Below are 57,671 nucleotides of genomic sequence, written 5' to 3'. Positions count from 1 at the left end.
GTCAAGCCGCTCCTGCACAAGCCGCAGGTTTATCTTTCGCAGCTCAATTAAGGCATTTAATTTGTCACCGAATTTATACGCAGTTATGATTAATTCCTGAGACGCACCTTTTGCAGACAAAAGCATCAGCTCCGACTCAGAATGACTTAACAGCGAAATATCACTAGTAATAGTTAGTGCTTGCTTTTCATAATGCCGAACCAGACCATCCAGATCTGATTCAAATTGAAATAGTTGATTGTAAATCATCCGTTCTTCATATGGATTGGCAATACTAATATTCATAAGAACCAGAAGTTGCCTATAACTCCTCTCGAGCATCTGCGGGCTTTTACGGTAGTCAGCCAGATCATGAACCAGATGTTTGAAATCCATCTTAAACGTCTTTTCAAACATCTCAACTTGCAGACGCTTGTCTTCAATCTCTTCGGCAAGCACACTGTCACGATAGTTAATTTTTACGTTGGGCGATTTAGTAGCAGCAGCCCGCCTCCCAGAAAGCGAAGAAGACAAAGATCCCCCCATAACGTCTGGAACAGAGAACATAGACAAAACTGAAACTAAGATAATCACAAAAAGATTTAACCTGATGCACATATGTTCCACCTTATTTATTTCAAAAACACAGCACTGCGAGAATACCACTGATACACAGACCACGCAAAGCTTTGCTGAAACAAATAGTTTAGACTGAAACTATAACGGTACTAAGATTCAAGCGTTATGCATAATTATATTATCTACGCCTTCTAGGGGTAATTTATCCTTTGACCTTTCCAAAGCCATCCGTAGGTTGATTCCGACTCCTGCAGGATCATTAAAGAACGTGAAAAATGATTTATTTATGCAGTCTGCAACTTTTTTAGACAGTTCTCGGACAATGCAAAATGGTAATTGATGGATAAAACCATTCTGAAAAGAAAGATGACAGAATCTCAGTGTGCCAAGGCACTAAACTTAAAATCATTCAGCATGAATGCTGAAGCGTAACGAAAGTTCTATGAACTTTATCAAGTCGCTAGATATACTTGAATAAATAGATCTATTAAGATAAATAAATATCGGTTCAAATATGATCGCGTGCTAGTATTTAATTCAAAAAAAGAGGCAATAATGATATGGGCTTTGTTCAGATTGATGTCATACACCATTGTCGTAATCAACCTGCTTTCATGTGGAACATTCCTGTACATAATCGCCCCCTACACTTCTTATTTCTTTTTCGACGACCTACGTTTCTGGAAATACCTAAAATATTATCATAAATACTATTTTTATTCGGCTGCCTACATCTGGGGGACTGCTAAGCCGGGAGCAGGAATTGATAAAAACGGTTTTACCTCTGACCTCGCCTCCAATGGATCGCCCCGACCCAACCATCTTCCGTATCTCCAAACTGTGGACTCTGCCTGAAGATAGCTGCGGAGAATGTAACCGCTGCTGTACATTCATTGTAGCCTGCTGCTTTTTAGATACATGCGGTAATAGATGTTTGTGTTATGGCAGTCTCTTCTGGAAATACTTCAACTGCGGTAGGTTCCCGTCTTCTCAAGCAATGCTGGACTATTGCGAGTGTCCCAAATTTGAAATACGAGGTTGATGATGGACAAAAGTTTGTTGAAACAACTCGAGGCAATCATCTCATCCGTCATCCGGGGAGACTACTCCAAATCAGTTGAGATGGATCAAATGCAGGACAGCAAAAATTATACGCAGGAAGAAGTCCGGCTCCTGAAATCTCTTGGGTTTATGTCCGTTAAACTGGAAGCCAGAGAATTCGTACTAGAAAAAACAATAGAAAGTCTGAAATCTCGAAATGCCGAACTACTGGAAGAGAAAAAAAAGAATAACCTGTTTTCAAATATTTTTGTAAGCCTGTTCCTTTCCGTTTCACTATACATTTTTCTGATCTTTCTTGCCGACAAGCTCAATTACGAAAGCAAAAACTCAGCAAGAATTGTTGAAGCAATTTTCCTGATGGTAAGCATTTTTATCATCCGCAAAAGCGGTTTTTCATTCTCGTTACTTGGGGTGACTATCGATGGGGCAGTGGAATCCATCCGCCGCATGCTCCCCGGCACACTCTTAGCTTGCGGAGCACTCATATTGCTTAAAGTTTTTTTCATCATGTTCTGGTCTAAAAAAATGGGTGAAGAATTGTTTATAATGGACAATTTTAATTTGATTTTACTGGTATATATTCCTCTTGCGGCTCTACAGGAATTTATTGCCAGAGGAGTGATACAAACTACCATTGAATCTGTGCTGGACAAACCCTACGCCACAATACAGGCAATCATCACAGCATCAGCTCTTTTCGGGCTGGTGCATATCCAGCTTTCAGTAGGACTAGCCTTTGCATCCTTTGTCTGTTCACTATACTGGGGATATTTATATACCCAAAAGAGATGCCTGGTAGGCGTCAGCATATCGCATTTCATGGTTGGCGGTCTGGCATATGTACTAGGTTTCTGGGATTACCTTTACAGCATTTAATTAAGAATAATGTAGTGGTGGCCAACCACCAGTCCCTGGCGGATATAGTTATGCTTTTCCAAACTCGCATACAGTTCAAATTGATCGCCAAGGATTCACTGTTCCGAGTTGCTTTTTTTAGGATGGTGCTTGTTACTGGTAAAACACGTCCGACTAAAACGAGACTGGCTGCAAGCGCGAAAGTGCTGCATGGTTATCCGGAACTTTTATCCATAGAATCTTCCAAGTCCAAGTAATCAATAGCATGAGCAAGCCCCTTGACGATAAAACGCGACCTTGAGCATTCTGCGCATTTATACATTTCTTTTCATCGAAAACAACAAACTCCCGAATAAATATGGCTGTATATGTTTGTCTTGACACCAGAATGTAGTAAAGTGTAAATTTCACACCGAAATAAACACTCTTAAAACAGCTAGTTTATCATTATTGTTAATCCAAAGGAGAAAAAATGCATAAAATCGATCCTAATGAATGCCAGTTTTGCGGAGCATGTCAAAGTTCGTGTCCTTCTGAGGCAATCATCCACCCAGATGGAACCAATTATTACGCGATAAATGAAAACTGTACTGATTGCGGTGCATGCGAAGCCGAATGCGGTTTCAATGCAATTATAAGCGAGGGTACCGGGAATTAGGAAAATTATTTGACCGGCTGTTTTCAAAACAGCCGGTCAATACAAAAACTGTCTTCACTACGAACCACTAAAACTGAAACCCAACAAACTACGCGAATACCATTCTTCACCCAAATTTATATTAGTAACAGTCTCAGTTAAAATTCTGATAAATTATAATACTCAGGATACCTTTCTTTTATTTTATGCAGCGCGAGGACTTCCCCTTTCACATATAACTCAGGAGCTCCCAACGCGGCATTCCCCCTGCGGTCATGCTCAATATCCTGATTCACATCATAATGCATAAATGAGTGACCATTTAAACTCATGTCTCTGAACCATTGTACACCTGTATCCAGACATACGGCCTGATCGCCCGCCTCGCCGATAAAAGCTCCGGAAGCAACTAAAGCCCCTATGGGGGCGGCTTTTCCAAAAGGCATTGTATCGATCCGTGCTTTATTGATATTTATTAAAGCGCACCACTCGTTAAGCCTGCATTCAGGCAGCGGCCATGCATTTTTATGAAACTGCTCCGACAGCCCCAGACAGTAAGCCCTACGCTTTTTAGGATCAAAATTTTTATTATAAATTTTCATCAAATATGAATATGAAGGCTTAAACGAAGTCTGCCTTGAAGAATCACATAGACCGTTTTGAAATGCCGGACACCACCAGCACTGGCCTATTTCCCCGGCTCCGGTATTTTCACCGATTACGGAAAGAAGATTCCCCACTACATCTGATTTAACATCAATATCGTTATGGATCGTCAATACATATTCAGCTTTTGAATTTTCCCAACCATGCTGATATCGCATTGAAAGCAAATACTCTCTGTCAGTTAAGAGTCTTACGATATCAGTCGGGTCAATTCCGTTCCAATATTCAGGCTTAAAATAAATGATCTTATCACTTAAAAAGTGAATAATTTTGTTGTGATTATTTTTTTCAAATTCAGAAGTACACGGCTCTTCTTGAAAATAAATTTTATTGATATGCTGACCTGATTTTTCAAGAAGAGACAGCAACGAAAGAGCTGTCTGCTGCGGTTTCCCAAAAACATTAATTATGACATCAACTATTCTTTTAGACATTCTAATCCCTTATTTCTATTTAGGCTTTACTCCGCATATGACAATTCCACTATGTTGCCAAGTTTCACAGGCAATCGTTAAAAGAGTTCATGTTGTATTTAAAATATTATTACAGCATGTTGCATATCAACCCTTTATTTAAAAAACGTCTATATTGCCTTCAAAAAGAAAGTTTTTCGCGGGAATTGGTTATAATGTTTAAAAACGTGCTAGATAATGGTGTTGAACATTGTTCACCATTATATGTGGTGGCAAAAAAAGAACCTCTACCTAGGACTTATTATGACGGATACAGCATCCGCAATTGTTTATTGTGAAGACTTTTTTGGGAAAATGGATGGCAAAACAGCCAACGGATTAACACGATATTCTGATAAATATAAAATTGCAGGCATCATAGACAGCACCAAAGCCGGATTAGATGCCGGAGAAGTCTTGGACGGAAAACCAAACGGCATCAAAATTTTCAAAAATATTTTTGACGCTTTAGAAGGAACAGGCGACTCAATAAAATATTTCATTTATGGAATGGCTCCGCTATCCGGCTCTTTTTCCACAGAAGACAGTAATATTATTTTTTATGCAATGGAGCGTAAACTTAACATCATCAACGGTTTACATGAATTTTTAACAGATAATGATACATTTGTTAAAAAAGCTGCCGAATGTAATGTTCAGCTGCACGACATCCGGAAACAGCAAAACAGCAAACAGCGACACGTTTTCAATGGTGATATTTTTAAAGTGGATTGTCCCAGAATCGCAATACTCGGTACAGACAGTGCCGTCGGTAAAAGAACAACATCCGTTCTCATCACTAAAGCATTACAGGCTCTGGGATTAAACACCGTAATGATTGCAACAGGCCAGACCGGAGTCATTCAGGGAGCGGAGTTCGGAGTTCCGCTCGATGCACTGACAGAACAGTTCATTTCCGGTGAAATGGAAAAAGCTATCTTCACCGCGTGGGAATCTAAACATCCGGACATCATGATTTTAGAAGGACAGGGATCTTTAAGTCACCCCGCATATTTAAGCTCATGCTTTATTATTCGAGGCGGTCAGCCGGATGCTATTATTGTTCAGCATCCGCCGAAAAGAGAAAAACTCGGTGATTATCCGGACATAAATATGCCTGACCTGAAAGAAGAAATTGAGCTGATTGAAGTTTTTTCTAAAGCTCCGGTCATCGGCATCACCATTAATCACGAAAATATGTCTGACTCAGAACTTGCAAAGACAATTAAAGAGTATGAAAAGAAGTTTAATGTTCCTACAACAGACGTGCTTAAATTTAATTGCGATTCACTAATTGAAAAAATACTCACAATTTTCCCGCAGCTTAAGACCAAGCTTGCAGCATGAACACTCCCTATCTTGAAATAGATTTAGCAAAAGTATTCAGCAACACACAAAAACTGGTTAAAATGTTCGGGGACAGAAACATTGATATTACAGGCATAACCAAAGTAGCTCTGGGTGAACCGAAAATTGCGAATTGCCTGATTGCTGCCGGTATAACTTCGATTGGAGATTCAAGAATTTCCAATATTAAACGCATGCATCAGGCAGGCGTAAAAGCCGCATTCACTTTAATCAGAACTCCATCGATGACAGAAATATACGATGTGGTGAAATATGCAGACGTTAGCTTCAATTCAGAACTATCGATAATAGCAGAACTTTCTGATGCTGCTATTAAACAAAATAAAATCCGCGACATCGTTTTGATGGTTGAAATGGGAGATCTGCGCGAAGGTATCCTTGAACAGGACCTTAATCAGGCGATTGAAAAAGTAATCCCGCTTAAAGGTGTTAACCTAATAGGTTTAGCCACCAACCTCGCCTGTTTCAGCGGGGTTAAACCCTCTAAAGCAAAGATGGATCAATTGTCGCGCTTGGCCGAAGAATGCGAAAAAGAATTTAGCATTAAGTTCAGGATCGTATCAGGCGGCAATTCTGCAAACTTTAATTGGTTATTTGAAAATACGGATCTAGGCCGGATTAATAATGTCAGACTCGGTGAATCCATTTTCATAGGACGCGAAACGCTCTCCCGTAAACATATTAAGGGGCTGTATCTTAACGCAATTACTTTAGTTGCCGGAGTAATTGAGTCCAAAGTTAAACCGTCTCTTCCAGATGGAGAAGTGGGACAGGATTCGTTCGGCAACACGACAACCTTTGTGGATAAAGGAAATATTGTCAGAACTATTCTTGCTATCGGCAAGCAGGATGTTCATATCTCAGGACTGACTCCATTATCAGATGTTGATATAATAGGGTCCAGCAGTGATCACCTGATATTAGATACGACACGTTCCCCTTTACACACCGGCGAGCAGGTAAGATTCAGCCTTGATTATGCAGCACTGCTTTCGTGCATGACTTCACCATTTGTCGGTAATTCATATATCTAGAATAAATTAAACCATATTCCACTAATAACACTAATTATTTATCGGGGTGCATCGAAAGATGCGCCCCTTTATATTTTCACTGACAGTTTAAAATTGATCAACGTTGCCACAGATGGCAGCAATTTTTTACAAGACCAAAACAGATCGTAATCGTTAGCTTGCTTAGTGGTAAGAACTATGCAAAATTTCGTTACGGGATAAATCATGAGTAATTGCGGAATTAAATATTTAAGACCTGTCGAGGTCGAAGGGCTTGAGATTCAGGAGGTCATAAACTCCAATCATTCTTTCCCTAATCACACGCACGGTTTCCACTCCGTTGGAGTAATGGAAGACGGCGGTTGCTATTGTCGTCAGCAAGGAGCAGGCAGTTCCTTTGTTAAAGCAGGGGAAATAGCCCTTTTTAACCCGGGACTTGTTCATTCCGGAGTTCTGACAGGGCAAAATTCAATCACTTATCGAGTTTTCTCTTTCGAACCTGTACTTTTTGAAAAAGCATCCCGGGATTTGGCCAAAAAAGAAAGGTTACCCGAATTTAACTCCGTAGTAGTTGAAGACAAGCTTGCCACCTGTTCATTAATTCAGCTTAAACAATCTATTGTTGCCCAGACAGGACGACTTGAAATTGACACGGCACTTTCCAGAGCAGCCGCGGCACTGCTTATCCGGCACTGTGAAGTAGCTCCCAAAGTGCCTAAAACTAAAGAACCTGCGGCAATAAAAAAGGTCAGGGAATATTTAACGGAGAACCTTTCCGGTAACATTTCACTTGAAGAACTCTCAAAAGTTGCAGGTCTTTCCCGCTATCATCTGCTCAGAGTTTTCCGCGAAGCCACAGGACTGCCGCCTCACAATTTTCATATTCAACAACGGATTGACCATGCCAAAAGATTACTCCGCACCGGGACACCGTTTGCGCAAGTAGCTCTTGAAAGCGGATTCTCCGATCAAAGCCACTTCACAAATACTTTCCGTAAATATACCGGTGCAACACCGACACAATATGCTCAAGGCCAGTAACCGCTGTAGCTGCTATCAACTTTTCAAACAGCAATTTCTTCCAAGACTCAAAACCATTCCTCCAATAAGAAATTCTCCTACAGGAGATAAAATATATGAATACTGATCAGCAAAAAAGCGTTTCTCTGGATTCAAGTAATATATTCCCGATATTGGCTTTGCTTGGCGCGGTACTGCTCTGGGGCAGTGCATTCGCCGCAATGAAACATATGGTTGGTACCATGAATCCATGGACCGTAATGTGGCTGCGAACCGGTATTGCCACGCTTGTTCTCGCGCCGTTTACTTCCAGATTTTCAGGACATGTAAAAAAAGGAAAAGACCGCAAGGCTCTTGCTCTTCTGGCCTTTTTAATGCCCTGTCTCTATTTTTTATTCGAATCTCATGCCTTAACCTACACCTCCGCCACACAGGCAGGATTGATCTCAGCATCATTACCTTTAATGGTTGCAGTCGGCGCGGGCTTTTGCTTCAAAGAAAAAACAACCCTTATAGGCTGGGCGGGATTGGCCGTTTCTATTGCAGGAGTGACGATACTATCGCTTACAGGATCTCCATCAAGCGGTGCAACGGATCCTGCCCTTGGCAATATGCTGGAACTTGCAGCAATGGTCAGTGCCGCGGGCTACATGCTCCTTGTAAAACGGCTTTCAGCAAACTACGGGCCTTTAACTCTGACGGCTGTTCAAAACGCTGCAGGAGCGATATTCTTCCTGCCAGGGCTGTACCTGCTCATCCGTGACGGTCTCGGTCCTGATCCTCTCAATATGCTGATAATTGCAGCCTACCTCGGTGCTTTTGTGACACTTGGCGCATTTGGACTATATAACGTAGGAATGAGCAAACTCCCTGCCGGAAAAGCATCAGCCTTCATAAATCTTGTACCGGCTATAGCCGCATTCTTCGGATGGATTCTTTTGGGTGAGACTTTGACTCCACTGCAAATGATCGCATCGTTGATAATCTTTGCCGGAGTATGGCTTGCTCAATACGGGGACAAGATGGGTAAAAAAAAAATTGCTTTACTGAATCTGAAGAAGAATCCGGCATAAACCTTAATTTAAAACTCTTATAATATCCCCTGATTTAATTTCCACCAAAAGGACTTACATAATTTATGTAAGTCCTTTTTCTTTATGTTCAGCAAATATAATTATTTTATCCTCTGTCCTTCTATTAAATTTTTTATTATGTATAAAATTATTGATCACATTATTAATTCACAATTTATTCTTATGAAAAGAGCTGTCCCCATGAGAAACATACTATTATTTATTTCTTTACTCCTGCTTCTGCCTACAACCTCGTTTGCTAAAGTTCCGGTTGTCGGATTCGTTACAGGTGTATTCGGAATGGGAGATTTGTCTTTTAATGATATGACATACGGCGGAATCCGCAAGGCTCAACAAGAATTCGGGTTTAAACTGATAATCGTAAACCCTAGTAAAACCGGAAAATCCACACTTGAAGACCTTACCGCTCTTGCTGATCAATCTGATATAATCATTTTCCTCGGTGCTCAGCATAAGCAGCTGACACGCCAGGTAGCTAAAATTTACCCGAATAAAAAATTCATATCGATTGATGTTCCTATTGATGGTGTTCCGAACATTTCATCAGCGATTTTCAAACAATATGAAGGCTCATTTCTTGCCGGAGCTCTAGCCGGATATATGACAAAAACACACACAGTCGGCTTTATAGGCGGAGCAAATATCCCTACTGTGCAACAATTTGAACAAGGGTTCGCGGACGGAGCTAAATATGCTGAACCTAATACCGAAGTACTTGTAGAATATGCCAGCCCGGCCGAAGATTTTTCAGGCTTCTCCGCCCCGCAAAAAGGATATAATCTGGCTGTCAAACAATATAACAATAATGCAGATATCATTTTTACAGCTGCCGGACTTACCGGTAACGGAGTTATTGAAGCGGCCAGACACACTGGTAATTATGCAATAGGAGTTGATTCCGATCAGGACTCTTTCGCCAAAGGAACAGTACTGACCAGCATGATTAAACGACTCGACACCGCCGCATACAAAGAGCTTGAAGCTGTAATGAACAACCACTTCTCCCCCGGGATCACATACTATGGTTTAAATAATGGAGGAGTAAGTTTGAGCAAGATGAAATATACCCGCGCTAAAATATCAGACGAAATCTTAAAAAAAATTGATATAATTAAAGATAAAATTATTAAAGATGAGATCCCGATTGTGACTAAAATGCAAAATAATTATACTAAAAACACTATGCCCCAATAAAAGAAATTTTACAGTGTAATAAAATGAGAAGTGACAGCTTAAGGCTTAAAATATCAATTGGCACAGGTTTTATCCTCGCTGTCTTCTTCTTTTTCCTGGGGTGCTACATTATTGATTCCCAGAAAAAGTTACTTGAAGACCGCCTATACATTTATGGAAGCAGCATGGCCTCTCTGACGGCACGCTCCTGCTCAGAATACATACCACATTTCAGTTTTTTCTTAATTGAAGAGTTCGCTCTTTCAATTGAGCAATCACCGCAGGTAGCCTTTTGCGAAATTTACGACAACAACGGGGCAACATTACTGCAATCAGCAAACATCATTTCCAAAACTCATACGTTCAAAAAAAAGCCGCAATCCGCCGAAAATATAATGGTTGTATCACGCCCTATTATCAATGAAGGCAAACAGTTAGGCCGAGTTGATATTGGACTCAAGCTTGATAAAGTCAAGCGCGAGATCAGCGCAAAAACTTTCAATCTTATTATCATTTTCAGCGCATGTATGTTCTGCACAATTATCGCGTTAGATGCTTTTTTTACCCGTATTATAATAACCCCTTTAGGCATTCTTGATAGAAATACAAAGAAAATTGCCAACCGCGAATTTGTTACGGCGGATATGGGCAAAAGATCAGATGAAATAGGAAGACTCGCTCATAACTTCAACTATATGAGCAATAGTCTTGAATTTTTATACACGAATCTTGAATTCAAAGTTCATGAGAGAACTAATGAACTTGAAAAAGCTAACAGTAACTTAGTTAAAGCTATTGCTGAATCTAAAGCTATGGCGGTTGAAGCGGAAAGAGGCACGGTAGCAAAATCGCAATTTCTAGCTGCAATGAGCCATGAAATAAGAACACCTATGAATGCTATTTTAGGAATGGCGGAAATCCTTGAAGATTCAGGACTGGACAGTGACCAGAAAAAATTCATTGAAATTCTTCAAGAAGCAGGAAAATCATTACTGCATCTTATTAATGAAATCCTTGATTTAAGCAAAATTGAAGCTGGACAGATTCATTTTGATCATCAAGATATTGATTTAGACCACTTACTCGGTAAATCTTTTAAAGTTACAGCTTTAGCTGCCAGCGGCAAGGGATTAGAGCTGGCTTACAGTATCAAAAGGGGTATTCCCAAAAAAATAACAGGTGATCCTTCAAGATTACAGCAAATTTTTGTAAATCTCATCGGAAATGCCATTAAATTTACAGAGAAAGGATTCGTTGTTGTTGAGGTTTCACTAAATGACAGCAAAACTGTAACTGCTGAAAATAAAGTTGAAATTCATTTTGCAGTGAAAGACAGCGGAATCGGAATTGAAGAAAACAAAATTGAAAGTATTTTCGGCAGATTTACTCAAGAAGACTCTTCAACAACGCGCCAATATGGCGGGACCGGCCTTGGTCTTTCCATTTGCAAATCCCTTTGCGAAGCCATGGGCGGCAATATATGGATGGAAAGCAAAAAGGGATTCGGCTCAACCGTACATATGAATATTTCGTTTTCAGTTCCCGATACAGCATATCTAAACGATTCCATTCTCAAAAATAAATCTCTTCTGTTAATTACTGATCAAGATTACTCACGCGAAGCTTTTTCAGCACGGATCAGCTCAATTGCTAAGCGAGTTGATAAAGCCCGTAGTTTTGAAATAGGCAGAGCATTGATACTTGAAAAAGAACTGATAAAACAAAACTATGATTTTGTTCTGATTAAAGAGGACATACACGGCTGGAAATGGAGTAAAACTGTTTCGTCGCTCACAAAGCTGCAAGTTCCGGAAGAAAGAATTATTCTGATGGCATTAATTGATCATGAAGTCATTGACAAATCTTTTAAAGGAAATGTCCTGCTAAAACCTCTCACGCTGTTTGATCTTGAAAATGCGGCTAGAGATATCCTGCTAAAAATTTCTGAAGATTCCCATGTTGCAAAGACTGAGCATGAACACAAAGCGTTAGAGATACTCTTAGTGGAAGACAATAATGCAAACTGCATGCTGATTGAGTTATTTTTTAAAGATCTACCGCACAAACTGACCATTGTCCAAAATGGTCAGGAAGGTCTTGATGCAGCAACATCTGCAAATTTTGACTTAATTCTGATGGATATTGAAATGCCTATAATGGACGGCTATGAATGTACTTTGAAGATCAGAGAATGGGAAAAAAGTGAAGGAAAAGAGCATTGCAAAATTATAGCTCTTACAGCGCATGCTTTACCGGAGGTAAAAGATAAAATACTTATGGCCGGTTGCGATTCCTTTCTGACTAAACCAATATCAAAAGGAAAAATAACCGATGTATTAAATGAGCATTGCAAAGCTTAATTTTATTCATAATTCATAACATTATCCTACCAAAACGAAAAAGGCCGCTTCATCTGAAGCGGCCTTTAAAACTGATGACAATTCAGCTTAAAGAACCAACTGGATGAAGCGACCTTTTTAGGTTCGGAAGAATCTTCCGGTGAGGTCCGTACTTAGTTTAGAACGGATATTTTCTGGGCTTCGATTCCGGCGAAGATAAGGTCCTGCTCGACAATACCTTCGAGAGCAACTTCAGCACTGCCAGCAGGCAGGGAACCTGCTTTATCAGCACTTAGATCAACAATGATTTCTCCCGTCGAATCCTGAAATACATATTTATTCTCATTAATTTTCTTAATGAAGTGACCGTGAAGAACTGCTTTAGTCTCTGCACCTGAAACTCTGGCTTCAGCTACAGTGGTTACGTTAGCAGGTTTTGGATCCTGACATTCAGCGGTTGCTGCGGCTGCTACAATAACTAGAAGTACAAGAAATATTACGCTCATCTTTTTCATCTCTGTTTCCTGTTCCATACGGATGGAAGTAAAGTTAATAAAATATTTTTAAATCCTTAAATTCTTCCTGACTAAATCTTTTTACTTCAGCTCAGTTCAATTTTACTGGCTTTCGAATCAGTTTTTTCAGTAAAATCATCCTTGCTGATCGATTGACCAAACAATAGAGAAATTCAATTGATTATGCAATCAAAAAACGAGCTAACTTGTGATTTTTAGCACAAATACATGATAAACATATAAACTTATAGAATATTTTTTTAGTAGTTCTATTTTTCACAAAAACTTTCTCTCTGTTTTTGAAATTTTGAAAACCGCTTTTATTTGAAATAATATCAAACACTTGCAAAAAAGTTGAACCGCCGTTCAGTTTTCTTTCAAATTTTAACAATTTTCAAGTGATCTTATTTCTTGAAGCTCGATCACCGTAACAACTCGCTCCTGCGGTATATAGATTCAAAACGTAAACACACTCAAAAACCATTGTGAGCCCTGCTTTATCTCCGAAGATAAATACGTTATTATGACTAATGAGGAGCTAGGGGATTAAATTCACAAGCCAGTAGCAAGCTGTTTCAAGCAGATCTAGCTCACAATTTAACTTGAGATAAGAATAGATAAAATAAAAATGACTAACGAAGAACTTCTGGACATAGTTTACGCAGACAACAAACTGGTAGTTGTTAATAAGCCGAGTGGATTGCTATCAGTTCCCGGACGCGGGCCTGAAAATCAGGACTGTGTTGTTACCCGTGTGCAGACCATGTTTCCTGAATGCCGCAAATTCCCCACAGTTCATAGGCTAGACATGGACACTTCCGGCCTGCTCGTACTGGGTTTTACCGCCCGCGCTGTGCGTGAACTGATTGATCAATTTCAAAACAGACAAGTCAAAAAAAGATATATTGCTTTGCTGGACGGAGTGGTGAAAGAAGATGAAGGTGTTATAGAAATGGCATTCAGACTTGATCCATACAATCGGCCCTATCAAGTATATGACCCTATTCATGGGAAATTAGGAGTGACTCACTGGCGCAAGCTTGGAATTGAAAACGGCATGACAAGAGTTGAATTCACCCCTTTGACCGGGCGCACTCATCAACTGCGTGTCCACTCTGCCCATCCACAGGGACTTAACTGCCCGATTGTCGGCGACAGACTATATGGAACAGGCACCGCTCCCGGTCAACTAAAACTGCACGCCGGATACTTAAAATTTATGCACCCAAAGACAAAAGAAATGCTGGAATTCGAAATTCCGCCCATATTTTAAAATTTATGCTCAACAGATTAGACGAAGATGACCAGTACATGGCATGTCTAAAACTCGACGGATAAACTCGCCCTTTGCAGCAGTATATGCAACACGATCATTTTTATGTTCTATGGCTAAGTTAGCCTTAAGCTCTGCATACTGATTCGCTATACCTGAATTTTTCCGTAGAACATCTCTAAATCTCAGGTCTTTATCCTTAAATCCTCTCTTTACGAAATGCAGATGATGTGAGCGTTGCCCTGTTTCATCTCTTTTAATGCACCATGTAAAGTATGGCGGTACATTTTCATTGCCGATTGGACGCCAAAAACAATCATACCCCTGCGGCTCAAGAACATTCGGAATCAATTTTCTGCCACGCTCTTCATCCGATATCTCAATAACCATATCAACAATAGGTTTTGCAAGTAACCCGGGGACAGCGGTTGAACCGAAATGTTCTATTCTTAAAATAAAATCATCCGGAAAACAGGCTCGCATATGCACTTTCTCAATCTCGAACAACTCTGACCACTCAGGATTGTGCGGAACAACATCAACAGATTCTGCAATGACCCGTTTAATTTTCTGTTCAAGAGTTTCTTTGTACATCTTTTCGTCTCTTAATTTTATAAATGGCTGTCCCACATCCTAAAATCATTACACACTGTAACCAGCGAGCCCAATTAGTTCCAGAAATATAAGATATTTTAGCAACAAAAAAAGGGCCGCCGAATTATTCGACGGCCCTTCTAAATAATTATTTACTAAAAACTAACCAAGCGGAGTGTTTTCAATGAGGTTCCAGATACCGCAGGGACATACGTTTCCGCAGAAACCGCAGCCGATGCATTTATCAGGATTAACCGCCATTTCATACTTTTTACCGCCTAAATCCTTTCTGGATATAGCACCTTGAGGACAGACTGTTTCGCAAAGTCCGCAGTCTCTGCATGATCCGCAAGATGAACATTCACTTGCACAGTGGTGCATGTCTGAAAATTCTGTCAGACGCGGATCAAAGTATTCAAGAGTCATCCTGCTATAGTCGATGACCTGTTTAGCCGCAGGTGCAGGACGTTTTCCTGTGAAGATTTCGTCAATGACTTCCGCAGCTCTGCGACCATGCCCGATAGCATGCGTGAGCAGGCCTGGACGAACAGCATCACCGATAGCGTAAACTTTAGGATCAGTAGTCTGGTAGTTGTCATTAACAACCACATGACCGCGATCAAGAGCTATTTCTTCCGGTAAGAAATCAACGTCAGGAGTATCTCCGATTGAAAGAAGCACGGTATCAGCTTCAAGAAGTTCACCGGATTTGAGGAGCACCCCTTCTTTAGTTACTTCCTGAGTGAAGCAGGGCCATTTGAACTTTGCGCCGTAAGCTTCCGCTTCTTTTCTTTCTTTACCGAAAGAAGCCGGTTCCTGAATATCTATCAAAGTAATGGACTCTGCGCCGAGACGTCCGCATTCAGTTGCAACGTCGCAACCTACGTTACCTGCTCCGATAATAACTACTTTTTTGCCGACCTTGGCAGTACCCTTCACTGCGTCCTTAAGGAAAGTCAGTGCGGGAGTAATCATTTCATGACCGGGAATAGGAATCATGCGCGGTTTCTGAGCACCGATAGCGAGCACGACAGCATCATTTGCCTGCTTAAGTTCCGCAAAATCATCTCCGTCCATTTCTTTATGCAAATGGACATGAGGAATAACTTCCGCAGCTCTTTTGAGTTCAGCTTCAAGAACTTCCTTCGGGATACGGCTTGAAGGAATGGCTGAAGCGATTTTACCGCCGAGAGTTTCGCCCATATCGTAAATTACAGCTTCGTGACCTTTCATGCGAATCTGCCATGCAATGGATATTCCGGCAGGCCCACCGCCGATAATGGCTACTTTTTTGCCGGAAAGCGGAGGCAATTTAGGAGCCTTGCTATTTACGCCTTCGCGTCCAAGCTTGGTAATATCAACAGAAGCAAGATTCTTTATACCGCGGGTACATCCTGACATACACAGATTCGGACATAAATATCCGCAGACTGTTGCAGGAAAAGGAGTGTACGCAAGAGCCAGATCAACCGCTTCATCAACAAGACCGTCACGAACCAACTGCCAGCGTTCCTGAACAGGAATTCCGGTAGGACAGCTGGACTGACAAGGTGCTGCGTATTTACTGTTTTCCCAGACAGGAACAAATCTTCTTAAATTACCGGACGGAACCAAGCCAATAGGCGACCTATCAAGGTCAGTTAAATCACCGATAAGGCCGCCGCGTCCGAGTTCTTCGTCCCATACTTTTGCACGGAACTCAGTCATTGAACGACGAACCTTTCCTGTTTTTTCAAAAGGAGTTTTGGCTCTGATAAGTTGCCAGTCAGAACGGTTGATCAACTTTTCATAGACTTCTGATCTCCCGATTCTAGCCAGATTCACTTTAAGATTTTCAGTCAGCCATGACCAATCAGCATCGCGGATAGGTTCTAGGATTGAATCTGACTGAGAAAAACCATCGTTAGGTCCGCGAACAAAAATACGCCCGCCGACCATACCGACACAAGGTCGATACCCTAAAACATTCTGTGAGTTCTGTCCTTCGTAACCACAGACTACTGCGGTTCCTCCGGCCATGAATTCAGCAAAGTAGTCACCGACTGATCCGAGCACCCAAAGTTCAGGGGCTTCAAATCTGGGGTTGGTCTTGGTCATAGTCATTGCGCGAGCGCCAAGGCTTCCGGCAATCAGGACTTTACCCTGCGCCATAGCATTACAGGCACCGTTGGTTCCGTTACCGAGGACAATAATCTCGGCTCCGGCATTAAGCCAGCCAACGTCATCAGAAACTGATCCGTGTACAGTAATGGTTGTTCCGGGGAAACCTTTTGAACCAAGGCGCTGACCGGGAGACCCTACAACGTCGATTTCAATCGGTTCTTCTTTGGAAATCCACAGCCGTCCACCAATTCCATGTTGACCAAGGGCATCTATTTTAAGCTTGCGGGCACCTTCACGAACACTCTTTTGGATAAGCTCTTCAAGAATGCGTGATTCAAGACGTTTACCGTCTTCAACGCCGTTTATGCATACTGTTTCTGTAGCCATTTTTTATCTCCGGTATATCATGAGCTTCGGTTTTTTAAACCACGTACTTAATGCCGAGTCTTTCGGCTGCATCACGATCACTGATTCCAAGGGCATCCGACATGCCGATAGGCAGAGATGTCGAACGTCCGAGAGGAGCAATAATCTTTTTGAGTTCCGTGTCGAAGCTCAGATAGAAATCAACAACTCGCTCTGCAACTTTTTCAGGATCAAGACGACGATAAAGGCGTGGGTCCTGCGAGGTGATACCCTTTGGACAAACCCCGATATTACAGACGTTGCAGCGGTCTTTTTCAGAACCGAGGCAACCAGCTCCGGCCTGCATGACATATTTACCGATCTGAACCATACTTGCGCCGAGCATAATCAGGGCCGCAGCATTGGCAGCAAGGTTTCCGGATTTACCGATACCGCCACCGGCGATAAGCGGTAATTCATTCTGTTTTCCGCTCTGAACCAGTGCGTTGTAACAGTCACGCAGATTACTTGCGATAGGATGTCCCATGTGATTCATAGAAACATTGTACGCAGCGCCGGTTCCGCCGTCTTCACCGTCAATGGCAAGTCCTGCCGCATACGGATTACGAGTCAGGTTGTTCAGAACAGCAAGTGAAGTGGAAGATGCTGAAATCTTCGGATATACAGGAACCCTGAATCCCCAAGCCATACTCATGGACTGAATCATTTTGGCGACAGACTCTTCAATGGAGTACTGTGTCTGATGAGTCGGAGGGCTTGGAAGACTTATTCCGCGCGGCACACCGCGAATAGCGGCAATAAGCTTATTAACCTTGTGCCACATGAGCAGACCGCCGTCACCGGGCTTAGCTCCCTGACCGTATTTAATTTCAATAGCGCATGGGTCGACTTTCATTTCAGGAATAGCATGAATAATTTCATCCCATCCGAAATAACCGCTGGCTATCTGCAAAATTACATATTTGAGGAATCTGGACCGCAGCAGACGTGGAGGACAGCCGCCCTCTCCTGTGCTGATGCGAACAGGCATTCCGAGTTCTTCGTTAAGGTATGCAACACCCATCTGCAAACCTTCCCACATATTAGGAGAAAGTGCGCCGAAAGACATGCCGCCGATAACGAGCGGATAAATTTCTCTTACAGGAGGCTTCCATCCGTTTTCAGCAAGAGTTTTCATACCGTCTTCGGGGGATTGAATCCTGCCGAGTAAAGTAGTCAGATTAAATTCATGCCTTCCTGCATCAAGAGCAGGGTCGGTAAGCATGGAGATGCGGATAAATTTGATCTGATCCAGTAAACTTTCACTGGAATTTCTGCGTCCACCGCGAGTTCTGGGATTTCCACCACGGTTATTATGAAATTTAAGAGTGGTAGAGCCTTCATCGCGATTCGGCTTGATCGCATTATTCGGACAGACCATGTTGCACATTGAGCAACCGATACATCCGTAAGCAGGATCGGTTCTCTGCCTGATTCCATAAAAAACGGAGTACTCGTTAGTCGCCTTTGTTTTAAGGCCTATGGGAGTTATAATATTGCGCTTGCGGAAAACGCCCAGTTCTATAGCATTTACCGGGCAGACCGAGGTACAGCGACCGCACTGAGTGCATAGGTCTTTGTCCCACTCGATTTGCCATGGCAAATCCTTTACGCCTAAAGTTGACGGGGTAATTGGTCTGTCTGAGAGCATTGGATAATCTCCTTGCAGTCGGGTCCGACGATAACTGTATCAAGATGCATTGGTTGAAAATCTTTGGATTTATCACGATCAGGAATAGCGGCGTTAAGTCCGCAAACTTCAGAAGAAAAACCAAAGATGCCGTCTTTTCCGCCGACAATACCGGGGCGGAATTTCTTACGATCCTGAGTCATAAACATCTGACCGCCGGGAAGGCAGCCTATGACACAGTTAGGACCGTCAATGATAAGCTTACGGCATGTCCTTTTGAGGTCAGTTAAAAACGCTCTGTCAGGATGATCGGCCAGTTCGCTATCACTTAGCGGGGTAATGATGTGTTTGTATGCCCTGATATCAAGGCCGAGTTTTTTAGTAGTGTAATGTGCGATATGTGTGAAAACTTCAGAATCTGACTGGTATCCGCTGTATCCGGTAATATTTCTGGACTGAAGATATTCTTTGATAGGAAGAAAAGCGGTGTTTTCACCATTAGTCATAGACGCAACACCCTCTATAAAGAAGGGATGACATGCGTAAAGATTGATCGCATAGTTTGTATTTTGTCTACCCTGAGCAAGAATTCTGCGGGCATAAATATCTTTATTACGGTCAAGCTGAAGATATTCGCCTATTTCAAGAGGATCACCGACTTCTTTGATAACTATAGTATCAGGCCAGAAGGAAAATACCATCATATCGCCGGTTTTCTCGCCAAGCATCTTAAGATCCAGACGCATTTGAACCAGACGGTTTCCTCTCTCTGCTTCTGCCAGGTCTTCCCACTCTCTGGGGACACTGTAAGCAATAGCGGCATAAGTTCCGCGGACAGGAGTACCGGCAGGCGGTGGAGTATGCGGGGTGTAAAGGATACTGAATTTAGATTTAAGTCCTTTATCCGCTACATACTGTTCCAGCTGGCGAAGGCCGGCCTCTGTAAAAATACCCGATAGAATCGGACAATCCTTCAACTCTTCAAACGGACCGCTGAGTCCATTCAAATATAGCCCCACACCGGAACCATCGTGCCCTTCTTTCATTACATTCAGAGCATCAATAGCACGCATGGGTGAAATTGGGTCGCGACTTGTAAGCGCAAATAAACGGCACATATTGTCAGCTCACTCCATGTTTATATTGTTCCACATTCTTGCAGTTACCTAAAGATGCTTACAATCTGGTTTCTATTACCACTTCAATTCTAAATATCTTTTACGAGGCTACAGAAAATGTTGCTTGAAATTTTATTAACTCAGCCGCCCCGACTCTAATCACTAAAATCAACGCTTGTAACCAAGCGACAATGCGACCTTTACATTTTAGTTCTTTCATTTCTCAAGATCAGTACTGAAGCGTTTCGGCACTCGGAAAATTGATCTAAAACAGTATGAAACGTCCTTTTTATTGCAGATTAGAGTAATTCTGGAAGATCAGCCTGACAGAAGAAAACAATTTTGGCAAACAAAAATACGAAAATGAATTTTTTTTTGGTTTAAATTCCTAAAACAGCTCATTCTTTTGTATTATCTCAACCAACCTACGCCATTATTTTTACGCTTTTCGAACCTACATATCCTACTGTTTTAACGTAATAAAACCTCAAATAACACCATTTAAAACTAAATATATCGGCATTAATTACCTTTCGCAAAGCATGGTATATACACCACAATAAATGGTATAAACTGTCAAATTAACCATAATTGTCATAAGGCATTACATAGCTAAATGCATCGTATCATACTGATTACATGGACTAAAATTGTGTTTTTTACCATCTTTAAAAGTTTTATACTTAACCTTGATTTCAAGCTACCCTTCAAAAACCATATATTTTGAAACATTTTTGTCAACAAGCACCTAACAAAAACGTCTAATAGTACAATTTTGCAAAAAATAGAACTTTACCAGATCATACTTGCCTGACAGTAACTGATAAGTATAAAGTAAAATTAATCACTATTATTCAACTTCTATTTAAAGTGAGAACAACTATGCACCGTAATGAAATTGAAAGGATTTTTGAGGCTTACTTTGAAAAATATAAAAAAACGGAAGGGGATAGAAAATCGTGGTCCGCGGTCTGGCTTGAGTCCACACCGGCAGGAGTTCTTGAACTGAACATGACCAAGTGCCCTAGAGGACTGACTTTCAAACTATTCGTGAATAAGAAAAAAGAAGCGGAAGTTACAGGATGGGATGCTTTTTTTGAAACAATGGATCAAATATCTGAAAAATATCCATCATTATATGACGAAGAAAAAGTATTCTCAGACATGAGTTTTGTGATTTAAACAAAGATCACTTGGTAAGATATGCCCTGTTTGCAAGCAGCACCGTCGGGAGTTTTGTGACTGAAAAACCGATTTTACCAGCAGCATCCAGTTCGTCATGGAAAAATTTATCACTAACGTGCATTCTAGGCTCAGTAAAATAAAAAACGCCTTTAGGTTTAAGCAGAGAGAAAATTTCCCGAAGTGATCCTTTCAGATCCGTAGTTTCGTGTAAAACATGCCCGGAGACTACAAAATCAACTTTGCCTTTATAACCTATTTTCAAAGGGCCGCATTTATGAGGAATGATAATATCCGCAACACCTTCTTTCACAGCTCTCTTCATCATCATTTCCAGCATCTTATCCTGAAGATCAACGGCAACAACTTTTCCGTTTTTTCCGACAAGCTTTGCCATGCCTATTGAGTAGTGCCCGAACCCACAACCGAAATCCAATACGGTCATCCCCGGCTTTACCCACGCGGACAAAGCCTCATCCACAGGATCGAGCATACGTCGCAATGAGTTATCAAATGTATACGCAAGCCACCATGGACAAAGATGCATCGTGATTCCTAGATTCAAGTTGAAAAAACAAAAAATTATTCACCGCACTCCTTACTCGCCGGAAGAATTTAAACCAGTTTGCTCGGATCAATCTTCGCAAAATGTATACTTCATAATCACTAAGTTTGCCAAGTTTATTCAAAGCAGAATTATTTCAAAAAAACACAGCACTTAAATTTGATAAGCTTTACAATTATATATATTATAATCAAACTAACCTTTCCGCTTTAAAGATATTTAAAGAATAACATCGTCTTGGTAACTATTTATTATACTGATTATTTCAAAAAACATATGCGGCTCACCACCAGATATATATTAAAAGATTCTTGACCCAAGACCGTGGATGTTCTATCAAAGACTTTCAGCAACTGAATGTTGCGCCGTACTAAGCAGCTTTTCTTCCGGAAATCACTCCGGTAGTGGCTGCATTTTTATTGACACCACCGATGCAAAATTTGAGGTTTATGAAATGAGCACGATACCCATTTCAACAGAAGGATTTGCGAAGATTAAAAAAGAACTGGATGCTCTTAAAAGAGAACGTCCAGCCGTAATCAAAGCAATCAGTGAAGCTCGCGAAGAAGGCGACCTTAAGGAAAACGGGGGCTACCATGCTGCGCGTGAGCGTCAGGGAATGATGGAAGCTAAAATTAATTATATTGAATCCCGCATCCCACATTTTAATATTATTGATCTGTCTACACTTGGAGGTTCCAAAATCATTTTTGGAGCAACTGTAGAACTTGAAGATATTGAAACAGGCGATAAAAAAATATATACAATCATGGGCCCTGATGAAAGCGATTTCAAAAAGGGAATAATTTCTATTGAATCCCCTGTAGGAAAAGCTCTACTTGGCAAAGAAGAGGGCGACGAAGTTCTGGTCAACGCTCCTCGCGGAAAAATAGAATATGCTGTTGTTTCTGTGACCTTTAAAGGTGCTGTTTCCTAGCAGTCATACGTAACCGTATTACAGAGCCGTACTATGCAGCTTCTGAAAATAGAAATCTAAAGGGGATGTGCTAAAGCGCGTCCCCTTTTTCCTTTTATGACGGCGAAACCGGAAAAATATGGGCAACACAAAACTGACTCAACTTGCAGAGATTACCTGTTCAGGATTCTGCAGACGCTGCAACACCGTTCACAAGTTAGGCTCTGCCGGAGCTGTTGAACTTTGCGCAGAGCTCATGCAAAAGCTTGATCTGGAAAAACGCATAGACTTTTCAGTCCCTACCGATAAAGCCGATCCAGATCTATCAACTGATTATCTTTTCGGAGATGCCAGAGGGCAGATGTTCGGCGTAATGACTTACACTGACCGTCAGGGTAAAACCGGAGCCGCTTATGGGTTCTCAGGCCAATATAACAGCAGATGGGAAGTCGCCGGATGGGTAGCCCCCATAATTGATCCTGCAGAATTTGACACTCTTACTACTACGACTGAGCGCGAGATTAAGCGAATCGGCAAAGAAATGGAACTTTTCCCCGCAGGCTCAGAAGAGTACAAAAAACTATCCCTTAACCGAAAACAAATGTCTCGCGACTTGATGCAAAAGATACACGCCATATATCGCATTCCCAGTTTCAGCGAAGAGACTAAAATTCTGCCTGAAGTTGCCCCTTCTGATAAAGGAATTCCGACAGGAACAGGCGACTGCTGTGCACCAAAGCTGTTAAGCTTTGCTATCAAAAACAACCTGACCCCGCGCGGCATAGCTGAATTTTATTACGGCAGAGAAAATCGATCCGGCACCAAACAGCACAAGCAATACTATTCTTCCTGCGAAGATAAATGCGGCTTAATACTTGGCCACATGCTTTGCGGTTTAAGCTCTAAATAGTTATTCATCACTCTTCAAAATATTTCTCATATCGTAAATATCATTTTCAGATTATATGATTTGCACGGAGGATCTGAAAAATGACAAATAAAATCATCACCCCTGCAACTCTTAAAATTATTCAAAGCTGCCTGACAATTCTTAGCCTGTCACTTATCATTACAAGTTGCGCCGGATCTAAAACTGCCCAGAAAACGGATTACTTTTTCTAGAGGGTAACGGAAGAACTCTCCGCTTTGCCCGCATGGAATAACATTAAAGATATACTTTTCACTGCAATTATTACGCTATGCTGTACTCATTCATCTTGAACAGGCAGGAGGAACGGCTATGTTTCGGGATTCAGATAAACTTGGTAAATGGACACTATTCACAGGCATATTAACAATATTCATGATTGTGCTGTTGTTTCAGTTTATTGATCTGCCTATTGCTAAGGCAGCCCACAAACTTCAAAACACTTTTCTAGTTACTGTCTGCAAGGTGATAAGTGATCTGGTTTCAGAACAGGTTGTACAGACAATCGCGTTTTTCACTCTTTTAAGCGGAGTATACGACACTGTAGTTAATGGACAAAGTATGAGGTCCAGAAGCTTACTTTTTATAGCTCTTGCTACAGGAAGTGCAATGCTTATCGGTGATGAATTGAAATGGTTCTTCGGCCGCTGTCGTCCGCCACTCTTCTTTAAAGACGGCTCTTACGGGTTCACTTGGTTTTCAACTGAATATCTAAAAAATTCTTTCCCGTCAGGGCACACACTGCGGGCTTTCTCCTTAACCTCTGCCATAGCTCTTCTTTTACCTAAAAAACGGTACATTCCAATAATCGCGGCTGTTTTGGTCGCAATCAGCAGAGTTGTTGTAGGTAAGCATTACCCTTCCGACGTAATATTCGGTGCATTCATAGGAATGACATGTACAGCATGGAGTTACTTTTTTATTTTCGCGAAGACCAGATGCCCACGCTAAATCCATTTCTTTTTGCCCACAAAAAAACCTTCATGCAACTTCGGCTGCATGAAGGTTTTTTCTATTTCAATTTAAGCTGACCCAATCAAATCTGATTGAAAAGAATCAAGCCTGAAAGCTCAACCATACTTCTAATTTTCAGTATTATCACTCTCTATTTCCTTTTCAGGCGAAGATTTCTTCTCTTTTTTGGATTTATTCCTCTCAATAAACTTGACCAGCTGTGCATAAAATAACGGAACAAAGAGAACTCCAAAAACTGTCGCGGCAAGCATACCTGCAAAAACAGATGTTCCAAGTGCATGCCTGCTAGCAGAGCCGGCTCCTGTTGCAATAACCAAAGGAATAACTCCAAGAATAAAGGCGAAAGAAGTCATCAGAATCGGACGAAATCTTATATGTGCAGCCTCAGCGGCAGCGTCCACAGCGGACATACCGTCTTCGTATTTATCTTTGGCAAATTCAACAATCAGAATCGCATTCTTTGCCGCCAGCCCGACCAGCATAATTAAGCCGATCTGCGCATATACGTTATTATCAAGACCACGAATCCACTGCCCTGCTATGGCCCCGAACACGCCGAGCGGGACGGCAAAGACGACAGCAAGCGGAATAATCCAGCTTTCATACTGCGCGGCAAGGACAAGGAATACCATGAGAACTGCCAGAGCAAAAATTATTACGACTTCGCCGCCGGATCTCTTTTCCTGATAGGCGATATTGGTCCAGTCATAACCATAACCTCTCGGAAGAGTATCACTGGCAACCTCTTCCATTGCAGCAATTGTCTGCCCGGTACTGTATCCCGGCGCAGTTGCTGCAGATATTTCAATAGCTCTGTAAAGATTGTAGCGCCGTATATATTCAGGACCTTTGATTGTTTTCTGCGTGATCAGCGTAGAAAGCGGAACCATCTGGCCCGTACTTCCACGCACGTAGAATCTGGAGACATCATCTGGACTTGTCCTGAACTCCGAATCAGCCTGAGCCATAACGCGGTAAGTTCTGCCGTATTTGTTGAAATCATTAATATAATACCCACCAAGGAAGGTTTGTAGAGCACTGAATACTTCATTAAGAGGAACTCCAAGTTTGCTTACTTTATCCCTGTCTACGTCAACAAATAACTGAGGAACTTTTGCACTGAAAGATGAAAACAGACTTGCAATTTCCGGACGTTTAGTCGCCTGAGCTACGAAATCCTGCGCGGCCTGAGCAAGTTCATCAACTGTCCCGCCTGATCTATCCTGAAGTTCAAATTGCAAACCGCCGGTTGAACCGATTCCGTTGATAGGCGGAGGATTGAAATTGTAAACTATAGCGTCCTGAATCCCTCTAAATTTCTGCTGAGTTTTCTGCATTATCGACCCCACACTCAGGGACGGATCTTTACGTGCATCCCAAGGCTCAAGTATGGCGAAAACCGTTGAAGTGTAGGAAGAGTAAGCCGAAGTAATCAGGTTAAAACCACCCAGAGCGAAGTAGTCTTTGACTCCAGGTTCATTTTTAAGAATCTCCTCAACTTCCTTAACAGCTCCGTCTGACCGCTCCAGAGAAGCTCCTTCCGGCAACTGAACATTGATCATAAAATATCCCTGATCTTCGTCCGGAACAAACCCTGTCGGCACAGTACCGAAGAGAAACAAAGCACTGCCGAGAATAATTGCAAAAATTGAAAAAGCTACAAATGCCTTCCGGATCATCAACCGGACACCGAATGTATAACCAGCCGTTATTTTATTAAAATACTTGTTGAAAAATTTAAAGAACCATCCCAGCGGGCCACGGGCTTCTGTTTGCGGCCGAAGTAAAAGAGCTGCCATTGATGGAGAAAAAGTCAGTGCATTTATGGATGAAATCGCTACCGAAACAGCAAGAGTCAGAGCAAACTGTTTATACAGCTGCCCTGTTATACCACCCATGAAGGCAACCGGAACAAACACAGCAATAAGAACAATAGTTGTTGCGACAATCGGACCTGAAACTTCCTTCATCGCCGCTTTTGCTGCTGTTTTTGAATCCATTCCCTCTTCATCAATCTTCTTCTGAACTGCCTCTACAACAACGATAGCATCATCAACAACAATTCCGATAGCCAGAACCATCCCGAAAAGTGTCAGCGTGTTGATGGAAAAGCCGAGAACCTGAAAAAAGGCAAAAGTTCCTACGAGAGAAACAGGCACCGCAATCATAGGAACAATAGTAGCTCTGATATTTTGGAGAAAGATGAACACAACAATAAAAACCAGGAACATAGCTTCGTAAAGAGTGCTCATAACCTCACCGATTGAGGCTGTAACAAATAAAGTGGTATCGTACGGGATGTCATAAACAATATCGCTCGGAAATGTCTCAGACATTTCTTTCATTGTACTGCGGATCTGTTTAACAATATCAAGCGCATTTGCACCCGGAAGCTGATAAACCAAAAGCATAGCATTAGGAATACCGCCCTGCCTCCCGAACGCAGTATACGACTTAGATCCCATCTCAACCCGTGCAATATCTCTGATTTTAACGGTACTGCCGTCAGGATTAGCCTTGATGATTATATTCCCGAATTCTTCCGGCTCGCTAAGGCGGCCCTTAACACGGACAGTCATCTGAAACTGCTGATTTGCCGCGGCCGGAGGCTGACCGACCTGTCCTGCAGGAGCCTGCAGGTTCTGCCCCTGCACAGCACTCACAATGTCATTTGAAGTGATTGCCAAACGGGCCATTTTATCAGGATTGAGCCAGATACGCATACCGTAATCCATATCACCGAAAAGGTTGACCGTTCCGACTCCTGGAATTCTGGAAATTGCGTCAAAAAGATTTATTTTAGCATAGTTATTCAGGAAAAGGGCGTCATACGTTCCCTTTGGTGACATCAGACTGACAACGCAAAGCATGCTGGAAGACTGCTTCTTTACACTGACACCTGACTTCGTAACATCGGCAGGCAACTGCGGAGTTGCAAGGCTGACTCTGTTTTGTACATCGACGGTTGCCAGTTCAAGGTCACGCCCGAGCTCAAAGGTAACATTAAGGACAAGCCGTCCATCATTGGAACTGATGGAGTTCATATACAGCATATCCTGCGCACCGTTGACCTGCTCTTCAATCGGAGCGGCGACAGTCTGCTCAACAACATCAGCACTTGCGCCGTTGTAAACGGTTGAAATCTGAACACTCGGCGGTGCAATCTCGGGATACTGAGCGATTGGGAGAGTAAAAATACTCAAAAGCCCGACCAAAGTGATGATGATGGATATTACCGATGAAAAAATAGGCCTGTCGATGAAAAAATTGACCATTTTCCTTCCCTGTATACAAGCTTAAAATGCTTCTCCCCGTTAAATACGGGGAGAAGCCTGCTCGCAAAGTAATTTGAAGATATTCAAAAAAACTAAAATTAATGCCTATTACTCAGATTCCATACCTTTGGCATTAGCAACTCCATCAGCAACAACTTCAGGAGCGACGAGTGTACCAGGCCTAATCTTATTTACACCGTCTGCAATAACCAGATCACCGTCAGCAATTCCGTTTTTAATAACTGCGCTCTGATCATTTGAAAACTCAATCGTTACCGGATTTTCAACTACAGTTCCATTGGCCGCAACAGTCAGAACAGATTTGTGCCCTTGAATATCAAGAACAGCTCTTGCAGGGACCACAAGTGCTTTTTCAAAAACTTTAAGAAGGGCAACAACCTTTGCATATTGGCCGTCTCTAAGCAGCTTGTCAGGATTCGGGAAAACAGCTCGCAAACCCAGTGTTCCGGTAGTGGAATCCACTGCACGGTCTGCCATACCGAACGTTCCGTTTTGGTTGTAATAATTCCCATCTGCTAAAATCATTTGAAGGATATGACTCTGTTTAGGCAAACCTTCTTTTTTCCTTTCCTCCATATCGTGAACAGTGAAAAGGTATTCTTTTTCAGGAATATTGAAATTTACATATACAGGGTCTACTGCGGAAACAGTAGCAAGGAGCGTCGATTCTTTGGTGACAAGGGAGCCGGGGTTAACCTGAGTTTTACCGATAAGCCCTTTCATAGGAGAATATATTTTTGTAAAACTGAGATTCAACTCTGCATCTTTAACGGCCGAGTCAGCATTATTTACCTGAGCATCAAGCACTTGCTTATTAGTTGTTTTAGTATCAAGTTCTTCACGGCTGACCGCGCCCTGATCATACAACGTCTTAAACCTTTTGTAGTCAGTGCTGGCCTTACTGCGTGAAGCTACGCTCTGAGCAAGTTCTGCTTTTGCCTGATTCAGAGCCTCTTCGTACGGACGGGGGTCAATTTTAAACAGCAGTTTACCTTCATCAACTATATCCCCTTCAGTAAAATTGCGCTCTGTAAGATACCCATCAACCCGTGAACGGATTTCAACGGTCTTTTCCGCTTGAATCTGGGCCACATATTCACCACTGACAGGAAAATCCTGCTGAACAACTTTATAAACTTTAACTGGAACGGCCTGCTTCTGAGCAGCTTTCCCGCTATCATCGTCAAAGCAGCCACCTAAAAAAACAAGAGAAGCTAACGTGCATACGACCACGAACAATCGACAATGCATACTTTTTACGCCATCATTTATGCTTAATTTGAAATTCACAAGTCCCCCCGTAAATATAAAACAGATAACTCAATGTCTTATATAACTCAAAAATTTTATTTTACAGTCTCACACTAGTCTGAATTCTTATCAGATCAGTATCATAAACAAAAGGACATTATAAACAGCTTCATACTTTAACTAAAAAATATATAGTGAATATCATTTGTACTAGTGGTGCAACCGGCTCTTCACTAGCGCAATACTCTTAGGCAGTTCCTCTTTTACCAATCGTTGCAGATGCTCATATTCCATAGAAAAATCTGCGTTTGGATATTTTCTATCAACATCACTTGACGAATAAAGACTTGGGACAGCGTTTAAAACAACACATGCAATATCAAAAAGACACTTATCACACTGACAGAATTCAACCTCTTGCCTCTCAATAAAGGCCTTAAGCTCATCATAAACAACCTGTTCGGTTAAATTAACGATATCACCTGAACTGAAAAATTCTTTGAATGTCAGCATAATACCCCCTTATTATTATCACTTATTATGGACAGCCTATTTCATCAAAGATATTTCATATAACATTAACCCGTCTATTCAAAGTGAATAAAGCTATTTTAAAGTGACATTATTGCATCTGTTCAATCCTCTCGGGCTTACAGTTACGACTCATTATCGAAAACGACTTTATTCCTGCCGGAAGTTTTAGCTTCATATAGCATGACGTCAGCTCTGTTAATCATACCATCAAGCCCTAGCGTTATATTTGAAGTCACACCGATTGACACTGTAAATTTAAGTTTTTCACGTCTATACGGCAAAGACGAAATCTCTATTATCTCTCTGAAGCCATCAACATAGCTTTCAAGTTCAGTTGAATCCACTCCATGAATAAGAACTGTAAACTCTTCCCCCCCGAATCTGGAGCAAAGTCCTTTTTCTCCAAAATATTCAACTATTTTGGATGAAAAATCTTTTAATACCAAATCTCCGACATCATGCCCGTAATTGTCATTCACATTTTTAAAATGGTCTATATCAAGCAGTGCAACACTAAGAGGCGTGCCATTGTCTTCGGACTCCTCGAATAATGAAAATGCATTTTCAAAAAAATAACGCCTGTTCCACATGCCGGTAAGAAAATCTCTATTGGCTCTATTGCGAGACTCTTCAAGCAATTCCATAATTTCCAAGTTTGAATTAACTCTGCATAAAATTTCTTCTATGCTTGCACTCTTGTGTATAAAATCATTTGCTCCTGTTTTCAAAAAGAGAGGAGCTGTCCGTGAATTTTCATCGGAAGAAAGAACAATAATACTAAGCTCATCCATATGTCGAAGAAGCCTTAGTTTTGCAGTAAGCTCCTGACCGTCCATCTCCGGCATGGTGTAATCAGTCAGGATAAGTTTTATATCAGAATTCGCTGCAAACAGTTTACAAGCCGCAGCTCCGTTTTCCGCCTGAATCACAGTGAGCCCCTGCCTAATTAGAATTGCTGAAATCCAGCGGCGCATCGTGCTGGAATCGTCCACAACCATAACTTTCGTGTTTCTGTTATTATAAACCCGCTTGACTATGCGGACAATATATTCAGAGTGTTCTTTTCTTTTAAGAACATAATCAATTATGTTCTTCTTCAAAATTTCTCTAAGCTGATCATCATCAAGAGAGGCTGTTACAACGATTGCAGGAATTTTGTTTGCAACTAATAAATCAATCCCTTCACCAGCTTCATGCCCGTCGAAAATTAAGCTGCATAACCCCACAAAATATTTATTTTGTGAAATTAAAATAGCAGCTTGCTCTAGACTTGGCGCAGTGTCACAAACAAAGTCGGCTTGCTCCAAAGTTCTTTTCAAAAAAAGAGCTGTAGCTTTGCTGGAATCGATTATTAAAACTTTTCCCAAGATTCCTGCCTCCCAAATGAAAACAGTTCTAAAACCAACCAAACTATACACACTATGCACCACTAAGAGTACTATTAATCTTCAACATTGACAGCTAAAACCAACAAAATACAGCTCGATATTAAAAAATCAGCAAAAAAAACTGCATCAGCCACTATAAGAGTTGATGCAGTTTCTTACTCTCATTTATTAGCAAATTTAAATAATCATATTAAACAGATACCCGACAATCAAGATTCCTGAGGCGACAACTCCTACAAAAACAGCAATCAGTTTCGGCTTTAAAACTTTCCGCAAAATCACCATTTCTGGAAAAGAAAGAGCAATGACACTCATCATAAAGGCAAGCACAGTTCCAAGAGCTGCCCCTTTACCGAGAAGAGCATCCACAATAGGAATCACTCCGGCAGCATTGGTATACATCGGAATTCCCATCAGTACAGAAACAGGTACGGCCCACCACGCGCTCTTGCCCATGATTGAAACCATCATTCCTTCCGGAACATAACCATGGATAGCCGCTCCGGCAGCAATACCTAGTACCATGTACATCCAGACCTTACCGACAATTTCCTTAACAGAGTCCAGACCGAATTTGACACGATCTTCAATCGACATCGTTCTTGATGCTCCGCCCTGATCAGCTGTGGCCAGTTTCACCCAGCTCTCGACATGTTTTTCCATACCCAGCCTACCGATGACCCATCCGGCAACAATCGCAATGGTAATTCCTGTTACGAAGTATAGAGTAGCAATCTTCCATCCCATAAGCCCGTAAAGAAGGACCAATGCGACTTCGTTAACCATAGGTGCTGAAATAAGAAATGAGAAAGTAACTCCAAGAGGGACGCCGCCTGCTACAAAGCCTATGAACAACGGGACAGCCGAGCATGAACAAAAAGGAGTCACAACTCCGAGTAAAGCAGCCATCACATTACCAACGGATTCTCTGCGCCCGGCAAGCATCTTACGAGTCCACTCAACAGTAACATATGAGCGGATAATCCCGATACCGAAGACAACAAGGCCAAGCAGCATCAGCACCTTGGGAGTATCATATACAAAAAATTGTACAGTTTCTCCCATATGACTTCCGGGAATCAACCCAAAAAGATTAAACGCTAAATACTTAGAAAAAGGCAGCAACTGCGAATAAAGAACAAACCAGACTGCGACAGCAACAACCAAAGCCGCCCATAAAGTTTTACCAGTAAAGAAGTTCGGGTCTTTTTTTTCAACTTTATCAACTTTTTCAAAACGGCCTATTTCTTCCAGCTTTTTACCGGATGAACATGCACAAGGTTTGAGATTTAACTCTTCCATATGAACTCCCACATTGTTTAATTTGCCAAATACGAAAATTTAAGGTTAAAAAAAGTTTAAATAAAATAGGTCAGCCGCAGAAATCATTATAGTTTTTTAATTGAACTTGAAGCGTAATCTTGAACCTGTTTTTCAAGTCTTTTCCCAAGAAAATCACTCAAACAATTCAAAAAACCGGGAACGCAATTCATCCTGAGACTATAATAAACATTTGTACCGCGCTTACTGTCTTTAAGAACTCCAGCCTCTTTTAATAAAGACAAATGTTTAGAAACAGTTGAAATATCGCGCCCCACAAGCGGCACTATGTCGCAAACACAAAGTTCGCCGGAACAAAGAGCCTCTACAATCACAAGTCTGCTAGGATGGCCCAGAGCTTTAAAGACTTTCGCCTTTGCTTCAATATATTCATTCACGCTTAGACCTCCTTACTTTCGTACTTGGCAAAATAAGAACATATTCCTACTTTGTCAACAGTGTTAACCGCAAAACCGGGATTATTTCTTTGTAATGTTGTAATAATTATGAACGGTGTCGTCCTGATTCTATTTTCCATTCATGCACAACATCACAGATTTTCACAAACTGAGTGCTGTCCTCTTTGAAGTATTCTGCAAAAACATGGAGCCCCGTGCCGCCGCGCGGAGAGAATATTCCTTTAACTCTCATCCACAAGGGAGAAAGACGGCTGACAAAATCATCCAGAATATTGTTGGTGATTGTCTCCATGAAAGACTGATGATTGCGGTAAGAGCCCATATAAAGTTTAAAACTTTTAGACTCAACGCAAACTTCATCAGGGATATATTCCACAATGATATTCGCAAAATCCGGCTGTCCGGTGACCGGACAAAGCGATGTGTATTCAGGAAATTCTATACTTACAATATAAGGTCTTCCCGGAAAATTATTTGGAAAAACTTCTAAAATTTCAGGACTTGGAGAATCATAGTTGTATTTGGTTGTTCCTCCCTGTCCGAGAGTTTTTAACGCGCCTGTCTTATCCTGACTTTTTGTAGTTTTCACAATAATTCTCCGTAATATTATATAAACTTTGCTAAAAGCTGTTTTTATGTATTTTTACCGCTGAAGCCCGTGAGCAGATAACAGCTTATGACTTAAAAGAAAACTGCGACTAAGCACGATAAGACTACAAAATATGGTTCTTTTTCTATTTTGACTTTTTGTTGCAATACTGGCAACCATTCTTTCCTAGCGAAATTTCAGGCCCCGAAGCAGACCTGTCGAGATACTGGACTTTCTCCCTTTTGCTTGTATCGGGCGGACTCTGCTTCATGACAATAACCGTCAACACAAGGGAATTTAATGCTCTCCTCAACTTTTGAACGCAAAGCGTTCACTCTTCTCACGTGCCTTTTTATCAGTTCATTGGTCATTGCAGCAGTCGTATCCACCAAAATAATCAATATCTTTGGATTTTACGCTCCAGCGGGTGTTCTTGCCTACTCCCTTACATTCATAGCCTCTGATATTATCAGCGAAATATGGGGAAAAGAAAGAGCAAATGAAGTCATTCAATGCGGGTTTATAGCTCTCTTAGCAGCTATATTCCTGTCATGGACGGCACTGCACTGGACTCCGGCTCCTTTCTGGAATGGTCAGGAAGGTTTTGCAAGCGTGCTTTCAAACACACCGAGAATTGTACTGGCTTCTCTGATTGCTTATACTGTCAGCCAAACTCATGATGTCTGGCTGTTCCACCTAATCCGGAAAAGAACTGAAGGAAAACACTTGTGGCTGAGAAATAATCTCTCAACTATAACTTCTCAGCTGATCGACTCCACCATTTTTGTATCAGTAGCATTTTACGGAATTTTACCGGTAACGGATATTATTCTGGGGCAATGGCTGGCCAAAACTGTAATCGCCCTGCTAGATACCCCTATTGTATACTTGGGCGTTTCAATTATTAATCGTCAAAACAGACTCTGCCCCGCCGCGTAATCTCCTAGACATAAAAATCTGCGGGTATCTTTTAAAAGATACCCGCAGATTTTATTAATTTGCTGCATCTTTCTCCTTACAATTCCTTTTAACTGCCTTCTCTATGTGATAAGCTGTAATCGATCCTAAACACTCAGGAGATTTAATGAGCTTATCTCGTAAAACATTGTCTTTCACAGTACCGGCAATATTCTTACCGGCATGTACCACTCATATTCCTGCAGCAAAAGATTATGCAACTCAGGACTTACTGAGGACTAATCGATGATAAATAGGAAGATATTTCAGATCCCGCCCCAGTTAGGGCTGACCTCTCAAATAATCATCCCGATGATAGCGTTCCTTATTCTTATGGGAGGAATTCTCTTTTCAGGATCATTCTACCTGTCTCAAACAACACTTGAAAATGAACTTACACGTGATATTGAAAAAACAAGAAGCATTATAGAATTCTCTTTAGACAATACACTCGGAGACATAAAAGATGACCTAATCGAGTTATCAGTATCACCTGCATTTAAAAATGCCATGGCAGACGGCGACTCAGACTTTATTAAACAGAGCTTATATAATTTAATAAGTTCAAAGCATGGCTATTTCCTGGATATCCTGGAACTTTTCAAAGACGGTGAACGCTGGATCGATGCAGGAATTGTTGAAACACCTGCCATTCAATTCACAGAAAAACATAAAAATTATCTTACAACATTACCGACATGGAAACATTTATCTTTCAAGACAGGGAATACTTACCAAACGGTTCTTGTTTGCGCTGTGCCTATCACTAATGATCAAACCGGAGAAATTAACGGAGTTCTTTACGGTGGAATCAACTTAAACTCTAATACCCTTTTTTTAGACAATCTAAAAAAAACATCCGCGGCGGCGGACGCAGTCCTTATAAGTCAAAATAAGCTATTGATCAGTGCCAACAATCCTTCCAGCCCTACTGCCAGCGGACTGGTGAACTGGGCCTGCAAATCATCTCCCGGAAATTTTGCAATAAAAAATAACACTCTCTTCTCCACAATTCAGCTGTTGCCGGATCAAGCGGCCCCACCTTTACTTTTCAGTTTTTCACGAATCACCCCGGAGTTTCAATCTCTCAAACAAAATTTTATGAAAATCTTCGGGATAATGCTTATCCTGACCATAATTTTATCTGTTGCAGCAACATGGATAATGCAAAAAAGGATTCTTACAGCACTTAAAAAACTTACCGACTATGCATACTTAGTTGCAAACGGAACCAGCGAAGCTTCATTCATAAGAGGAAAAATAAAAGAGTTTAACCAGTTAGGAAACACTCTGGAAACAATGGTCAGCAGTATTCATGAAAAAAGCACATATATCTCCAAACTATTTTCATCTGCCAAAGCTCCAATAATTAACTGTGACACTGAGGGTAAAATTATTGATATGAACATATCTGCTGAAAATTTGCTCGGAAACAATCACAAGGAGCTGCAAAATAGCAATCTGAAAGAGCTTTTCCCAACCGACTATTTACCAGACATTAATGAATACCTAGCCTTGGCAGCATCCGGGTATAATCCGCCGTTATTGGAAGTACCGCTGATGACAAAGTCAGAAGAAGAACAAATTTTTACGTGGACATTTTCCCCTGTAAAAATGGGAACAGATGATGATTCCATTTTTATCCTGCTGCAGGGGCAAAATATTACAGAAAATAAAAATGCAATAAAAAAAGCTCTCGAAAGCGAAGCCAGGCTTAGGCAGATTATAGACCTTCTTCCTCAAGAAATATTTGCAAACGACATAGATGGTAAATTTCTTCTAGTTAACAAAAACAAAGCGGAGAGACTTCATAATTCAGCTGACTTTATTACCGGGAAAGTCCTGACCGATATTATCAGCAATAGTGACGACGTTTCACGGATACAGGAAGATAACAGGAGAGTTCTTGACCGAAATGAAAAACTTTCACTCGAGGAAAGTTATATTGATAAGGACAGAAACATCCACTGGCTTGAAACAACAAAAGTGCCCTATACCTCTGCGGCAACAAAGACACAGGCGATTCTTACTATTTCCATGGATATAACGCGTATAAAAGAAGCAGAGAACTCTCTCCAGCACATAAATAGAGAACTGGTGGACAGAGTTTCTATGCGAACTGTTGAGCTTGAAAATGCAAACACAGCTCTGATGAAATCAATGGATGAGTTACGACAGACCCAGAACAAACTTGTTGAGACAGAAAAAATGGCATCACTTGGAGAGTTGGTAGCAGGCATAGCACATGAGGTAAACACGCCACTGGGCATCGGAGTTACCGGAACTTCCTACTTAAAAGAAATCACCGAGAACCTGCAAACACAATTTTCAGATAACTCTTTAAAAAAGTCAGATCTTGAAAAATATATTGCCACCAGCTCAATCGCGCTTGTAAATATTGTAAAGAACCTTGACAGGGCGGCAAAACTGATAAGCGATTTCAAGCAATTAGCAGTCGACCAGTCATCGGATGATCTGCGAGACATTAACCTTTATGATTATATTCAAGGGATCCTTATCTCTCTGAAACCAAAACTGAATGACCACAGTCACAGACTGGAAGTGAGATGCCCTAAGAACCTCGACATTACAATTTCACCAGGGTCGCTTATGTTAGTCCTTTCAAACCTTATAATAAACTCTGTCACCCATGCGTTTCCGGATAACGACCACGGGCTGATAGTCATTGAGGCTGAAAAAAACGGTAATGGAATTATATTCAACTATTCAGATAACGGAATAGGCATGAACGACGAGCAACTGCTTAAAATATTTGATCCTTTCTTCACCACCAAGCGGAGCGAAGGCAGCACTGGACTGGGGATGCATCTGGTTTACAACCTCGTCACCAGAGCTTTGAAAGGACGGATTGAATGCAAAAGTTCCTTAGGCGAAGGCACTTCTTTTGAAATTTGGTTCCCAGCTAACAGCTCTGATGCATCAGGTAAGGTCAGTCCATAAAATCATATTTCTGCCGCGGCGTTTAGCTTCGTAAAGCATAGAATCTGCTCCTACAGTCATATCCAGCGGTTTCGAAGACATTGACGGAGAAACAGTAACCCCGCCGATACTGACTGTCAGAAACTGCCCGGCCGAAGAAAAACCGTGGACAACCTGTAAAGCCTCAACCTCGGAGCGCACCATTTCCACCTTAAATTTGGCACCCTCAGCATCAGTCTCAGGCAATAAAATAACAAATTCCTCTCCGCCGAATCTGGCAGCAAGATCAGACGGACGCCTAATTTCACGCTCAAGGACGCTGGCTACTTTTTTGAGAGCATCATCACCTGCGGTATGTCCATAATTATCATTGAACTGTTTAAAGCAATCTACATCCAATATAGCAAGGGAGATTAAGTCACCTGACCGCAAACATCTGCGCCATTCCTTTTCGACTGCAATCTCAAAACTTCTGCGATTCGGCATTTCCGTAAGCCCGTCAAGATTTGCCAATCCCTCAAGCAGTTTCCGCTGCCTGACAATTGTGAGATGGTTTTTAATTCTGGCTTTAACAATTGAAGGATGAAAAGGCTTCCGAATGTAATCAACAGCCCCCATTTCCAAACCGCGAGCTTCGTTCTGCTTTGAATCAAGTGCAGTGATAAAAATAACCGGAATATTTCTGGAAGATTCCTGCTCTTTGATCTTATGCAGCAAGGTATACCCGTCCATTTCAGGCATAACAACATCCAGCAAGATAAGATCCGGAGGGAACTCCGCATTTATACGGTCTAACGCCTGATTAGCATTCTTTGCAAGAATAACTTTATAGTCCAGCCGGAGCAAGTCGGCAAGAACGTTGAGATTTAGACGGTCATCATCGACAATTAAGATTTTAGGTTTCTCATCCATTAAACGTCCCTCTGTTAAGAGTGATACCCAGTTCATCCGCTATTTTTTCTAAAACCAAACAACATTTATCAAAATCTAAATTATCAATATGCTGCGTTAAAGTTTGAAGTTGCCCCTCAAACCGCTCAGGGTCAATAAATGAAATAAGTTTTTCAAGGACATCATAGGAGTCTGCATCTCCATCTTTAAGAAGATTGTATAATTTATTTATAAGTTCAAAACTTTTTTCTTTATCATCGGTATAAACAGTGCTTTCATTTACACTGGCATCGGGCAACCCATTTAATGCTTTAGTTATTATCGTTAATTCAGATGTGAGTCTATTTAAAGCGCCATTCATTCTATCTTCATCATATTCATGAATTTCATTTTCAATGCTCCGGCATAAATCGTAAAGACGATTAGCCCCGATATTGCCGCTTACACCTTTCAAAGAATGAATATTCATTGCAGCTTTTTCCAATTCCAATTTATCAATCAGTATTTTAAATTCATCAGCAAACTTCCCATAATCATTCTTAAATCCCTTCAAAACCCGCAGATAACCTTTCTTATTACCACCGATATTACTTAACCCTTTCGCAGTATCAATCCCGGCCAGCTCTGGAATAACTATACCGTCCTGTCCGGCATTGCGACTGATCGGTATATAGCTGAACGATTTTGATTTAATATATTTTTTTAAAACAGCTAAAAGAGTTGACGGTGAAATAGGTTTTGTTATGTGGTCATTCATTCCGGCTACTAAGCTTTTTTCACGATCGCCCTGCATAGCATGAGCCGTCATTGCCAAAATAGGCAGGTCCTTATAGTGTTCATCGGAACGAATTATCCTAGTTGCTGTCAGCCCGTCCATCTCGGGCATCTGAATATCCATTAATACAATGTCAAAAGGAGCCGCCCATAACAGATCCAAAGCCTGCCGCCCATTTTCTGCAACAGTAACGCTTAGTCCCAAACTCTCCAGCATCTTGGTCGCCACGTGCTGGTTAAGCTGATTATCTTCAACTAAAAGAGCCTTAATACTCCGCCCCCCGAAACCGACAAGTTTTTTGTTGCCGGAAGCCAATTCATGCGTTTTCATAATAGATTCGAGTTTAAAGACATCAACTACAGACTGATACAAAGAAACTCTTGTCGCAGGTTTTGATATAAATCCATTTACTCCGCTAAACGAAGCCTGCTTGCGGATATTTTCGTCAGCGCCGAACGGGAGCATCATTACAATCGGGGTATCAATTAAATCAGAATTCGACCGGATTAATTTAACAGCTTTAAAATGGTCCTCATGCTCCCTGTCATAATTCATAAAAATTAAATCTATTGTATCACCTGCCATAAAGCCTGATTGCAGCAGCTCGACTCCTGAATCAACAGAATCCGTTAAACTGGTCTCAAGAGATAATGATTCAAGCCAGTCTCCTATAAATTGTCTCGAATTTTCATTATCATCAATTACCAGCACTTTCATTTTGTGAACGCAGTCAGGCAAAACCAAGCGAGGAGAATCTTCAATAATTGCGAAATCAACATCAAACTCAAAGGAGCTTCCTACACCTGTTTGACTCTGAACAGTTATGTCCCCGCCCATTAAATTGACTAAACTTTTTGAGATAGCCAGCCCTAATCCTGTTCCACCGAATTTACGCGTAGTTGAGGCATCAGCCTGACTGAAAGCCTTGAACAACTCCGCCTGTTCTTCTTTACTAAGACCGATTCCGCTATCTTTAACTGTAAATCTTATACAAGTCCCTTTGGGGCTGCGCGGTGTCCCTTTGCAGGAAATAAAAAGCGCAACCTCCCCTTTTTTTGTAAATTTTATTGCATTGTTTGTAAGATTAGTAAGGATTTGTTCCAAACGAAGAGGGTCACCTATTACGCGATGCGGCACATCAGGAGCAACTGACAATACAAAATCAAGCCCCTTTTCTTCAGCTTTGATTGCAACAAGATTACACAGTTTATCAAGAACACCATCAAGTTCAAATTCGGTTCTTTCAAGGACCAGCTTACATGCTTCAATTTTTGAAAAATCAAGAATTTCTTCAATAATTGAAAGTAACGAATCAGCCGAAGACATCATTTTTTCCAGAGATTCTCTTTGAGCAATATCAAGCGTAGAATTTAATACAAGGTGCCCAAGACCAATAATACTATTCATCGGAGTTCGAATTTCATGACTCATATTTGCCAGAAACTCCGACTTAGCACGGGTTGCAGCTTCTGCTGCAAGCTTTGCTCTGGTAAGTTCCTTGGCTACGCGGCGACGGTCTGTAACATTGCGCAAACATTCTATTCCGCCATAAATTTTCCCCGACGAATCACGTAAAGGCCGGGCTACACCCCAAAGATACGCACCTTCACCCCCCAAAACATTAGGAGCATAAAATTCTCCGAACAACATATCCCCTTTACGTTGAACGAATTCATATAAATTGTCCGGTGATTCTTTTCCTCCTGAAACGGCCCTGCTGAGTAAAGTCAACTTACGTTCACCGTAAAAAGGGATTGAGTACTCGTGGTCGCCTTTACCGAGCATATTCTCCTTCGCAACGCCTGTAACTTCTTCCATGGCCCTATTCCATGCGACAACTACACCCCGGCTATCAACAACCATTGCCGGGTCAGGCAAAAATTCTATTATATCATGCAGGCGGCGATACGACTCTGCCAGATCTTTTTCGCTTCTGCGCCTTGCTGTCACATCTCTAAAACTCCAAACCCTTCCTACAACCTCTGAACCTATACGCTGGGGATTTGAATATCTTTCAATAATTCTTCCATCTTTCAAATTAAGTTCATCAACATGATTCAAATCAGATTCAAATGAAGAATTCCAAATATTATCTTTTAAAACACTTGAACCATCCACCTGATCAAGAATTAAATTAAAAATATCTGCGGCTACGCCTTCATCCAGAGCGACTCCTGACAGATTCCACATATCAGCAAGTCTGCTGTTCCAGGCAACAACCAAACCAGCACCGTCAACAGCTAAAATCCCATCTGCAGAAGATTCAATTGTTGCAGTAAGCAGCGAAACAGAACGCTTAATCTGCTCACGGCTGTTTTTTCTTTCGGTAATGTCGCGCAAATTACCAAGTAAAAGAGTTTCTCCGTTAACAACCAAAGGGCGAACCCGTATATTCACGTAAAAATTCTCTCCATCCAGACGCTTACCAACACCTTCATACTCTAAGCTACCTGAATCAATAGCCATCTGAATGTTTTTAGCAAAAGAGATAACTGAAGAGACCCCATTAGGTTGAATGTCGGGCATGAAATCTGCTGGAGAATAAGACTGGAATTCTTCTTCCGAATCGCAGCCAAACATCGATATAGCTTCAGGATTGGCACTTACATAGTTACCCTTTAAATCCATCAGTACAATTGCATCGTTTGCATAATCAAATAGAGCTCTATATTTAACTTCCCTTTCAGTCAGAGCAGCTTCAGCCAGTTTTCTTTCCGTAATATCCCTCCATACACAGTGAACCAGATTTTGCCCCTTGTAATAAATCGGGGTCAGCAAAACTTCTACCGGGAAAATATTACCATCAGCTCTTTGTAAGTTCGATTCAAATTTGGACTTGCCATTAACAGCTCCGCCCGTAATCTGTTTATTTACTTTTTCTGTTGAAAAGAATTTGTCCGTCTGATTCGCTGGTGAAATATCTTTAATCTGTAATCCTATTAATTCTGAAGGAGAACTCATCTGTAAAAGGCCGGAAGCGGCGCGATTACATTGAACGATTGAGTCCCCGTTTATTAAAACTACCGCATCAGATGATTCTTCGAAAAGTATTCTGAACCGTTCTTCACTTTCTTGTAATTCTAAAGCTTTTAATCGCCCATGCTCATGCAGCTGAAGGCGGTCAAACGCAATTCCTATATATGGCGAAATAAACATGAGAAGCTCTAAATCTACTTCATTTAAAATTTCACCATCATCAAAACTTTGTACAGATAATACTCCAACAGTCTTTCCTTCGTGACTAAGAGGAATCCCGATCCAAGCAACAGAAGGTTTCCCAATCCTTTCAAACTCTCCGCTGGCGATAAGCTCCTTCTGCTTACTTTCATCCGCCAGCAAGGGTTCACCGGTTCTTATCACATAATCAGTAAACCCTTTTCCAAGCGTTCTAGGCGCAGGAACGTTCTCCTCGTTTACAGCAAAATAAGGAAAGCTGAGCTCGTCTTTTTCATGATCATAAATGGCAATATAAAAATTACTGGCGTACATGAATTCAGCAATACTCTTCTGCACTATAGAATAAAACTCTTCCATCCCTGAAACTTCCGTAACCGCAAGCGCAATACGATAAAGTGAATTCTGAACAATCTCCATTTTTCTGCGCTGCGCAACTTCCGCATTTAAAATCTGATTCAGTTTAAAAAGTTTACGATTCCAAAAAAATATCAACAGAATCACAAAAACTAACAGCATTACAATTTCACTGAGAACACTAAATTCAAGAGCAGAGTCAGTCTTATACCTGATAGCAGTTTGCGTGTCCTGACTCTGTGAAGATTCATTATCTGCGAAAGCACCGCCTGCTTCCGCAACCAGCAAATTCTGCGCAGTGTTTATCTTGTTTCCGCTAAAAACAGCGTAAGAGACACTATGCTCTTTAATTTGGGCACAATTTGAAAAGCTCGGAAAAGAGGATAGTAAAAACAGTGAAAGTGCTGCCAGACACAACCCACTTTTCAAAATTTTAGCAATGCGGTTTTTCTTTATTTTTTTTAAAAACAAATTTTATTCCTCACAGGGACTTTTCACTTAAAGCAAATCCTTTCAGTTTAGGATCTAGCTGCCTTGCAGCACACATATCGTCGCGCAAAAAAAGTTCTTCATAATTAATATTTCAGCGTACCCCAAGGGTACATAGCGATATTTACAATTATCATCCCTCATCTACCAAAAACACATTATTTTTTTAATTCAACCCGTAACAGTATGAAATACTTTACTACACTCGGCATAAATAGATATATATGATAATAATTCTTACTAATTTATTTTCAAACAAGAGCCTACTCTATTTTACCACTACCATAGACAGTAATTTAACACGATGTTATGTTATAATAACTAAAAACTGTTGCCACATATAAACTTCGGTTTTGGAGCACTTTATTAATGGTGATCGATATTAACATTCTCCTACTAAGCAATTCCATTATTTGCTTTGCACAAGGATTTATCCTTCTGTTCGTCATTTTATTCCATAATAAACCCAGTGGTTTCCTTATTATCAGTATAGCATATTTATGTTTAAGTGTGTCTTTCATGCTTATGACTTTCAGTTCCTATATTCCAGACTATTACATCATTGCATCCCAAACACTGAGTCTGGCATCTCTAATATTACTCAATATCGGCATTGAACGTTTTCGCCGAATCTCGCACAAACTTATCAAATTATCTCTGCTATTTCTTTGTGCAGTCTTTGTTTCTTCTTATATATTTGTATTAGTAATTCCGAACACTTTTAGACTTGAAATATCATTTTTGCTACTGATAGCCCTGCAGCTTGCTATCTGCTTATGGTCTGTCTTACGTGCAACTGAAAAAATGAGGAATTATCAGTATTTGCTTTTCGCTTCCGGAATACTCTTGATTACAGCCATATCCTTTCGATTATTTGCTTTAAGCATGCACCCTGATCTTCTGTCCAACTGGCCATACTGGAGCCATGGATTAATCTATTCGGTTTCGCTAGTCACAGCCACGCTAGGTTTTATCTGGGGCAGTGTTGAAAAAACTGAAATGAGGAGAAATGAGCAAACGGCTACATTAGAACAACACTATCACTTCATGAATGCATTATTAGACGCAATTCCATTGCCTGTTTTTTATAAAGACAAGGATTTACGCTTTCACACCATAAATAAAGCTTTCGCTTCAGTTGTTGGACGTTCAAAAGACCAGATAATAGGTAAAACAACCTTAGAAATTATTCCAGATTTGTCTTCAGAACTTGCCCAAAATTATGACCGTACTACCTTAGAATCAGGGCAAGACCAAAAATATGAAACAGCATTTCCTTTTCCTGACGGGCTGCGACATGAAATTGAAATAGAAAAAACCGCATTTACAGATATCTCCGGGGAAAAAATCGGAGTAGTCGGAGCTTTCACAGATATAACCGAACGTAAGATCTACGAAGCCAAAATCAATTATCTTGCCATGCATGATCAGATTACAGGGCTACCGAACCGGAACATGTTCTATGCTCAGCTCAAAAAAGCTATGGCTATGGCGGAACGGAACAACTATTCATTGGCTATACTGTACATAGACTTAGATGGATTCAAAATTATCAACGACAGCTTTGGACATAATACAGGAGACACCCTGCTAAGAACGATAGGAAAACGTCTTTCAAAGTCAATCCGAAAATCAGACACAGCCTGCCGCATCGGAGGCGATGAATTTATCGTTCTAATTGAAATGTTCAGTGACCCGTCGGACTTAAAAATAATTGCAGAAAAATTGTGCAAATCTTTAGCAGTGCCATCAACTTGTGAAGGACACATTTGTCAAGTCAGCGCCAGTATAGGGATAGCCTTATACCCGCAAGATGCTGGAACATCGAATGATCTTGTTAAAGCCGCAGATGCGGCCATGTATGAAGCTAAGCAGCGAGGTAAAAATAGGACCTATTATTATCATAGCCTAATGCAAAACAAGTAGCTAGAGACCCCTCATGAGCACAATCGATACCCAAAAATCCTACTATAATGTTTTCGTCGCACGGCAACCTATATTCAATCGCAAAATGAAAATATGGGGGTATGAACTATTCTACCGCCAGGAAGAAGGTTCAGATTCCGCCACATACATCGATGAATTCAAGGCAACAATGGAAGTTATGTCCAGCTTGGCTTTAAGCCCTGATGATAAATTTACCGCTGCCAAAGTTATCATTAATTTTTCAAAGCAGGCAATTATTGAAGATCTTCCTTTATCACAGCACCCCAAAACAACTATCGTACAGTTCGCCGATCCTGAGAAAATATCGCCTGAATTTATTGATAAAGTCAGAAAACTTAAGGACCGCGGCTATACTATTTCGATAGATGACTACGCCGCTCGGTATGAAAATACAGAATTATACGACCTGACAGATATCATGACTCTGAATATCTCAGAGATAAGCAGAGCAGACATAGCACAGCGCATACAGCTTTTCCCTGGCCTTAAAGGTTCCTACTTAGCAAAAAAAGTAGAGACCGCAGAACAATTCGAATCTGTTGAAACTTTAGGTTTTGCGTATTATCAAGGCTATTTTTTCAAACGCCCGAAAACAGAAGTAACGCGCAAAATATCATCCAATGAGATGCTGCGTTTCAATCTTATGGAAATGCTGAACAATGATAACATTGATTTGGTAGAATTAAGTAAAACCATTGAAAAAGATGTTTCACTAAGTGCTCGTCTTCTGAATCTGCTTAATTCTGCGGCATATGGCCTCTCGGCTAAAATTTCATCTGTTCAGCAAGCGGTTATTTACCTTGGCTGGGACCAACTCAAACACTGGCTGCGCATGATCCTTTTTACAGACATGAAGCAGCCCGGAAAATCGGCAGAATTAACAAGTCTAAGTCTCCAACGGGCTAAAATTCTGGAAATGCTGAGTGCATGTTCTGAAACTAAAAAGAGTGATGAACGCTTATTTCTGGTAGGATTATTCTCGTTACTGGATGCAATGCTTGAGATGCCGATGGACTCGGTTGTAGAACGCCTCTCGGCTCTTGATGAGACTATCCGCGAAACTCTTCGCGGTGGTGAAACTTGTTTTGAGCCGTGGCTGACTTTGATAGAAGCTATGGAAGAATCTGATTGGGGAAAAGTCGGAGCAATGGCGGCATCTCTAGACCTTGAAGCTGCCGACATAATGAGATGTTACAGAGAAGCACTAGAATGGTCGAATACTGTACTGAACAGCATGTAAGATCAACCAAAGAGCTCACTTTAAAGTAATATCAAGGTTTGCAAGTAGTGAAGCTGCTTCAGGCAATGAAAATATAGTCTTATGAAGTTTGTTAGAACTCGAATTTATGAAATAATTCCTTGATGTACTAAAATCTGCATAACTCAAATCATTTTGGTGAAATTGACAATTCTTTAGATCGCAGTCATCAAATTTAACTCGAGCAAGCTTCGTGTTCATAAAAGAGGTTTCCACCATTGAACAGGAAACAAGCTTAATTTTAGCAAGATTCATATCGCTAAAAACAGAACTATCAAGCAAACAGTTTATAAAAGACGCGATAATCACCACTCCAGTGCTGCTCCAATTGATTCCCAGTAATTTAGAATCATTAAAGACTACGCCTATAAATTTGGTGTTATTAAATTTAGCTAGAGCAAGGTTGCAATTAGCAAACGTACAATTTTCAAAAGAACACCCTTTTAACTCTGCGAACTGAAAAGATGATTTTTCAAAATAACAATTATAAAAAGCAACTTCCTTGAATTGCTCCTCACTTGCGTCTAACTCTTTAAAAGTTTCATTTTCATAATTATCATTGATTATTCTTGAAGACACGGCAGCAACTCACTTACGTCATATATGGTTCATTTACGGAAAAAACATTAACGAAATTTATAAAAACAATAAACGTTAAAAGCCATGAGCAAACATTCATATGTCTGCTCATGGCTTTTAAAATTCTTCCCGAAAATTAATTAAATAATAACTGTAATAGTCTAACCCACAGCCCTTTATCTCAAAATTAATATTGACGACAAAGTTTTTTCAACAAAGGTTGTTACTTTTCCGCGTGAAAGCAGCTTCTGTAATAAAGACTTAGGGCTGAGCCATACAGCTATCAACTCATTTTCAGAGCCGGAAGAAATAAAAGTTTCAAGCGAATCTTCATCAACAACTTTAACAAGAGCGTGAATTCCGCATCTCATATAGTAATCAAGCACCTCACTCATTTGGTGCTCAACTTCTTCTTGAAGCTGCCCGTGCTTTAAAACTCCGACGATTTCAAGCTCTGCATTATAAAGGGTCACAAGCTGGTTGATCATCTCAAAGGATTCCTGAGTCGCGTGGGCGTGATCAAGGCAGCATACAACCTTTGAAATATCCTGTTCTTTTTTAAGAATTAAAACGGAGCAGTCAGCTTTTTCGGCAACCTTTCCCGGAGCCTGAGGATCGTCCATCCAGTCACAGACTCCGTGACCGCAGCCTAGCACAATAAGATCACTGTTAATGCGCTTTGCTTCTTTGAGAATTGCTTTTGCAGGAGCTTCACTGCGCAGATGCAGACGCAGTTTTTTCATTCCTGACATTTTTTCTTCATACACGGTTTTGTCTATAGCTTTCACTTCAGGCTTATCTTCAGCAGAACAATAAAGCTCGGAATCTGGTCCCAGCTGATTAAGAAAGTCTTTGCAGTAATTGTGCAGCATACGCATTTTAGGATGCGACAACTCAAAAGGTATTGAGTCCGAATCCGAATCACTTTTACCTTTTTCCATGGCCAGCAAGACCACTTCCGGTAAAGTATTGACCGCAAGCCGTGCGGCATGACGAATTGCGTACATACTGTATAAATTCTCATCGACCGGAACGAGTACTTTCATTATTGCCTCCCATTAGAGTAGGTCCAGCACAAAAGCAGGGGACAGGAAACGCGAGCTAAAACTTCAGACATAGGAGATTTCCGACTTGATCTGCGGTCCATAGCTGAAACAACAAGGCCGTATTCCTTAAGAGAATTTGCGGCAACTTCAGGAGCACACAAAAGAGTATACGACCTGCGAGCCTTGAGCCCGTGATCAGCAAGAAGCTTTGTGCATTCACTGATAATCTCATCAGGAAATTTATCCTGATTAAGGTCATCCAAACTATATAGACAAAGATCGAACTCAATTTTTTTGTCAGAAAAAATAGCGTGAAATTGCTCGACCAATTTTTCCAGATTCGACTTGGGATCAATCATAAGAGCAATCCTGTCCGACTGAATCATGTTTTTGACCAAAAGGACCGGGCAAGGCATCTTCTTATATAGTCTGGAATGAATTTTCTTATGGAATTCAGCAATGTTAAAATTGGATAATTCGCCCTCAATAAATAAGTTATATGAATTCCTTCGCAGTTCATATAAAATCTGATCATCACGTTCGCCGATAGATACAATAGGTCTGGACATCACGTGGCAATCAAGTTTTTCGCTGTTTAAAATATTTATTACTTCTTCCGTACCGGCCTGTTTAAGTCCTTCTTCCCAAGACCTTCTGATCCAACCGATCTGTGACGAATGAGACTTTTCATCAGGTTCCTCAACATGAATCGGTTGCAGAGACATAGTGATAATCTTCGACTTCTGACAGGCATATCTGAGGGCAATATTTGAAGCCAAAGTCATCTCGACGGGGATTAATGCTCTAAGCATGAACACACCTCGCTTTCATAGCAGTTCTTGTTTAAGCTTTATTAAGTAGAGCTGCTTTTCTGATCTTTTCATCAGCTCTTCGTATAACTTCTTGTATTTCTCCGAGTTTAAACGGCTTAGCCAAGAAATCGAAAATACCCTTGCGCATGGATTCTTTAGCTGTCTCCATTGTCGCAAAACCAGTTATGATTATGACTTCCGTAGCCGGAGAAAGCTCTTTGACTATAGTGAGAAATTGCATCCCATCTATTCCGTCCATCTTCAAATCGCTGACAACAATATCAAAATTGCGTTCATGGACCCGTTTAAGAGCAACAGAACTGTCGTAGAAACTTTCCACCTCGTATCCCTTTTTCTCCAAAGCCGGCTGCAGCCTCTTGCTGACAATTGGCTCGTCATCCAGAATAAGAATGCTGGTTTTTGATGAAGTGGTCATGTGCAACCCTCCGATAATTGTTTAAATTAGACTCGTTATGAGGCCGCCGAATAACTCGGCATGCCTGTGAATCTGCTCATCGTCGACCATAGAAACATCAAGCTGTCTGGTATATGCAACCAGAACTCCGAAAATTTCCACCCGGCGCAGAATTTCATTAGCAGGAATCTTTTTAATCCTTGCGATAAGAAGATCTTCCCGCAACTTGAGAGAGAAATCCAGTTTCCCGAGAACTTCAGCAAGAAACTTTGCCCTGCGGGAACGTCTCTTCGCTTCGGTAACCCCCCCGGCAAACCTGAAATAAGCATAATTTTCTGAAATATTTTCGCTGACATAACTGTTTATCATTGTGAAGTGATAACCGAGATGTAAGCTTAAGTGAGCATAATTATTAGATATCACAGCAAGATTACGACCGACGCTTGATGAGGGGGCAAGTTCCGCAGGAAAAGTACGGGTCATGCTGGACATAAAACTCGAAAAATCAACAGAAACCGGGGAAGACTGCCAAACTCCGGACGTTGTAACACCATCGATGAATGCCTTCATCGGAGTAGAAACAATATGATCAGGAGTAATAGTTTTTCTATCTGTGCATTTGCTATCTTCACTCTCAGCGCAGACAAGTCCGCCTCCTATATCGATTATGGTCATATCAAGAGGCACAGGAAGATCAAGACGAACACTCGGAGATGAAGAATACAGGCTGTTGATGTTAATGCTTATCAACTCGTCTACAGCTTTCTCATGGACGAATCTTGCAATATCATGGAAAGTTACACACCCCACAGGCGTGAAATTGCTGTCTGCCGGATCAAACAAATTAAGAGGTTCAATATGCTTTAAAAGTCTTCTTAACAGACGATATTCGTAAGTTTCTTCAATGCGGTCGGCAGCAGCTTCATACAGATTCAATTCTTTAATAATTCCGGAATATATAGTCTGCTGCTCAACATCGACAGTTATCATCTGCCCTTCAGTCAACACTTCCATTACATTTTCAGTGTTCAGCAAAGCCGGTACGCGATATTCTCGCGCTATAGTAGCTAAATGGCCCAAAGGTGAGCCTACATTTGTAAGCAGTCCGGCAGCGCGGTGCATAAGCGAAGCGTAAATCGGTGAAGAATGAGGCGCGACCAGAATAGCACCGTCTGGAAATTCATCAAGACTTCTGCCTTTTCCGGCTATGAACACCGGGCCGGAAGCTATACCCTTTTGAGCAACATCACCTTTTCCTGAAAAAATAACGTCACAGCTGGAAAGTTTTTCACTGAGCAATTCTATCGTCGATTCGTCAGGGACATGAATTGCCAGTGGACGGGTTTGAAGAATAAAAAGCTGCCCGCTTTCATCAAAAGCGAATTCTACATCCTGAGGCTTTTTATGGTATTGTTCTATCTTAATCACGGCCTGAACAAGCTGGGTTATTTCATCGGAAGTCATGCACGGCATGCTTTGCATTTCCTCGCTGACATCCTCTTTTACAACTCCTGCTCCCTCAGAATTAAGCCTTACCGCATGCTTTTTACGGGCAATGGATACGCCCAGATGATCATATGGCTCATCTTTAGAGATAATAAACTGGTCAACCGAAACCTCACCTGAAACAACGGCAGAGCCCATTCCCCACGTCGCGCTTATTACAACAGTATTATCAGATGGAGCAGAAGGAGAAAGAGTATAAACAACCCCGCTGCACTTAGCTCTAGTCACAGTCTGAAATGAGACAGCCATCAAACTTTCGCTTATCTTGTAACCAAGCTCCTGCCGGTATTCCATTGCGGCCGGAGAATAGATACTGGCGAGGACCTTAAGATATGCTTCCTGCAATTTGTCATATGGAACGTTAATAAAACTCTCATACAACCCTGCAAACGAATATCTTCCGTCTTCCCCCCATGCACTGCTGCGAACCGCCAGACCGACCCCTTTCTCACTTTTCTGAAAAAGCTGATCGCCGACGCGGTTTAAAGCCTTACGCAATCTTGGAGGGACATCTCCAGCCATAATCAGTTTGGAAATTTCTTCAGACGTTGAGCGTAGGCTTCTACTTCCTTCCAGCCATTCTGTTTTAATATCTGAGATGGCGGAATTAAGATCATTGTATTCCATGAACTCCATACAGGACCGAGTGGTAACAGTTATTCCTGCCGGAGTGGTAATCCCCACAATATTCGAGATTCGAGCCAAATTATAACTTTTAGCACCTACGAGGTCGAATTCCTTTTTTGTAGTCCCTTCAAAAGTAACTGTGAGCCTGTCGGCAATTGCCGGATAACCCGCAAGTTCACTATGCAGCTTCTCGGTAATTTCACGATGTGAACAGTAAAGCCCGATATATTTTTCCGGCGACATGTAGTCCAGCGCGCCGATAAGCTTTAGAACAAGAGTTTCAAGCTCCTGCGAAGCATTGCGGAGATATTGGGTATCAAAAATATAATCCCCGCCAAGCTTACTGTGCATTACGGCTATGCTGGTAAGAATTCGGTTATTTAATTCCAAAATGCTGTTAAAACGATCAAAAAGGTCGGCAAAAGAGCGAGACACTTTTTTGCGTCTACCACCCAACATTTTATGTACGAAATTAAATAACCGATTCATAATATTTACCTCGGAGCTTAATGGGCAGCCCCTTTATCGCTGAAAATCATACTCATGAATAAACCGGCCAAAATGGCTATTATTACGGCAGAGATTCCGTAAATGATCTCATGTCCAAATGCTATGGAAGAAAGGAGTTTAGGAAATCCGGTAAAAGCAGCTGATATGGAACTTACCGTTTTTCCGACAACTTTACCATCACGCACAGCCACAACTTCAACGGTATATTCTCCTCTCTGTAAAGAAGAAGGCAGTGTCAGCTCAGCGGTAAAGCCTCGGAGTCCATTAGCGGTCTCATGGTATTTAACAACTCCGTCTTCAATCATGTAGTGTTCTTCGTGCTCAACAAGCTTAAGGAATTCATGGAAAATCTTCGTATCAGAATTGCCTTTTACGGAATCAAATCCAAGATTTAAATCTTCCCATTTTTTACCGCCGCCTGCATAGGTTTCTGAATCGGTCGCCACCAAAAATAAACTTGGGATATTATCAAGTTCAACTGTAGCAACATTCATCCAGAGCAGGCCGAGAACTTTACCCTTTTGCTTGAATTTGGTGTCCTTAAGTTCACCCATAACTCTCACAACGGCTGCGCAGCCTTCGGGAACCGTCCCGCTAAGTTCGACTGTTGCACCGTTATAAGTTGTACCTATGGTTACATGATCAGGCTTAAAGCTGAGGGACATATCTCCGTCTGCGAAAACAGTTCCGCAAGACATAAGAAACAAGGCAAAAAGGATGCTAAGCGTAATTGAATATATCTTCATTTTAATGTCCCCCTGCATAAGCCAGCAACACATCAGGAGTGAGCAACAGGCTGAAAAGCATTTTTACCATAACAGCCAAAACAAGAGTAGCCAGCAAAATCTTAAGATGTTCGCCTTTGAGTTTTTTACTGATCTTAGTTCCGAACTGAGCCCCGATAGTTGAACCGACTAAAAGGATTAAAGCCAGAACAAAGTCCACGGTATGGTTAGTGTATGACTGTAAAATAGTTACATTTATGCAGGTAAAAAGAATCTGAAAAAGGCTTGTACCTACAACAACATGCATAGGCATACGAAGCAGATAAACCATGATCGGAACCATGATAAAGCCTCCGCCGACTCCCATGATGGCAGCCAGAACACCTACCAGAACACCAAGAACCAAAGGCATAAGGAGAGAGAGACGTACGCCGGACTTCTTAAAGTCGGTCTGGAAAGGAAGACTTTCGAGCATTGCAGTATAACGGGATTTCTTTTTAGGAGCTTCTGTTTTAACTGCAGGAACATTTTTGCGAAGACTCTGAAGGCTCTCATAAAACATGTAAGAGCCGACACCGCCGAGCATAAGAACATAGGTAACATTAATTAAGAAATCAGCATTACCCATAGCCCTGAGGACCTTAATAGCTTGAACTCCGAAAAATCCGCCGATAATCCCGCCGATAAGAAGCAGAAATCCCATCTTGAAATCTACGTTTCCGAGGCGATAGTGGGCCAGACATCCGGAAGTTGAAGCTCCGACAATCTGATTTGAGTCAGATGCAGCTGCAACGGTCGGCGGGATACCGAACATGATGAGCAGTGGAGTCATCAAGAAACCGCCTCCTACACCAAATATCCCTGAGAGCAGCCCAACTAAGCCTCCCAACATGAAGATGAGAATTACGTTAACGCTGTTCCCGGCAATGGGAAGATACATATGCCACATTAAATAACTCCTTTCATTTTGACTTTGGTTGCAACAGGTAAACTCATTCAGGATATAAACAGATAACCCCCTGAAAGAACTCTCCCATCATATTCCTGCAACCATCAGAGGATGGTTACTTCTTAAAATTTGTCACTGCCGTATGCTGAAACCTTCTGCACAACTTCTATGTGGCAGTCGGTTCTGCTTCCAATCCGTTCAAGGAGTGCCATAAACTGAGTATCAAGCTTAGCCCGTCTCGGCTCAGGCTGACCGATGAACAGAGTGGTAATCTTATTCTCAAGGATAAATTGAATGACCTCGTCTTCAAAATTACCCTTTGTTGAATAAAAATTTATATGAGACTTATCTGAGTGCCCCTCTGCCAGCAAAGACTCCAAACGTTTTTCCGGAAGTCCTATCCACTCATCACCTTTTCCGCTTTTAATCTTATGATTTTCGTCTTCGATCATAAGAATAGAAACATCCATAGGTATTCTTTTGGTTAGCGCGATTGCGTAATACGCCAGCCAAAAACTGGATTCAGAGGTGTCGACAGCTATAAGTACATTATTCATATTTTGCTTTCCGTTAATCGGCTTTAAGCAAGACATATGCCAACAAATTAGAACTATTTTTATTATTAACTATTTAAAATATTTTGATATTTTTTTGCAGATTTGATTAGTTCTTTTTTTCACTAAATTTACGTTTCAATATGAAACAAAAATCATTTCTCAAAATCGGACGCAGAAAAGGGACAGCTTCCCCCGGCTGCTACTGATAAACCCCGCAAATACGTCGATTTGAAAATCTATCAGAATGATACTTAAGATAATTTGACTGACTAGTGTTTCAAAATGAAATGCAGTTTTTCAGCTGACAGGATGATTTTTGCAAGATTAGCGCAAGGCCGTTCCAAAATGAAACAAGCTGAAAGACAGTGATAATTAATTGAGGCAGAAATAAAAAAAACTGCCATTTTTTATGACAGTTTTACAGATGTTTTGTGAATTAAGTAACAGCGTGTCGCTAAAGGTTATTCTTCGTCAAAATCAACTTCAATATTATATTTTTTAATGCGTCGCCAAAGAGTGGTCCGCGGCACCCCTAGAATATGACTGCTTAAATGTTTATTAAAACCGGTTGCTTCTAAGACATGTTTGATATGTCTGCGCTCAATTTCTTCAAGAGAAAAAAGCCCGGACGGTCCGAACGCGCTGAAAGCTAAATTCAGCAAATCAGGCGGCAGTTCACGCATTCCTATAGTATCCCCTTCAGCGAGAGCTACAGCCCGCTGGATAATATTTTCAAGCTCTCTGACATTTCCGGGATAGTTATAGTTATTAAGCACTTCCTGAGCTTGCGGCGATATGGATTCAACTGATTTTCCAAAACGCGCGTTAAACGTTTTCAAAAAATAGTTTGCCAGCAACGGTATATCATCACGCCGCTCAGATAATTTCGGCAGATAGACATTAACTACGTTGAGACGGTAGAACAGGTCCTCGCGAAACTGCCCAAGCTCCATCTCTTTATGAAGGTCGCGGTTTGTGGCGGCAATTATTCTGATATCAAGTGAAATAGGTTTAGTGCCACCAACACGGATAATCCGCCTCTCCTGAATGACATGCAGCAGTTTTACCTGCATATTCATAGGCATTTCGCCTATCTCATCCAGAAAAACAGTCCCGCCGTCCGCGGATTCAAGCAGACCTATTTTAGTCGCAGTTGCTCCGGTGAATGCGCCCTTCTCGTGTCCGAACAATTCACTGGAGATAAGTTCCTCAGTAAAACCGCCGCAGTTGAATGAAACAAAGGTTTTATTTCGTCTTGGACTGAGTTCGTGAATAGCTCTTGCTGCGCGCTCTTTACCTGTTCCGGTGTCCGCCTGAAGCAGCACATTGCAATTAACCTCGGCAACCTTGCGGATCATAGCAAACAGGTCCTGCATAACTTTGCTGTTGCCGATAAAATTTTTAAACTGAACAACACCGTTCAAACTTTGTTTCAGACGTTTGTTTTCTTCCTTTAAATGCAGTTTTTCAAGACAGTTCTGAGCTAAAGACCGGACTTCCTGAATACGAAAAGGTTTGACAATATAGTTGACCGCGCCTTTGCTTGTAGCTTCCACGGCAGAAGGAATGGAGCCATGTCCGGTGATGATAACGGCTTCAATATCTTCAAATCCTTTTTTGACAAAGTTAAGGATTGTCATGCCGTCAATGTCCGGCAGGTGAAGATCAATAAAGACCAGATCAAAAGGCTTTTCGGCCATCCGGTTCAGGAAAGGATGTCCCAAATCGAATGTTTCAGTCTCAAACCCAAGCTTAGTTAAGACCTTTGCAACAAGCTTTGTTGTATGCCGTTCATCATCAATTACTGCCGCTCGAAATTTGTCCATGAGAATTCTCCAGTTGGCTTACTGCCGGAAGATAAATTGAAAAGGTAGTTCCTACTTCCAGCTTACTTTGCACTTCAATGAATCCACTGTGCTTCTTAATAAGTCCATAGATAATTGACAACCCGAGCCCGGTCCCTTTGCCCACAGGCTTTGTAGTGAAAAACGGGTCGAAAATTCGTTCCAGCGTTTCCGCAGTCATTCCGCACCCTGTATCTGTAACATCGAACCTGACATAATTATCCGGAGCGGAGGATGCGGTAACGGTTAAAGTTCCACCGCCTTCCATAGCATGATCTGCGTTCATAAAGAGATTTATAAAAACCTGCTGCAAGGAGTTTAAATCACCCAGAACCTTTGGAATGTCAGCCGGAATATTAATATTAAGCGTAATCTTATCAAGTCTAAGCTGGTTGACAACCAGCTTCTTAGTTTCGTTGATCAGTGTCTCCACACCGAGTTCGCTGATGCTCTGCTCACTCTCTCTGGAAAAATCAAGCAGATTTCGGACAACTTCACTGGCCCGCCCTATCTCATTAATTATGTCATTCAGCATTTCCTTGGCTTCGTCCGCTTCCAGTTCTTCAAACTCTTCGAGCATGGTATCAGCCGTAAGGGAAACGTTGTTGAGCGGATTATTCAGTTCATGCGCTATGCCGGAGGTAAGAGTCCCTATGGAACTGAGTTTTCTTGATTCTATAAGCTGATTCTGGCGATGTTCAATATCCGCCGCCATGCTGCTGAAAGCCGAATGCATCAAGCTTGAAATCTCATCATCACTGGTAATCTGATCAATAGAGCTGTAATCACCTTTTGCCACGCCTTCCGCAGCCTTTTGGACATAAACAAGCCTTCCGAGCACTTTTTTGGCCTGCCAGTAAAAAAGTATTACAATTAAAAGAGCCAGCGACAACATTACAACTATTGGGATATACTGAATTTTGATTAAGGTAGTATGGATTCGTTTCTGCTTTAAAGAAAGTAGGTTTTGCGCGCTCTGAACCATCTCCGTTCCAAGATTTCTGGTTTTCAACAGATCCCCTTTAGATCCATGGCTCAAGATATTAAGCTGATGGCTGTAGTCACTGATATTTTTCATGAATTTATTGTAGTAATCCTGACCGCCGATTTCGATAATATTATCTTTCAGGACCGCAACAGCTCCTTCAGCTTTATCTAGATATATTACAGCCTCTTTCAAACTTTCAGGTTCAGGATAAAACAAAAAGTTTTTTTCATAACGCCTGATCTCAAGAATATCCGAAAGAAGGTCATGGAAATGATCCATCACAACGAGGCGGTCTCGCAAAGATACAATGTTAAACCAGTAAGAGCCTGTATTTAAAAACATAAAACCAAGAAACACGATAAAAAAGACAAGAACCTTAATTTTTACTGCGCGCATAACAACCTCCAATCAATTTTCAGCCCTATTATTCAATAAAATATTAAATATCTAAATACAATAAGTATGCCAGTTGAGAAGGATAAAATTTTTATTCAACGGAGCCACAACGGAATCTCGCGGTCAAAACACGTAATCCCGTTGTTACAACGGTATTCCGTTACTGCAATCCAACTCTATGGATAATTTAATTAATTTTTTCAACATGTTGAACTAAACATAAGTCTGGCACATCCCTTGCCATACACGAGATTAAGTTAGTCTCAACCAAAATACCTTCGGGAACTCCGTGGAAATGAGCAATAGAGAATATTGCCTCTCCGGAATGCACTCCCGAAACATAACAGTTATAGGGGAATGCAAAAATGGAAAAAGAACTGAACTCTCATGAACATAGTCATGACCACGATCATAGCCACGGACATCACCATCATGACCATAACGATTTCACAGACTACAAAACTGCTGTCAAAGAATATCGTGAATCTTTCGCCAGCAAAAAAGATGTAATGGAACAGGCTCCTGATCCGGCAGTTCGGGAAATGGTTAAGTATATGGATGAACAGGGGGTAGAAAACTGTTTTGACCGTTTTGATAAGCAGAAACCACACTGCACATTCGGTCTGGCAGGTGTTTGCTGTAGTATTTGTTCACTTGGACCATGCAAAATAACCGAACGTTCACCGCGCGG

General features: G+C 41.3%; 48 protein-coding genes and 1 pseudogene (2 of these 49 cut by a window edge). 22 read left to right on the top strand and 27 right to left on the bottom strand.

Annotation, left to right across the window (positions count from 1 at the left end; all coding sequences use genetic code 11):
* Positions 1-597, bottom strand: the start of a protein-coding gene (locus B9N78_RS08985; RefSeq protein WP_085101481.1) for a mechanosensitive ion channel family protein. The gene continues 1,932 nt to the left of window position 1, outside the view; only the first 597 of its 2,529 coding nucleotides appear in the window; its start codon is at positions 595-597; the stop codon falls past the left edge of the window.
* Positions 598-1,113: 516 nt separating this feature from the next.
* Here B9N78_RS08985 and B9N78_RS08980 point away from each other — a divergent pair.
* The 4 genes from B9N78_RS08980 to B9N78_RS08965 all read left to right on the top strand — a co-directional run bounded on the left by B9N78_RS08980 (position 1,114) and on the right by B9N78_RS08965 (position 3,133).
* A complete protein-coding gene (locus B9N78_RS08980; protein ID WP_085101479.1) occupies positions 1,114-1,413 on the top strand; it encodes a hypothetical protein in 300 nt (99 codons plus the stop codon).
* Between the two features lie 189 nt (positions 1,414-1,602).
* Positions 1,603-2,496 (top strand): CPBP family intramembrane glutamic endopeptidase, encoded by an 894-nt coding sequence (locus B9N78_RS08975; protein ID WP_170921405.1) that lies wholly within the window; start codon positions 1,603-1,605, stop codon positions 2,494-2,496.
* Positions 2,497-2,546: 50 nt separating this feature from the next.
* Entirely contained in the window at positions 2,547-2,732 is a 186-nt protein-coding gene (locus tag B9N78_RS18505; RefSeq protein ID WP_085101475.1) for a hypothetical protein, read from the top strand.
* Positions 2,733-2,947: 215 nt separating this feature from the next.
* Positions 2,948-3,133: an ATP-binding protein gene (locus tag B9N78_RS08965; protein WP_085101472.1), complete on the top strand. Its 186-nt coding sequence runs from the start codon at positions 2,948-2,950 to the stop codon at positions 3,131-3,133.
* Between the two features lie 137 nt (positions 3,134-3,270).
* On the opposite strand, the gene B9N78_RS08960 is transcribed toward B9N78_RS08965, so the two are convergent.
* Positions 3,271-4,212, bottom strand: a complete 942-nt coding sequence (locus B9N78_RS08960; RefSeq protein WP_085101470.1) for a hypothetical protein — start codon at positions 4,210-4,212, stop codon at positions 3,271-3,273.
* A gap of 282 nt (positions 4,213-4,494) precedes the next feature.
* On the opposite strand from B9N78_RS08960, the gene B9N78_RS08955 reads away from it, so the two are divergent.
* The 6 genes from B9N78_RS08955 (at position 4,495) to B9N78_RS08930 (ending at position 12,258) form a co-directional block, all read left to right on the top strand.
* Positions 4,495-5,577 carry an N-acetyltransferase DgcN family protein gene (locus tag B9N78_RS08955; protein WP_085101468.1) on the top strand — a complete coding sequence of 361 codons (1,083 nt, stop codon included), beginning with the start codon at positions 4,495-4,497 and terminating at the stop codon, positions 5,575-5,577.
* On the top strand, positions 5,574-6,632 hold the full coding sequence (locus tag B9N78_RS08950; protein ID WP_085101466.1) for an alanine/ornithine racemase family PLP-dependent enzyme: 1,059 nt from the start codon (positions 5,574-5,576) through the stop codon (positions 6,630-6,632). The genes B9N78_RS08955 and B9N78_RS08950 overlap by 4 nt, the downstream gene beginning before the upstream one ends.
* Positions 6,633-6,836: 204 nt before the next feature.
* Positions 6,837-7,652, top strand: coding sequence for an AraC family transcriptional regulator (locus B9N78_RS08945; protein WP_085101464.1), 816 nt, complete (start codon positions 6,837-6,839; stop codon positions 7,650-7,652).
* A gap of 95 nt (positions 7,653-7,747) precedes the next feature.
* The gene (locus B9N78_RS08940; protein ID WP_085101462.1) at positions 7,748-8,704 is read left to right on the top strand and encodes a DMT family transporter; all 957 of its coding nucleotides are present in this window, start codon (positions 7,748-7,750) and stop codon (positions 8,702-8,704) included.
* A 201-nt stretch (positions 8,705-8,905) separates the two neighbouring features.
* On the top strand, positions 8,906-9,919 hold the full coding sequence (locus B9N78_RS08935) for a BMP family lipoprotein (protein ID WP_085102338.1): 1,014 nt from the start codon (positions 8,906-8,908) through the stop codon (positions 9,917-9,919).
* 164 nt (positions 9,920-10,083) lie between these two features.
* Positions 10,084-12,258 (top strand): ATP-binding protein, encoded by a 2,175-nt coding sequence (locus tag B9N78_RS08930; RefSeq protein ID WP_245805508.1) that lies wholly within the window; start codon positions 10,084-10,086, stop codon positions 12,256-12,258.
* Between the two features lie 152 nt (positions 12,259-12,410).
* Here B9N78_RS08930 and B9N78_RS08925 read toward each other — a convergent pair whose 3' ends face one another.
* Positions 12,411-12,752: a NirD/YgiW/YdeI family stress tolerance protein gene (locus B9N78_RS08925; protein WP_245805507.1), complete on the bottom strand. Its 342-nt coding sequence runs from the start codon at positions 12,750-12,752 to the stop codon at positions 12,411-12,413.
* Between the two features lie 628 nt (positions 12,753-13,380).
* Between B9N78_RS08925 and B9N78_RS08915 the strand changes: the two genes are divergently transcribed.
* On the top strand, positions 13,381-14,025 hold the full coding sequence (locus B9N78_RS08915) for an RluA family pseudouridine synthase (protein ID WP_085101456.1): 645 nt from the start codon (positions 13,381-13,383) through the stop codon (positions 14,023-14,025).
* A 9-nt stretch (positions 14,026-14,034) separates the two neighbouring features.
* Here B9N78_RS08915 and B9N78_RS08910 read toward each other — a convergent pair whose 3' ends face one another.
* The 4 genes from B9N78_RS08910 to B9N78_RS08895 form a co-directional block, all read right to left on the bottom strand.
* A complete protein-coding gene (locus B9N78_RS08910) occupies positions 14,035-14,619 on the bottom strand; it encodes a GrpB family protein (RefSeq protein ID WP_085101454.1) in 585 nt (194 codons plus the stop codon).
* 162 nt (positions 14,620-14,781) lie between these two features.
* The gene (locus tag B9N78_RS08905) at positions 14,782-17,109 is read right to left on the bottom strand and encodes an FAD-dependent oxidoreductase (RefSeq protein ID WP_085101452.1); all 2,328 of its coding nucleotides are present in this window, start codon (positions 17,107-17,109) and stop codon (positions 14,782-14,784) included.
* Positions 17,110-17,143: 34 nt separating this feature from the next.
* The gene (locus B9N78_RS08900) at positions 17,144-18,778 is read right to left on the bottom strand and encodes a glutamate synthase-related protein (protein ID WP_085101450.1); all 1,635 of its coding nucleotides are present in this window, start codon (positions 18,776-18,778) and stop codon (positions 17,144-17,146) included.
* On the bottom strand, positions 18,742-19,875 hold the full coding sequence (locus tag B9N78_RS08895) for a class II glutamine amidotransferase domain-containing protein (RefSeq protein ID WP_085101448.1): 1,134 nt from the start codon (positions 19,873-19,875) through the stop codon (positions 18,742-18,744). The genes B9N78_RS08900 and B9N78_RS08895 overlap by 37 nt, the downstream gene beginning before the upstream one ends.
* A gap of 882 nt (positions 19,876-20,757) precedes the next feature.
* Here B9N78_RS08895 and B9N78_RS08890 point away from each other — a divergent pair.
* Positions 20,758-21,057 (top strand): hypothetical protein, encoded by a 300-nt coding sequence (locus B9N78_RS08890; RefSeq protein ID WP_085101446.1) that lies wholly within the window; start codon positions 20,758-20,760, stop codon positions 21,055-21,057.
* Between the two features lie 7 nt (positions 21,058-21,064).
* On the opposite strand, the gene B9N78_RS08885 is transcribed toward B9N78_RS08890, so the two are convergent.
* Complete coding sequence (locus tag B9N78_RS08885) at positions 21,065-21,604, bottom strand: class I SAM-dependent methyltransferase (RefSeq protein WP_085101444.1); 540 nt, start codon at positions 21,602-21,604, stop codon at positions 21,065-21,067.
* 472 nt (positions 21,605-22,076) lie between these two features.
* On the opposite strand from B9N78_RS08885, the gene greA reads away from it, so the two are divergent.
* The 5 genes and pseudogenes from greA to B9N78_RS18560 all read left to right on the top strand — a co-directional run.
* Positions 22,077-22,559, top strand: a complete 483-nt coding sequence (gene greA, locus B9N78_RS08880) for a transcription elongation factor GreA (protein WP_085102333.1) — start codon at positions 22,077-22,079, stop codon at positions 22,557-22,559.
* Positions 22,560-22,677: 118 nt separating this feature from the next.
* On the top strand, positions 22,678-23,448 hold the full coding sequence (locus B9N78_RS08875; RefSeq protein ID WP_085101442.1) for a hypothetical protein: 771 nt from the start codon (positions 22,678-22,680) through the stop codon (positions 23,446-23,448).
* 80 nt (positions 23,449-23,528) lie between these two features.
* Entirely contained in the window at positions 23,529-23,660 is a 132-nt protein-coding gene (locus B9N78_RS18450) for a hypothetical protein (RefSeq protein WP_281248174.1), read from the top strand.
* Between the two features lie 118 nt (positions 23,661-23,778).
* Positions 23,779-24,417, top strand: coding sequence for a phosphatase PAP2 family protein (locus B9N78_RS08870; protein ID WP_085101440.1), 639 nt, complete (start codon positions 23,779-23,781; stop codon positions 24,415-24,417).
* Between the two features lie 95 nt (positions 24,418-24,512).
* Positions 24,513-24,566: pseudogene (locus B9N78_RS18560) on the top strand (hypothetical protein); the annotation flags it as partial.
* Here the strand turns inward: B9N78_RS18560 and B9N78_RS08865 are convergent.
* The 7 genes from B9N78_RS08865 to queF all read right to left on the bottom strand — a co-directional run bounded on the left by B9N78_RS08865 (position 24,549) and on the right by queF (position 33,238).
* Positions 24,549-27,716 carry an efflux RND transporter permease subunit gene (locus tag B9N78_RS08865; RefSeq protein WP_085101438.1) on the bottom strand — a complete coding sequence of 1,056 codons (3,168 nt, stop codon included), beginning with the start codon at positions 27,714-27,716 and terminating at the stop codon, positions 24,549-24,551. The pseudogene B9N78_RS18560 and the gene B9N78_RS08865 sit on opposite strands and share 18 nt — an antisense overlap.
* Positions 27,717-27,824: 108 nt before the next feature.
* Positions 27,825-29,027, bottom strand: a complete 1,203-nt coding sequence (locus B9N78_RS08860; RefSeq protein WP_245805506.1) for an efflux RND transporter periplasmic adaptor subunit — start codon at positions 29,025-29,027, stop codon at positions 27,825-27,827.
* 171 nt (positions 29,028-29,198) lie between these two features.
* Complete coding sequence (locus tag B9N78_RS08855; protein WP_085101436.1) at positions 29,199-29,501, bottom strand: late competence development ComFB family protein; 303 nt, start codon at positions 29,499-29,501, stop codon at positions 29,199-29,201.
* Between the two features lie 143 nt (positions 29,502-29,644).
* Positions 29,645-30,889 carry a diguanylate cyclase gene (locus B9N78_RS08850; protein ID WP_085101435.1) on the bottom strand — a complete coding sequence of 415 codons (1,245 nt, stop codon included), beginning with the start codon at positions 30,887-30,889 and terminating at the stop codon, positions 29,645-29,647.
* Between the two features lie 198 nt (positions 30,890-31,087).
* On the bottom strand, positions 31,088-32,212 hold the full coding sequence (locus B9N78_RS08845) for a permease (protein WP_085101433.1): 1,125 nt from the start codon (positions 32,210-32,212) through the stop codon (positions 31,088-31,090).
* An 86-nt stretch (positions 32,213-32,298) separates the two neighbouring features.
* Positions 32,299-32,628 carry an ArsR/SmtB family transcription factor gene (locus B9N78_RS08840; protein WP_085101432.1) on the bottom strand — a complete coding sequence of 110 codons (330 nt, stop codon included), beginning with the start codon at positions 32,626-32,628 and terminating at the stop codon, positions 32,299-32,301.
* A 106-nt stretch (positions 32,629-32,734) separates the two neighbouring features.
* Complete coding sequence (gene queF / locus B9N78_RS08835) at positions 32,735-33,238, bottom strand: preQ(1) synthase (RefSeq protein WP_085101430.1); 504 nt, start codon at positions 33,236-33,238, stop codon at positions 32,735-32,737.
* 300 nt (positions 33,239-33,538) lie between these two features.
* Between queF and B9N78_RS08830 the strand changes: the two genes are divergently transcribed.
* Entirely contained in the window at positions 33,539-34,177 is a 639-nt protein-coding gene (locus tag B9N78_RS08830; RefSeq protein WP_085101429.1) for a queuosine precursor transporter, read from the top strand.
* 264 nt (positions 34,178-34,441) lie between these two features.
* Positions 34,442-37,156 (top strand): PAS domain S-box protein, encoded by a 2,715-nt coding sequence (locus tag B9N78_RS08825; protein ID WP_085101427.1) that lies wholly within the window; start codon positions 34,442-34,444, stop codon positions 37,154-37,156.
* Here the strand turns inward: B9N78_RS08825 and B9N78_RS08820 are convergent.
* Together B9N78_RS08820 and B9N78_RS08815 are read right to left on the bottom strand one after the other, a co-directional pair.
* Complete coding sequence (locus B9N78_RS08820) at positions 37,136-38,047, bottom strand: diguanylate cyclase (RefSeq protein WP_085101426.1); 912 nt, start codon at positions 38,045-38,047, stop codon at positions 37,136-37,138. The two genes, B9N78_RS08825 and B9N78_RS08820, sit on opposite strands and share 21 nt — an antisense overlap.
* Positions 38,040-42,803 (bottom strand): PAS domain S-box protein, encoded by a 4,764-nt coding sequence (locus tag B9N78_RS08815; protein WP_085101424.1) that lies wholly within the window; start codon positions 42,801-42,803, stop codon positions 38,040-38,042. Before B9N78_RS08815 ends, B9N78_RS08820 begins: the two co-directional genes overlap by 8 nt.
* 387 nt (positions 42,804-43,190) lie before the next feature.
* Here B9N78_RS08815 and B9N78_RS08810 point away from each other — a divergent pair, with 387 nt between their 5' ends.
* Together B9N78_RS08810 and B9N78_RS08805 are read left to right on the top strand one after the other, a co-directional pair.
* A complete protein-coding gene (locus tag B9N78_RS08810; protein ID WP_085101423.1) occupies positions 43,191-44,747 on the top strand; it encodes a GGDEF domain-containing protein in 1,557 nt (518 codons plus the stop codon).
* 13 nt (positions 44,748-44,760) lie between these two features.
* Positions 44,761-46,008, top strand: a complete 1,248-nt coding sequence (locus B9N78_RS08805; protein ID WP_085101421.1) for an EAL and HDOD domain-containing protein — start codon at positions 44,761-44,763, stop codon at positions 46,006-46,008.
* Positions 46,009-46,023: 15 nt separating this feature from the next.
* On the opposite strand, the gene B9N78_RS08800 is transcribed toward B9N78_RS08805, so the two are convergent.
* The 10 genes from B9N78_RS08800 to B9N78_RS08755 form a co-directional block, all read right to left on the bottom strand.
* Positions 46,024-46,605: a pentapeptide repeat-containing protein gene (locus tag B9N78_RS08800; protein ID WP_085101420.1), complete on the bottom strand. Its 582-nt coding sequence runs from the start codon at positions 46,603-46,605 to the stop codon at positions 46,024-46,026.
* Between the two features lie 176 nt (positions 46,606-46,781).
* Positions 46,782-47,651, bottom strand: coding sequence for a universal stress protein (locus tag B9N78_RS08795; protein WP_085101418.1), 870 nt, complete (start codon positions 47,649-47,651; stop codon positions 46,782-46,784).
* Entirely contained in the window at positions 47,651-48,463 is an 813-nt protein-coding gene (locus B9N78_RS08790; RefSeq protein ID WP_245805505.1) for a universal stress protein, read from the bottom strand. Before B9N78_RS08790 ends, B9N78_RS08795 begins: the two co-directional genes overlap by 1 nt.
* A gap of 31 nt (positions 48,464-48,494) precedes the next feature.
* Entirely contained in the window at positions 48,495-48,899 is a 405-nt protein-coding gene (locus B9N78_RS08785; protein WP_085101415.1) for a response regulator, read from the bottom strand.
* Between the two features lie 21 nt (positions 48,900-48,920).
* Complete coding sequence (locus B9N78_RS08780) at positions 48,921-51,500, bottom strand: PEP/pyruvate-binding domain-containing protein (RefSeq protein WP_085101413.1); 2,580 nt, start codon at positions 51,498-51,500, stop codon at positions 48,921-48,923.
* 17 nt (positions 51,501-51,517) lie between these two features.
* Positions 51,518-52,267 (bottom strand): TIGR02186 family protein, encoded by a 750-nt coding sequence (locus B9N78_RS08775; RefSeq protein WP_170921403.1) that lies wholly within the window; start codon positions 52,265-52,267, stop codon positions 51,518-51,520.
* Between the two features lies 1 nt (position 52,268).
* On the bottom strand, positions 52,269-53,195 hold the full coding sequence (locus B9N78_RS08770) for a sulfite exporter TauE/SafE family protein (RefSeq protein WP_085101409.1): 927 nt from the start codon (positions 53,193-53,195) through the stop codon (positions 52,269-52,271).
* A gap of 122 nt (positions 53,196-53,317) precedes the next feature.
* The gene (locus B9N78_RS08765; RefSeq protein ID WP_085101407.1) at positions 53,318-53,752 is read right to left on the bottom strand and encodes a universal stress protein; all 435 of its coding nucleotides are present in this window, start codon (positions 53,750-53,752) and stop codon (positions 53,318-53,320) included.
* 461 nt (positions 53,753-54,213) lie between these two features.
* On the bottom strand, positions 54,214-55,578 hold the full coding sequence (locus tag B9N78_RS08760; RefSeq protein WP_085101405.1) for a sigma-54-dependent transcriptional regulator: 1,365 nt from the start codon (positions 55,576-55,578) through the stop codon (positions 54,214-54,216).
* Positions 55,550-56,980 (bottom strand): sensor histidine kinase, encoded by a 1,431-nt coding sequence (locus B9N78_RS08755; protein ID WP_085101403.1) that lies wholly within the window; start codon positions 56,978-56,980, stop codon positions 55,550-55,552. Before B9N78_RS08755 ends, B9N78_RS08760 begins: the two co-directional genes overlap by 29 nt.
* A gap of 365 nt (positions 56,981-57,345) precedes the next feature.
* Between B9N78_RS08755 and B9N78_RS08750 the strand changes: the two genes are divergently transcribed.
* Positions 57,346-57,671 carry the 5' end (the start) of an anaerobic carbon-monoxide dehydrogenase catalytic subunit gene (locus B9N78_RS08750; RefSeq protein ID WP_085101402.1) on the top strand. The gene runs 1,687 nt beyond the window's last position, so only the first 326 of its 2,013 coding nucleotides appear in the window; its start codon is at positions 57,346-57,348; the stop codon falls past the right edge of the window.

The sequence above is a fragment of the Desulfovibrio gilichinskyi genome, from assembly GCF_900177375.1.
Classification (GTDB): domain Bacteria; phylum Desulfobacterota; class Desulfovibrionia; order Desulfovibrionales; family Desulfovibrionaceae; genus Maridesulfovibrio; species Maridesulfovibrio gilichinskyi.
This window is presented reverse-complemented; position numbering and strand designations above follow the sequence as displayed.

What these genes read in the sequence shown, in the direction of transcription:
- B9N78_RS08980 (WP_085101479.1), top strand. Translation starts at nt 1,114, where the DNA reads ATGATATGGGCTTTGTTCAGATTGATGTCATACACCATTGTCGTAATC.
- B9N78_RS08975 (WP_170921405.1), top strand. Translation starts at nt 1,603, where the DNA reads ATGGACAAAAGTTTGTTGAAACAACTCGAGGCAATCATCTCATCCGTC.
- B9N78_RS18505 (WP_085101475.1), top strand. Translation starts at nt 2,547, where the DNA reads ATGCTTTTCCAAACTCGCATACAGTTCAAATTGATCGCCAAGGATTCA.
- B9N78_RS08965 (WP_085101472.1), top strand. Translation starts at nt 2,948, where the DNA reads ATGCATAAAATCGATCCTAATGAATGCCAGTTTTGCGGAGCATGTCAA.
- B9N78_RS08960 (WP_085101470.1), bottom strand. Translation starts at nt 4,212, where the DNA reads ATGTCTAAAAGAATAGTTGATGTCATAATTAATGTTTTTGGGAAACCG.
- B9N78_RS08955 (WP_085101468.1), top strand. Translation starts at nt 4,495, where the DNA reads ATGACGGATACAGCATCCGCAATTGTTTATTGTGAAGACTTTTTTGGG.
- B9N78_RS08950 (WP_085101466.1), top strand. Translation starts at nt 5,574, where the DNA reads ATGAACACTCCCTATCTTGAAATAGATTTAGCAAAAGTATTCAGCAAC.
- B9N78_RS08945 (WP_085101464.1), top strand. Translation starts at nt 6,837, where the DNA reads ATGAGTAATTGCGGAATTAAATATTTAAGACCTGTCGAGGTCGAAGGG.
- B9N78_RS08940 (WP_085101462.1), top strand. Translation starts at nt 7,748, where the DNA reads ATGAATACTGATCAGCAAAAAAGCGTTTCTCTGGATTCAAGTAATATA.
- B9N78_RS08935 (WP_085102338.1), top strand. Translation starts at nt 8,906, where the DNA reads ATGAGAAACATACTATTATTTATTTCTTTACTCCTGCTTCTGCCTACA.
- B9N78_RS08930 (WP_245805508.1), top strand. Translation starts at nt 10,084, where the DNA reads ATGGCCTCTCTGACGGCACGCTCCTGCTCAGAATACATACCACATTTC.
- B9N78_RS08925 (WP_245805507.1), bottom strand. Translation starts at nt 12,752, where the DNA reads ATGAAAAAGATGAGCGTAATATTTCTTGTACTTCTAGTTATTGTAGCA.
- B9N78_RS08915 (WP_085101456.1), top strand. Translation starts at nt 13,381, where the DNA reads ATGACTAACGAAGAACTTCTGGACATAGTTTACGCAGACAACAAACTG.
- B9N78_RS08910 (WP_085101454.1), bottom strand. Translation starts at nt 14,619, where the DNA reads ATGTACAAAGAAACTCTTGAACAGAAAATTAAACGGGTCATTGCAGAA.
- B9N78_RS08905 (WP_085101452.1), bottom strand. Translation starts at nt 17,109, where the DNA reads ATGGCTACAGAAACAGTATGCATAAACGGCGTTGAAGACGGTAAACGT.
- B9N78_RS08900 (WP_085101450.1), bottom strand. Translation starts at nt 18,778, where the DNA reads ATGCTCTCAGACAGACCAATTACCCCGTCAACTTTAGGCGTAAAGGAT.
- B9N78_RS08895 (WP_085101448.1), bottom strand. Translation starts at nt 19,875, where the DNA reads ATGTGCCGTTTATTTGCGCTTACAAGTCGCGACCCAATTTCACCCATG.
- B9N78_RS08890 (WP_085101446.1), top strand. Translation starts at nt 20,758, where the DNA reads ATGCACCGTAATGAAATTGAAAGGATTTTTGAGGCTTACTTTGAAAAA.
- B9N78_RS08885 (WP_085101444.1), bottom strand. Translation starts at nt 21,604, where the DNA reads ATGCATCTTTGTCCATGGTGGCTTGCGTATACATTTGATAACTCATTG.
- greA (WP_085102333.1), top strand. Translation starts at nt 22,077, where the DNA reads ATGAGCACGATACCCATTTCAACAGAAGGATTTGCGAAGATTAAAAAA.
- B9N78_RS08875 (WP_085101442.1), top strand. Translation starts at nt 22,678, where the DNA reads ATGGGCAACACAAAACTGACTCAACTTGCAGAGATTACCTGTTCAGGA.
- B9N78_RS18450 (WP_281248174.1), top strand. Translation starts at nt 23,529, where the DNA reads ATGACAAATAAAATCATCACCCCTGCAACTCTTAAAATTATTCAAAGC.
- B9N78_RS08870 (WP_085101440.1), top strand. Translation starts at nt 23,779, where the DNA reads ATGTTTCGGGATTCAGATAAACTTGGTAAATGGACACTATTCACAGGC.
- B9N78_RS08865 (WP_085101438.1), bottom strand. Translation starts at nt 27,716, where the DNA reads ATGGTCAATTTTTTCATCGACAGGCCTATTTTTTCATCGGTAATATCC.
- B9N78_RS08855 (WP_085101436.1), bottom strand. Translation starts at nt 29,501, where the DNA reads ATGCTGACATTCAAAGAATTTTTCAGTTCAGGTGATATCGTTAATTTA.
- B9N78_RS08845 (WP_085101433.1), bottom strand. Translation starts at nt 32,212, where the DNA reads ATGGAAGAGTTAAATCTCAAACCTTGTGCATGTTCATCCGGTAAAAAG.
- B9N78_RS08830 (WP_085101429.1), top strand. Translation starts at nt 33,539, where the DNA reads ATGCTCTCCTCAACTTTTGAACGCAAAGCGTTCACTCTTCTCACGTGC.
- B9N78_RS08825 (WP_085101427.1), top strand. Translation starts at nt 34,442, where the DNA reads ATGATAAATAGGAAGATATTTCAGATCCCGCCCCAGTTAGGGCTGACC.
- B9N78_RS08820 (WP_085101426.1), bottom strand. Translation starts at nt 38,047, where the DNA reads ATGGATGAGAAACCTAAAATCTTAATTGTCGATGATGACCGTCTAAAT.
- B9N78_RS08810 (WP_085101423.1), top strand. Translation starts at nt 43,191, where the DNA reads ATGGTGATCGATATTAACATTCTCCTACTAAGCAATTCCATTATTTGC.
- B9N78_RS08805 (WP_085101421.1), top strand. Translation starts at nt 44,761, where the DNA reads ATGAGCACAATCGATACCCAAAAATCCTACTATAATGTTTTCGTCGCA.
- B9N78_RS08795 (WP_085101418.1), bottom strand. Translation starts at nt 47,651, where the DNA reads ATGAAAGTACTCGTTCCGGTCGATGAGAATTTATACAGTATGTACGCA.
- B9N78_RS08790 (WP_245805505.1), bottom strand. Translation starts at nt 48,463, where the DNA reads ATGCTTAGAGCATTAATCCCCGTCGAGATGACTTTGGCTTCAAATATT.
- B9N78_RS08785 (WP_085101415.1), bottom strand. Translation starts at nt 48,899, where the DNA reads ATGACCACTTCATCAAAAACCAGCATTCTTATTCTGGATGACGAGCCA.
- B9N78_RS08780 (WP_085101413.1), bottom strand. Translation starts at nt 51,500, where the DNA reads ATGAATCGGTTATTTAATTTCGTACATAAAATGTTGGGTGGTAGACGC.
- B9N78_RS08775 (WP_170921403.1), bottom strand. Translation starts at nt 52,267, where the DNA reads ATGAAGATATATTCAATTACGCTTAGCATCCTTTTTGCCTTGTTTCTT.
- B9N78_RS08770 (WP_085101409.1), bottom strand. Translation starts at nt 53,195, where the DNA reads ATGTGGCATATGTATCTTCCCATTGCCGGGAACAGCGTTAACGTAATT.
- B9N78_RS08765 (WP_085101407.1), bottom strand. Translation starts at nt 53,752, where the DNA reads ATGAATAATGTACTTATAGCTGTCGACACCTCTGAATCCAGTTTTTGG.
- B9N78_RS08760 (WP_085101405.1), bottom strand. Translation starts at nt 55,578, where the DNA reads ATGGACAAATTTCGAGCGGCAGTAATTGATGATGAACGGCATACAACA.
- B9N78_RS08755 (WP_085101403.1), bottom strand. Translation starts at nt 56,980, where the DNA reads ATGCGCGCAGTAAAAATTAAGGTTCTTGTCTTTTTTATCGTGTTTCTT.